The sequence below is a fragment of the Citrobacter sp. wls708 genome (assembly GCF_005281255.1).
Classification (GTDB): domain Bacteria; phylum Pseudomonadota; class Gammaproteobacteria; order Enterobacterales; family Enterobacteriaceae; genus Citrobacter; species Citrobacter werkmanii.
Genome location: NZ_SZXE01000037.1, coordinates 1 through 57211, shown reverse-complemented (window position 1 = coordinate 57211; position 57211 = coordinate 1). Strand labels below are relative to the sequence as shown.

Annotated in this window: 53 protein-coding genes and 6 tRNA genes (1 of these 59 cut by a window edge); 15 read left to right on the top strand and 44 right to left on the bottom strand. The window is 53.3% G+C overall.

Annotation, left to right across the window (positions count from 1 at the left end; translation table 11 throughout):
- Nucleotides 1-761: the 5' portion of a phospholipase A gene (gene pldA / locus FDW97_RS20460; RefSeq protein ID WP_038634493.1), read on the bottom strand. Its footprint begins 109 nt before the window's first position; the window shows 761 of its 870 coding nt (coding positions 1-761); the start codon lies at nt 759-761; its stop codon lies off the left edge, out of view.
- Between the two features lie 165 nt (nt 762-926).
- Between pldA and yigI the strand changes: the two genes are divergently transcribed.
- Together yigI and rarD are read left to right on the top strand one after the other, a co-directional pair.
- Nucleotides 927-1394, top strand: a complete 468-nt coding sequence (gene yigI, locus FDW97_RS20455; RefSeq protein ID WP_003017917.1) for an acyl-CoA thioesterase YigI — start codon at nt 927-929, stop codon at nt 1392-1394.
- 51 nt (nt 1395-1445) lie between these two features.
- The gene (gene rarD, locus FDW97_RS20450; protein ID WP_038634496.1) at nt 1446-2342 is read left to right on the top strand and encodes an EamA family transporter RarD; all 897 of its coding nucleotides are present in this window, start codon (nt 1446-1448) and stop codon (nt 2340-2342) included.
- 69 nt (nt 2343-2411) lie between these two features.
- Here the strand turns inward: rarD and corA are convergent, their stop codons facing one another.
- The 8 genes from corA to FDW97_RS20415 form a co-directional block, all read right to left on the bottom strand.
- Complete coding sequence (corA, locus tag FDW97_RS20445; RefSeq protein WP_038634499.1) at nt 2412-3362, bottom strand: magnesium/cobalt transporter CorA; 951 nt, start codon at nt 3360-3362, stop codon at nt 2412-2414.
- Nucleotides 3363-3516: 154 nt separating this feature from the next.
- Complete coding sequence (ysgD, locus tag FDW97_RS23540; protein ID WP_212723238.1) at nt 3517-3573, bottom strand: YsgD/CorL family protein; 57 nt, start codon at nt 3571-3573, stop codon at nt 3517-3519.
- Between the two features lie 247 nt (nt 3574-3820).
- Nucleotides 3821-5983: a DNA helicase II gene (uvrD, locus tag FDW97_RS20440; RefSeq protein WP_038634502.1), complete on the bottom strand. Its 2163-nt coding sequence runs from the start codon at nt 5981-5983 to the stop codon at nt 3821-3823.
- Between the two features lie 88 nt (nt 5984-6071).
- The gene (yigB, locus tag FDW97_RS20435) at nt 6072-6788 is read right to left on the bottom strand and encodes a 5-amino-6-(5-phospho-D-ribitylamino)uracil phosphatase YigB (RefSeq protein WP_069325085.1); all 717 of its coding nucleotides are present in this window, start codon (nt 6786-6788) and stop codon (nt 6072-6074) included.
- Nucleotides 6788-7690 carry a tyrosine recombinase XerC gene (gene xerC / locus FDW97_RS20430; RefSeq protein WP_085049776.1) on the bottom strand — a complete coding sequence of 301 codons (903 nt, stop codon included), beginning with the start codon at nt 7688-7690 and terminating at the stop codon, nt 6788-6790. Before xerC ends, yigB begins: the two co-directional genes overlap by 1 nt.
- Nucleotides 7687-8394, bottom strand: coding sequence for a DUF484 domain-containing protein (locus FDW97_RS20425; protein WP_085049775.1), 708 nt, complete (start codon nt 8392-8394; stop codon nt 7687-7689). The genes xerC and FDW97_RS20425 overlap by 4 nt, the downstream gene beginning before the upstream one ends.
- The gene (dapF, locus tag FDW97_RS20420; protein ID WP_038634512.1) at nt 8391-9215 is read right to left on the bottom strand and encodes a diaminopimelate epimerase; all 825 of its coding nucleotides are present in this window, start codon (nt 9213-9215) and stop codon (nt 8391-8393) included. The genes FDW97_RS20425 and dapF overlap by 4 nt, the downstream gene beginning before the upstream one ends.
- A 48-nt stretch (nt 9216-9263) precedes the next feature.
- The gene (locus FDW97_RS20415; protein WP_032940199.1) at nt 9264-9467 is read right to left on the bottom strand and encodes a lipoprotein; all 204 of its coding nucleotides are present in this window, start codon (nt 9465-9467) and stop codon (nt 9264-9266) included.
- A gap of 138 nt (nt 9468-9605) precedes the next feature.
- Here FDW97_RS20415 and cyaY point away from each other — a divergent pair, with 138 nt between their 5' ends.
- Entirely contained in the window at nt 9606-9926 is a 321-nt protein-coding gene (gene cyaY, locus FDW97_RS20410) for an iron donor protein CyaY (RefSeq protein WP_038634515.1), read from the top strand.
- A 76-nt stretch (nt 9927-10002) separates the two neighbouring features.
- On the opposite strand, the gene cyaA is transcribed toward cyaY, so the two are convergent.
- Nucleotides 10003-12549, bottom strand: coding sequence for a class I adenylate cyclase (cyaA, locus tag FDW97_RS20405; RefSeq protein WP_038634518.1), 2547 nt, complete (start codon nt 12547-12549; stop codon nt 10003-10005).
- Nucleotides 12550-12943: 394 nt separating this feature from the next.
- Between cyaA and hemC the strand changes: the two genes are divergently transcribed.
- Genes hemC through hemY form a run of 4 tightly spaced genes read left to right on the top strand, consistent with a single transcriptional unit; the run spans nt 12944 to nt 17021 of the window.
- Nucleotides 12944-13885 carry a hydroxymethylbilane synthase gene (gene hemC, locus FDW97_RS20400; protein ID WP_038634520.1) on the top strand — a complete coding sequence of 314 codons (942 nt, stop codon included), beginning with the start codon at nt 12944-12946 and terminating at the stop codon, nt 13883-13885.
- Complete coding sequence (gene hemD, locus FDW97_RS20395; RefSeq protein ID WP_042314019.1) at nt 13882-14622, top strand: uroporphyrinogen-III synthase; 741 nt, start codon at nt 13882-13884, stop codon at nt 14620-14622. Before hemC ends, hemD begins: the two co-directional genes overlap by 4 nt.
- A gap of 21 nt (nt 14623-14643) precedes the next feature.
- Nucleotides 14644-15819, top strand: coding sequence for a uroporphyrinogen-III C-methyltransferase (gene hemX, locus FDW97_RS20390; protein WP_137351551.1), 1176 nt, complete (start codon nt 14644-14646; stop codon nt 15817-15819).
- A gap of 2 nt (nt 15820-15821) precedes the next feature.
- Nucleotides 15822-17021, top strand: a complete 1200-nt coding sequence (gene hemY / locus FDW97_RS20385) for a protoheme IX biogenesis protein HemY (protein WP_038634530.1) — start codon at nt 15822-15824, stop codon at nt 17019-17021.
- Nucleotides 17022-17439: 418 nt separating this feature from the next.
- On the opposite strand, the gene FDW97_RS20380 is transcribed toward hemY, so the two are convergent.
- The 20 genes from FDW97_RS20380 to trxA form a co-directional block, all read right to left on the bottom strand.
- A tRNA-Pro gene (locus FDW97_RS20380) sits at nt 17440-17516 on the bottom strand.
- Nucleotides 17517-17557: 41 nt separating this feature from the next.
- Nucleotides 17558-17643 (bottom strand) — tRNA-Leu (locus tag FDW97_RS20375).
- 20 nt (nt 17644-17663) lie between these two features.
- Nucleotides 17664-17739 (bottom strand) — tRNA-His (locus FDW97_RS20370).
- 56 nt (nt 17740-17795) lie between these two features.
- Nucleotides 17796-17872, bottom strand: a tRNA-Arg gene (locus tag FDW97_RS20365).
- A gap of 102 nt (nt 17873-17974) precedes the next feature.
- Nucleotides 17975-19360: an amino acid permease gene (locus tag FDW97_RS20360; RefSeq protein ID WP_137347640.1), complete on the bottom strand. Its 1386-nt coding sequence runs from the start codon at nt 19358-19360 to the stop codon at nt 17975-17977.
- A 276-nt stretch (nt 19361-19636) separates the two neighbouring features.
- Nucleotides 19637-20377 (bottom strand): lipopolysaccharide N-acetylmannosaminouronosyltransferase, encoded by a 741-nt coding sequence (gene wecG, locus FDW97_RS20355; RefSeq protein WP_069325088.1) that lies wholly within the window; start codon nt 20375-20377, stop codon nt 19637-19639.
- Complete coding sequence (gene wzyE, locus FDW97_RS20350; protein WP_038634539.1) at nt 20377-21732, bottom strand: ECA oligosaccharide polymerase; 1356 nt, start codon at nt 21730-21732, stop codon at nt 20377-20379. The genes wecG and wzyE overlap by 1 nt, the downstream gene beginning before the upstream one ends.
- A complete protein-coding gene (locus tag FDW97_RS20345) occupies nt 21729-22808 on the bottom strand; it encodes a TDP-N-acetylfucosamine:lipid II N-acetylfucosaminyltransferase (RefSeq protein ID WP_137351550.1) in 1080 nt (359 codons plus the stop codon). Before FDW97_RS20345 ends, wzyE begins: the two co-directional genes overlap by 4 nt.
- Nucleotides 22805-24055, bottom strand: a complete 1251-nt coding sequence (gene wzxE, locus FDW97_RS20340) for a lipid III flippase WzxE (RefSeq protein WP_038634544.1) — start codon at nt 24053-24055, stop codon at nt 22805-22807. Before wzxE ends, FDW97_RS20345 begins: the two co-directional genes overlap by 4 nt.
- Nucleotide 24056: 1 nt before the next feature.
- The gene (gene rffA, locus FDW97_RS20335; RefSeq protein WP_069325091.1) at nt 24057-25187 is read right to left on the bottom strand and encodes a dTDP-4-amino-4,6-dideoxygalactose transaminase; all 1131 of its coding nucleotides are present in this window, start codon (nt 25185-25187) and stop codon (nt 24057-24059) included.
- A gap of 4 nt (nt 25188-25191) precedes the next feature.
- On the bottom strand, nt 25192-25869 hold the full coding sequence (rffC, locus tag FDW97_RS20330) for a dTDP-4-amino-4,6-dideoxy-D-galactose acyltransferase (protein WP_038634550.1): 678 nt from the start codon (nt 25867-25869) through the stop codon (nt 25192-25194).
- Nucleotides 25847-26728 (bottom strand): glucose-1-phosphate thymidylyltransferase RfbA, encoded by an 882-nt coding sequence (gene rfbA / locus FDW97_RS20325; protein WP_038634554.1) that lies wholly within the window; start codon nt 26726-26728, stop codon nt 25847-25849. Before rfbA ends, rffC begins: the two co-directional genes overlap by 23 nt.
- Before the next feature lie 33 nt (nt 26729-26761).
- Nucleotides 26762-27829: a dTDP-glucose 4,6-dehydratase gene (rffG, locus tag FDW97_RS20320; protein ID WP_137347642.1), complete on the bottom strand. Its 1068-nt coding sequence runs from the start codon at nt 27827-27829 to the stop codon at nt 26762-26764.
- On the bottom strand, nt 27829-29091 hold the full coding sequence (gene wecC, locus FDW97_RS20315; RefSeq protein ID WP_137351549.1) for a UDP-N-acetyl-D-mannosamine dehydrogenase: 1263 nt from the start codon (nt 29089-29091) through the stop codon (nt 27829-27831). The genes rffG and wecC overlap by 1 nt, the downstream gene beginning before the upstream one ends.
- Nucleotides 29088-30218, bottom strand: coding sequence for a non-hydrolyzing UDP-N-acetylglucosamine 2-epimerase (wecB, locus tag FDW97_RS20310; protein WP_085049769.1), 1131 nt, complete (start codon nt 30216-30218; stop codon nt 29088-29090). Before wecB ends, wecC begins: the two co-directional genes overlap by 4 nt.
- Before the next feature lie 55 nt (nt 30219-30273).
- Nucleotides 30274-31320, bottom strand: coding sequence for an ECA polysaccharide chain length modulation protein (wzzE, locus tag FDW97_RS20305; protein ID WP_085049768.1), 1047 nt, complete (start codon nt 31318-31320; stop codon nt 30274-30276).
- Nucleotides 31321-31332: 12 nt separating this feature from the next.
- Nucleotides 31333-32463 (bottom strand): UDP-N-acetylglucosamine--undecaprenyl-phosphate N-acetylglucosaminephosphotransferase, encoded by a 1131-nt coding sequence (gene wecA, locus FDW97_RS20300; RefSeq protein ID WP_201745949.1) that lies wholly within the window; start codon nt 32461-32463, stop codon nt 31333-31335.
- A gap of 202 nt (nt 32464-32665) precedes the next feature.
- Entirely contained in the window at nt 32666-33925 is a 1260-nt protein-coding gene (gene rho, locus FDW97_RS20295; protein WP_002437993.1) for a transcription termination factor Rho, read from the bottom strand.
- Nucleotides 33926-34003: 78 nt separating this feature from the next.
- Nucleotides 34004-34105: a rho operon leader peptide gene (locus FDW97_RS20290; RefSeq protein ID WP_110496374.1), complete on the bottom strand. Its 102-nt coding sequence runs from the start codon at nt 34103-34105 to the stop codon at nt 34004-34006.
- A gap of 158 nt (nt 34106-34263) precedes the next feature.
- Nucleotides 34264-34593, bottom strand: coding sequence for a thioredoxin TrxA (gene trxA / locus FDW97_RS20285; protein ID WP_001280776.1), 330 nt, complete (start codon nt 34591-34593; stop codon nt 34264-34266).
- A 131-nt stretch (nt 34594-34724) separates the two neighbouring features.
- Here trxA and rhlB point away from each other — a divergent pair, with 131 nt between their 5' ends.
- The gene (gene rhlB / locus FDW97_RS20280) at nt 34725-35993 is read left to right on the top strand and encodes an ATP-dependent RNA helicase RhlB (protein ID WP_003829013.1); all 1269 of its coding nucleotides are present in this window, start codon (nt 34725-34727) and stop codon (nt 35991-35993) included.
- A gap of 136 nt (nt 35994-36129) precedes the next feature.
- Nucleotides 36130-37611 (top strand): guanosine-5'-triphosphate,3'-diphosphate diphosphatase, encoded by a 1482-nt coding sequence (gene gppA, locus FDW97_RS20275; RefSeq protein WP_121529757.1) that lies wholly within the window; start codon nt 36130-36132, stop codon nt 37609-37611.
- Between the two features lie 37 nt (nt 37612-37648).
- Here the strand turns inward: gppA and rep are convergent, their stop codons facing one another.
- The 4 genes from rep to FDW97_RS20255 form a co-directional block, all read right to left on the bottom strand.
- Nucleotides 37649-39673, bottom strand: a complete 2025-nt coding sequence (rep, locus tag FDW97_RS20270; RefSeq protein ID WP_121529756.1) for a DNA helicase Rep — start codon at nt 39671-39673, stop codon at nt 37649-37651.
- Between the two features lie 103 nt (nt 39674-39776).
- On the bottom strand, nt 39777-40505 hold the full coding sequence (gene pnuC, locus FDW97_RS20265) for a nicotinamide riboside transporter PnuC (protein WP_087856747.1): 729 nt from the start codon (nt 40503-40505) through the stop codon (nt 39777-39779).
- Entirely contained in the window at nt 40505-41254 is a 750-nt protein-coding gene (locus tag FDW97_RS20260) for a nucleoside phosphorylase (RefSeq protein WP_161959073.1), read from the bottom strand. The genes pnuC and FDW97_RS20260 overlap by 1 nt, the downstream gene beginning before the upstream one ends.
- A 25-nt stretch (nt 41255-41279) precedes the next feature.
- Nucleotides 41280-41984, bottom strand: a complete 705-nt coding sequence (locus FDW97_RS20255) for a Crp/Fnr family transcriptional regulator (protein WP_085049762.1) — start codon at nt 41982-41984, stop codon at nt 41280-41282.
- A 194-nt stretch (nt 41985-42178) separates the two neighbouring features.
- Here FDW97_RS20255 and ppiC (FDW97_RS20250) point away from each other — a divergent pair, with 194 nt between their 5' ends.
- Together ppiC (FDW97_RS20250) and ppiC (FDW97_RS20245) are read left to right on the top strand one after the other, a co-directional pair.
- A complete protein-coding gene (ppiC, locus tag FDW97_RS20250; protein ID WP_038634595.1) occupies nt 42179-42460 on the top strand; it encodes a peptidylprolyl isomerase PpiC in 282 nt (93 codons plus the stop codon).
- Nucleotides 42461-42509: 49 nt separating this feature from the next.
- Nucleotides 42510-42791: a peptidylprolyl isomerase PpiC gene (gene ppiC, locus FDW97_RS20245; protein ID WP_003017999.1), complete on the top strand. Its 282-nt coding sequence runs from the start codon at nt 42510-42512 to the stop codon at nt 42789-42791.
- A gap of 131 nt (nt 42792-42922) precedes the next feature.
- Here the strand turns inward: ppiC (FDW97_RS20245) and ilvC are convergent, their stop codons facing one another.
- Complete coding sequence (gene ilvC / locus FDW97_RS20240) at nt 42923-44398, bottom strand: ketol-acid reductoisomerase (RefSeq protein WP_069325102.1); 1476 nt, start codon at nt 44396-44398, stop codon at nt 42923-42925.
- Nucleotides 44399-44675: 277 nt separating this feature from the next.
- On the opposite strand from ilvC, the gene ilvY reads away from it, so the two are divergent.
- Both ilvY and fabV read left to right on the top strand, forming a co-directional pair.
- Nucleotides 44676-45578, top strand: coding sequence for an HTH-type transcriptional activator IlvY (gene ilvY / locus FDW97_RS20235; RefSeq protein ID WP_038634600.1), 903 nt, complete (start codon nt 44676-44678; stop codon nt 45576-45578).
- A 175-nt stretch (nt 45579-45753) separates the two neighbouring features.
- Nucleotides 45754-46947 carry an enoyl-ACP reductase FabV gene (gene fabV / locus FDW97_RS20230; RefSeq protein WP_137351548.1) on the top strand — a complete coding sequence of 398 codons (1194 nt, stop codon included), beginning with the start codon at nt 45754-45756 and terminating at the stop codon, nt 46945-46947.
- 62 nt (nt 46948-47009) lie between these two features.
- On the opposite strand, the gene ilvA is transcribed toward fabV, so the two are convergent.
- The 6 genes from ilvA to ilvL all read right to left on the bottom strand — a co-directional run bounded on the left by ilvA (nt 47010) and on the right by ilvL (nt 53644).
- Nucleotides 47010-48554 (bottom strand): threonine ammonia-lyase, biosynthetic, encoded by a 1545-nt coding sequence (gene ilvA, locus FDW97_RS20225; RefSeq protein WP_038642902.1) that lies wholly within the window; start codon nt 48552-48554, stop codon nt 47010-47012.
- Nucleotides 48555-48559: 5 nt separating this feature from the next.
- On the bottom strand, nt 48560-50410 hold the full coding sequence (ilvD, locus tag FDW97_RS20220; protein WP_038634606.1) for a dihydroxy-acid dehydratase: 1851 nt from the start codon (nt 50408-50410) through the stop codon (nt 48560-48562).
- A 142-nt stretch (nt 50411-50552) separates the two neighbouring features.
- Nucleotides 50553-51482, bottom strand: a complete 930-nt coding sequence (locus FDW97_RS20215; RefSeq protein WP_003829030.1) for a branched-chain amino acid transaminase — start codon at nt 51480-51482, stop codon at nt 50553-50555.
- 17 nt (nt 51483-51499) lie between these two features.
- On the bottom strand, nt 51500-51763 hold the full coding sequence (ilvM, locus tag FDW97_RS20210) for an acetolactate synthase 2 small subunit (protein WP_038634609.1): 264 nt from the start codon (nt 51761-51763) through the stop codon (nt 51500-51502).
- The gene (gene ilvG / locus FDW97_RS20205; RefSeq protein WP_137351547.1) at nt 51760-53406 is read right to left on the bottom strand and encodes an acetolactate synthase 2 catalytic subunit; all 1647 of its coding nucleotides are present in this window, start codon (nt 53404-53406) and stop codon (nt 51760-51762) included. Before ilvG ends, ilvM begins: the two co-directional genes overlap by 4 nt.
- Before the next feature lie 139 nt (nt 53407-53545).
- On the bottom strand, nt 53546-53644 hold the full coding sequence (gene ilvL / locus FDW97_RS20200; RefSeq protein ID WP_001311244.1) for an ilv operon leader peptide: 99 nt from the start codon (nt 53642-53644) through the stop codon (nt 53546-53548).
- A gap of 352 nt (nt 53645-53996) precedes the next feature.
- Here ilvL and FDW97_RS20195 point away from each other — a divergent pair, with 352 nt between their 5' ends.
- On the top strand, nt 53997-55517 hold the full coding sequence (locus FDW97_RS20195; protein ID WP_038634615.1) for a YifB family Mg chelatase-like AAA ATPase: 1521 nt from the start codon (nt 53997-53999) through the stop codon (nt 55515-55517).
- 24 nt (nt 55518-55541) lie between these two features.
- Here the strand turns inward: FDW97_RS20195 and maoP are convergent, their stop codons facing one another.
- Nucleotides 55542-55880, bottom strand: coding sequence for a macrodomain Ori organization protein MaoP (gene maoP / locus FDW97_RS20190; protein ID WP_003018025.1), 339 nt, complete (start codon nt 55878-55880; stop codon nt 55542-55544).
- 106 nt (nt 55881-55986) lie between these two features.
- On the opposite strand from maoP, the gene hdfR reads away from it, so the two are divergent.
- Nucleotides 55987-56832, top strand: a complete 846-nt coding sequence (hdfR, locus tag FDW97_RS20185) for an HTH-type transcriptional regulator HdfR (protein ID WP_087856748.1) — start codon at nt 55987-55989, stop codon at nt 56830-56832.
- A gap of 99 nt (nt 56833-56931) precedes the next feature.
- On the opposite strand, the gene FDW97_RS20180 is transcribed toward hdfR, so the two are convergent.
- Nucleotides 56932-57007: transfer RNA gene (locus FDW97_RS20180), tRNA-Trp, on the bottom strand.
- Nucleotides 57008-57059: 52 nt separating this feature from the next.
- Nucleotides 57060-57136: transfer RNA gene (locus FDW97_RS20175), tRNA-Asp, on the bottom strand.
- Between the last annotated feature and the right edge of the window lie 75 nt (nt 57137-57211).

Sequence of the window (57211 nt, the reverse complement as noted above, 5' to 3'; positions counted from 1 at the left end):
TGCTTCGTAATAGGATAGCTTGCCCCTAACTCTGCGCCGCCGTAGCCGGTGTTCCAGTTGTACTGACCTTTCACGCTGATAACGGCGTCGCCCAGGTGATACCCCATTTTCAGCTGATAATAGCCCATGTATTTGGTGATGTCGGGGTTATCATCGGTACTGCCAATGACGTACCACGGCTTTACTTCCACCAGCCAGTTGCCGTTTTCTGCCATCAGGCGGGTATACAGGCGGTTCCAGCTACGTGAAGTGGGGTCGGAGCGCCCGTTGGAATCATGGTTATAACCCATTTCGACATCACGTAGCGTCCACCCGGCAAAGCGATAGTCGGTGGCGAAACCAAGGAACAACTGCGGCTCGTAGTTGGTTTCGCGAAACGGTGAAGATTCTTCACTGTTCGAAAGCTGCCACCAGGATTTCTGCGTATAGGAACCGCCAAGAACCGAGTTCGGACCCAATATTCCTCGCCAAAGGGGAAACGCCAGGCTTAGCTGAAACTTCACCTCATCTTTGCGCGCATTGTCCGACCAGCTATAGCTGCTGATCGCCTCTTTGTTCATGTCGCTGGTATTGGTGTAGATAAGGTAGTTGGTGTCATAAGGGTAAAGCGTGAAAGGGTTGTCATGCTCTTGCAGCATATTAGCGATGATACTGCCCCGAACTGCTGGTGCATCATGAATCTCTTTTACTGTCGCTTCCTGCGCATACGCGGTCAACGGCAGCATGACTGCTGGTAGTAACCATCCCAGAATCGCCCGCATCGGTAATGTTCTCCTGAACCAAAATATTGATGAATTGTATAATTTTCTGACAAGCATTCTACATACTTAGCTCGTTCCTCGTTAGTTATCCCGTCCTAAAGTAGAAAACAACAAATAATAAGCATAATATCAACATTTCATTAACCAATAAGGTATTAAGATCGTATGTCTGCTGTACTGACCGCTGAAGAAGCCCTGAAGTTAGTGGGTGAAATGTTTGTTTATCATATGCCGTTTAACCGTGCGCTGGGGCTGGAACTGGAACGCTATGAAAAAGAATTTGCGCAATTAGCGTTTAATAATCAACCGATGATGGTCGGTAACTGGGCGCAAAGCATTCTGCATGGCGGAGTGATCGCCTCAGCACTCGACGTCGCCGCCGGACTGGTGTGTGTAGGCAGCACGTTGACCCGTCACGAAACGATCAGTGAGGACGAACTGCGTCAGCGCATGTCACGTATGGGCACCATCGATTTACGCGTTGATTACCTGCGCCCGGGGAGAGGGAATCGCTTTACCGCTACCAGCAGCCTGCTGCGGGCGGGTAATAAAGTAGCCGTTGCGCGCGTGGAACTGCATAACGAAGAACAGCTCTATATCGCCAGCGCAACCGCCACTTATATGGTGGGGTAAGCGCTTAAAAAAAGGTAAACTGCTGTTACATTTCTGCAATGAGTTTTCCCAATGGATGCTAAACAAACGCGGCAGGGCGTGTTACTCGCTCTGGCTGCCTATTTTATTTGGGGTATCGCTCCCGCCTACTTCAAGCTGATTTACTATGTCCCGGCGGATGAGATCCTGACGCACCGCGTCATCTGGTCATTTTTCTTTATGGTGGTGCTGATGAGCATCAGCCGCCAGTGGTCGGGTGTTAAAACGCTGCTACAAACGCCAAAGAAGATCTTCCTGCTGGCGCTCTCTGCGGTGCTCATCGGCGGAAACTGGCTGCTGTTCATTTGGGCGGTCAATAATCACCATATGCTGGAAGCCAGTCTCGGCTATTTTATTAACCCGCTAGTGAATATCGTGCTGGGGATGCTTTTCCTCGGCGAGCGCTTTCGTCGCATGCAGTGGTTGGCGGTACTGTTAGCCGCCTGCGGCGTACTGGTACAGCTGTGGACCTTCGGCTCATTGCCGATAATCGCGCTGGGACTGGCGTTCAGCTTTGCTTTTTATGGTCTGGTGCGTAAGAAGATTGCCGTTGAAGCGCAAACCGGCATGTTGATTGAAACCCTGTGGCTCTTACCCGTTGCCGCTATCTACCTGTTTGGCATTGCGGATAGCCCAACCAGCCATATGGGGCAAAACCCGATGTCACTCAATCTGCTACTGATTGCCGCCGGTATCGTGACCACCATTCCGTTGCTGTGCTTTACCGGCGCAGCGACACGTCTGCGTCTTTCCACACTGGGTTTCTTCCAGTATATCGGACCCACGTTGATGTTCCTGCTGGCGATCACCTTTTACGGTGAAGTACCGGGAGCGGATAAAATGGTGACGTTCGCCTTTATCTGGGTGGCGCTGGCGATTTTCGTGATGGATGCGATTTATACGCAACGCAGAACGCGTATGGGGATGTGAAGGCTTTTTGCATGATGGCGCTACGCTTATCAGGCCTACGGGATCTGTAGGCCTGATAAGACACCGCCATTAAAGCCAGTTCTTACGTTTAAAGTACAGATACGGCGCCAGACCTGCGAGCATCATGAAGACAATCGCGCCAGGATAACCGAAGCTCCAGTGCAGTTCCGGCATGAATTCAAAGTTCATGCCGTAGCTGGAAGCCACCAGCGTCGGCGGCAGAAATACCACCGAGACCACCGAGAAGATCTTGATGATGCGGTTCTGCTCAATATTGATAAAGCCCATCGCCGCCTGCATCAGGAAGTTAACCTTCTGGAACAGCGATTCGTTATGCGGCAGCAGAGACTCGATATCGCGCAGGATCTCACGCGCCTGCTCCAGTTGACCACCCGGCAGACGCGCTTTACGCACCAGAAAGTTCAGTGCGCGCTGGGTATCCATCAGACACAGGCGTACCTTCCAGCCGATATCTTCCTGTTCCGCCAGCGTGGAAAGCGCTTCGTCATACTCATCGCCCTGACGCCCTTCCATGATCACACGGCTGAGTTTTTCCAGGTCGCTATAGATGTTTTCAATCTCATCCGCCAACTGTTCAATTTTGGTTTCGAACAGATCGAGTAGCAGCTCGTAGGCGTTACCATCCACCATCGCCTGGTTACGCGCACGCATGCGATACAGACGAAACGCCGGCAGTTCGCGTTCGCGCAGGGTAAACAGGCGGCCTTCGCGAATGGTAAATGCGACGGTTGAGTTACCCGCGTGATCGTCGGCGTCTTCATAGAAGAAGAAGGAGTGAATGTGCAGTCCATCCTCGTCTTCAAAAAAACGTGCGGATGCTTCGATGTCTTCCAGTTCAGGGCGCGTGGCCAGATTCTGGCCCAAGTCCTTTTGCACACGGTTTCGTTCTTCGTCATCCGGCTCGACTAAATCGACCCAAACCGAACTGGCCAGGTGCTCGATCTCGTCTGCCTCAAGGCGAGTTAAACGATTGTTTTCCAGTTGAAATGCGCTCAGCATGACCGGGACTCCCAATGCAAAAAATTATCGGACAGTTCGGAGGGCACACAGAAACAAATTGGGTTTCAGACCATTAAACAGCCTGACTCAGCGCGACGGGAAAAAACAGAAGGTCGCTGACAACCGCGAAGGCTATCAGCAAAAAGGGATAGCCTTAGGAGTTGATCCTGGATGACAGGATAATGAGCCAGTATCTACTGGGTGTGTCCAAGGCGAATGTCCTCTTAGCGTAATCGTGCGCGCATGTTACGCCAGCAAAATTTTGACGTCAACACGCAACGGATGGCGAAAAAGTAATAATTTCCCCTTATACAGAAAGGTTAGCAGAGGGGAATTATTTATCTATGATTTCAGAATATTAACCGGCAGATAGCCGAATGGCGGCTTCGCCTTATCCGGCCTACAAATCAAAATGTTACCCGGTCAGTAGATCTGATAAGCGCAACGACATCAGGCGATCACACCGTTTCCAGTCTGGCGTAAGCCGCCACCAGCCATTTAATGCCCTGCCCCTGGAACGCGACCTGCAAACGACTGTGCTCACCGCTACCTTCGAGGTTGACGATGGTGCCCTCGCCGAACTTCGCGTGGCGTACCCGCTGGCCAAGTTTGTAGCCGGTATCGTTTTCCGCCATTGGCGTGCCCATCCGCTGATGGCTCACCGGACGGCTAACCGTGGCGCGCAGACGCACCTCTTCAACGCACGCTTCCGGCAGTTCGCCGATAAAGCGCGACGGACGATGGTAAACCTCTTTACCGTACAAACGACGCGTTTCGGCGTAGGTGAGCGTCAGTTTCTGCATCGCGCGGGTGACGCCAACATAGGCCAGGCGACGTTCTTCTTCGAGACGGCCGCCTTCATCCAGCGACATCTGGCTCGGGAACATGCCTTCTTCCATACCCACAATAAATACCTGCGGGAACTCCAGCCCTTTCGCCGAGTGCAGGGTCATCAGTTGTACCGCGTCCTGCCAGGTATCCGCTTGCCCTTCGCCTGCTTCCAGCGCGGCGTGGGAGAGGAACGCCTGCAGCGGCATTAAGTCTTCGTCTTCTTCGTTGTAGCTGAACTGGCGCGTTGCCGTCACCAGTTCGTCTAAGTTTTCGATACGCGTCTGACCCTTCTCGCCTTTTTCCTGCTCGTACATCATGCGCAGGCCGGAATCTTTAATCACCCGGTCAGTCTGCACGTGCAGCGGCATATCAGCGGTCTCTTGCGCCAGCGCGTCAATCAGTTCCATAAAGCGCTGTAAGGCGCTGGCGGCGCGACCGGCCAGGGCTTTTTCCTGCAGCAGTTCACGACAGGCCTGCCACAGCGTTAGCTGGCGGTCACGGGAAGTCTGGCGCACGACATCTAAAGTACGATCGCCAATCCCGCGCGTTGGCGTATTCACCACACGCTCAAACGCGGCATCGTCATTGCGGTTAGCGATCAGACGCAGGTAGGAGAGCGCGTCTTTAATTTCCTGACGTTCAAAGAAGCGCATACCGCCATAGATACGATACGGCATGCTGGCCTGTAGTAAGGCTTCTTCCAACACGCGTGACTGGGCGTTGCTACGATACAGAATCGCGCACTGTTCCAGCGCGCCGCCGTTGTCCTGCCAGGTTTTGATGCGATTGACCACGAAGCGCGCTTCATCAAGTTCGTTGAAGGCGCAATACAGTGAGATCGGCTCGCCGTCGACGCCGTCGGTCCACAGTTTTTTACCCAGGCGCCCGTTGTTATTTTCAATCAGGGCGTTAGCTGCGCTAAGAATATTGTTGGTCGAACGGTAGTTCTGCTCCAGACGAATGGTTTCTGCGCCCGGGAAATCATTGAGGAAGCGCTGAATGTTCTCCACCTGCGCGCCGCGCCAGCCGTAGATCGACTGGTCATCATCGCCCACGATCATCACCTTGCCGGTGTCGCCCGCCAGCAGACGGATCCAGGCGTACTGAATGTTGTTGGTATCCTGGAATTCGTCCACCAGGATATTGGTAAAGCGTTCGCGGTAGTGCTGCAGAATGTGCGGCTTGTTGAGCCACAGTTCATGGGCGCGCAGCAGCAGTTCGGCGAAATCCACCAGCCCCGCGCGATCGCAGGCTTCCTGATAAGCCTGATAGACCTTCTGCCAGGTCTGTTCGACCGGGTTGCCGTAGCTTTGCAGATGGTGCGGGCGCAGCCCTTCATCTTTCTGGCTGTTGATAAACCACATTGCCTGACGCGGCGGCCACTGCTTTTCGTCAAGGTTCATCGCTTTGATCAGGCGCTTGAGCAGACGCAGTTGGTCCTCGCTGTCGAGGATCTGGAAATCCTGCGGCAGATTCGCATCCATATGGTGCGCGCGCAACAGACGGTGCGCCAGGCCGTGAAAGGTCCCCACCCACATTCCGCCCTGGCTGGTTCCCATGATCTGACCAATACGGTGGCGCATTTCCGCCGCCGCTTTGTTGGTAAAGGTCACCGCCATAATGGAGTACGGCGAGTTGTTCTCTACCGTCAGTAACCAGGCGATACGGTGCACCAGTACGCGAGTTTTACCACTCCCCGCGCCTGCCAGAACCAGCATGTTGCTGCGTGGCGCGGCCACCGCTTCACGCTGTTTATCATTAAGGCTGTCGAGCAGGTAAGAAACGTCCATTGGCACCGCCGCGTAAAAGTAGGTAAGGCGGAGAAGCGTAGCGCCATCCGCCAAAAAGCTGGGTATATATACAGAGTTCTGCTGGTGATTATATCAGCGAGGTCAGAGATGCCAACTGTGAAATTTCAATATGCGGCAGCAAACGGCTGTCTGCGGTTTGCATCAGGTCGGCATTTTCCGGTTTGATCCAGCAAGCCTGCATACCACAACGAATAGCGCCTGCAACGTCTGTCGTCAGGTCATCACCCACATGCAGAATTTCACCTACCGGCATTTTCAGTTTTTCCGCTGCCAGCGCGTACATGTCGCTGAACGGTTTTGAGCGCCCGTCGGGACCTGCGCGCAGCACAAACTCAAAATAATCACCCAGACCAAACAGTTCCGGCTGCGCGTTACCATTGGTGATCGCCACCAGCGGCCATTTGCGGGCCAGCGCCTTCAGCGTGTCATGCGTCGCCTGCGGAACATCAATGCGGCTACGCCATTTGGCGAAATTCATCATCGCCGCATTCGCCCCCATCAAGGCTTCTGCCGCTGACAGACCAGCCTCAAGCATAGCGCGCTCTACGGCGCGGTGACGCCATTGGGTAACGTCGTGGTAGATTTCCGGCTCGGCGTCACGAACGGCCTGACGTAAGCGCTGCAGGTCGCTATTTTGCAGCGAATTCAACGCCGGATGATAATTCTGTACAAACGCGAGCGCTTCCTGCTCGGTACGTGTGATAACGGGACGGTTATCGTAAAGGGTGTCATCAAGGTCAAAGGTGAGCGCAGAAATACGCCCCAAAGGCCGGTAAAAACGCATTATTTCCCCCGTTTGGCGCGCGGATGCGCCGCATCGTACACTGAAGCCAGGTGTTGAAAATCAAGATGGGTATAGATTTGAGTAGTGGAGAGATTGGCATGACCCAATAACTCCTGCACTCCGCGTAGATCGCCGCTCGACTCCAGCATATGCGTCGCAAAAGAGTGGCGCAATTTGTGGGGATGGACGTGGCTGTTCAGCCCCTGTTTGATACCCCATTCCGCAAAGCGTTTCTGCACGTTACGCGCAGAGATGCGCTTGCCCAGTTTAGACAGGAACAACGCATCGTCATCCCCGCCAAATAAACCGCGCAGATCCAGCCAGTGCTCAATCCACGCCACCGCATTGCGGCCGATCGGCAGACGACGTTCTTTACTGCCCTTGCCCATCACCCACACTTCGCCGGTGTCGAGATCGAGATGTTTAATATCCAGCCCAACCAGTTCAGATAAACGCAGTCCCGCGCCGTACATCACTTCCAGCATCGCCCGGTCGCGCACGGCAAGGGGATCGTTGAGATCGATATCCAGCAGACGATTAACATCATCGACGTCGATATTTTTAGGTAAGTGGCGTGGCGCTTTCGGCGCGGAAACGCTTTTTGCTGGGTTGGCTTTCAGCTCGCCCTGATTAACCAGCCAGTCGAAGAAACTGCGTAATGCGGAGAGACGCAATGCCAGACTCGCCGCTCCCAGCCCTTTACGACGGCTGCGCACAGCAAAGCTGCGTACCATTGCAGCGTCACATTGTTGCCAGCTTTGCAGACCGGTTTCTCCGGCTAACGCGATGATGGCATCAAGCTGACGCTGATAATTGAGTAGCGTGATCGGGCTAAGCTGGCGCTCAACGCCCAGATAGCGCAAAAAGCGCGTCACATCCTGAGAAAGGGGTGAATCGGTCATACGCGTTCAATCCAGCGCTCCAGCAGATCCGGCAACATCAGCGAGATTTCTTGCAGTAATTGTGTACCTTGCCCCTGCTGGTAATGGTTAACGTCACGGCTGCTGAATAGCATCACGCCCAGGGAACCATCTTGCCCCAGCATCGACATCGCCACCGAGCCTATCGCTTTCGCCTCCGGCATCATAACCAGTAATTCCGGACCATTGAGTGGCCCAAGATAGTGCTGCGACTGCCCCAGACGCTGAATACGCAACGGTTCAAAGGCCTGACGGCTTAATGCCAGATGCGTAAATTTGGATGGCGCGCCAAGTCGCCACCGGTCCGGAAACAGACGCACCGTCGCGCCGGCCAGCCCCAGCTCACGCGCCCAGCGATGAAATCGCATCAGCATATCGTCAAGACTGCTGGCCGACACCAGGCGACTTTGCAGATTTAGCAGACGATAGAACAGGCTTTCATTGGCGTTGGCTTGTTCCATCAATAACGCCATGTTCTCTTCAAGCACATTAATATGATTACGTGCCCGCGCCATATGCCATTCAACTAAAGAGATCGTGCCCCGCACAGGGTGTGGGACGCGCATCGCTTCAACTGCCCGGGCATTACGGATAAAAAACTCAGGATTACGTTGCAGGTAATCGACGACCGCCCGATCGTCGAGCTCCATGAGCGTTTCCTGTAGTTCTTCCCCTGGTTGCTTCATAAGTGAATAAATCCGTCGTAGACATGTGCCGCCGGGCCAGTCATATACAGCGGATGACCCGGACCTTTCCAGGCGATATCAAGTCGACCGCCAGGTAACTCCACCCTCACCTCTTCTGCCAGCAGGCCCTGCTGAATACCTACCGCAACAGCGGCGCACGCTCCGCTGCCGCAGGCCTGCGTTTCACCCGCCCCGCGTTCATAGACGCGCAGCCGGATATGCTCGCGCTTTACCACCTGCATAAAGCCGATGTTGGCGCGTTCAGGAAAGCGTTCGTGGCTTTCCAGCACCGGTCCCAGCGTTTCCACCGTGGCCGTATCAACATCATCAACCTGAATCACGCAGTGCGGGTTCCCCATTGAAACCACGCCGCACAATATTGTCTGTTCGGCCGCGCGCATAATATAGGTCTTCTCTGCTTTGTTGGCGCGAAACGGAACCTGCGAAGGTTCAAAGTTGGGTTCCCCCATATTCACCCGCACCAGTTCGTCGTCGGTTACGGTTAACACCATACGACCATTCGCGGTACTGACGCGAATATCACGTTTATTGGTCAGCCCTTTCAGGCGAACAAAGCGAGCAAAACAACGGGCGCCATTGCCACACTGTGACACTTCACTGCCGTCGGCATTAAAAATACGGTAGTGGAAATCCAGCTCCGGATCATACGGAGGTTCAACCACCAGCAACTGATCAAACCCAACGCCGAGATGCCTGTCGGACAGGCGGCGGATCAGCTCTGGTGAGAAAAAGACATTCTGCGTTACCGCGTCGACGACCATAAAATCGTTGCCAAGGCCATGCATTTTAGAGAATTGCATCATTCACTCCGTTCACGCGGGTACAGAAATGTAAATCTATTCCTGCCGTCAGTAATTCACCTGAGAAGGGCCGTCGCTGATCCCACGATCGTTTTTCTCGGGCGTGGTGGATTGCGATTGCGGCTGAACGCTCTTGGTCGGAGGCGGCGCGGTTTTATCTGCTGGCGGGAAATAGAGCGGGCCTTTTAGCCCACAGCCCGTCAGGCTGAACAGAGTTAAAATGACAGCGAGTGGCTTTAACACGTTTTTCATTATGGATTGCCTGTAAAGTTCATGCTTTCTGTTTTCTATCATCGCAGGAGAAGGCGTAAAAGCAAGAGTTAGCCTGTAATCTGCAACGCGTTTTGTTTCAGGTTATACTGCCGTCATCACGAAAAACAGGATAAGAAAATGAACGACAGTGAATTTCATCGCCTTGCCGACACCCTGTGGATGACCATTGAGGAGCGTCTGGATGACTGGGACGGCGACAGCGATATCGATTGTGAGATCAACGGCGGCGTGCTGACCATCAGCTTCGAAAACGGCAGCAAAATCATTATTAACCGTCAGGAGCCGCTGCACCAGGTGTGGCTGGCAACCAAACAAGGCGGCTACCACTTTGACCTGAAAGGCGACGAGTGGATCTGCGACCGTAGCGGCGAAACGTTCTGGGATTTGCTGGAGCAGGCGGCAACGCAGCAGTCGGGTGAAGAGGTGAGCTTCCGTTGATTTTTTGCCGGATACGCTTTGCTTATCCGGCCTACAGTAGGCCCGGTAAGGCGTAGCCGCCACCGGGCGAAAAGCCTCAGGAGAAATACTGCTGCAACATCGGCGTGTCGTTATCCTGATTAGCTGGCGGGACTGGGTTGAGCGGCTGGGTACGGAACGGAATCACCTGCGCACGTCCGTCGGTTTTCACAATCTGATAGAACTGCGGCAGGTTAAAGTTGATGAAGCTGGAGCCGTAGGTAAAGCGATCGTGCGACGATGAATAGAAGCGGCTGACATCACGTACCAGCTCTTCTTTGCTTCCCTCGCAGTGGTGATACACCTCCGCACGGTTACTCTCATCCAGTATATAAATATTAAAGCCCTGCTCATCGCCCGTTTCTTCGAAAAAGAACTGAATGATCCCTTCACTGGCAAAACCGTCCACCACCGACGGGAGTTTCACGTGGTTCGTTTCAACCTGGACGGAAAGGCCGTGCAGTTTGTTGTGTGAAATCGCCCCATAGAATTCGATGGCGTTTTCCAGTTTCTGTACCGATACGTTCAGACGCTCGAAGAACAGTCCCCACGTCTGACCAGACACGCGCAGCGCTTTGAAACGCCCGGTTTCCTGGCGGGTACTGGAAAGGCGCAGCTCGATACACTCAGAAACCAGTTGCTGCACGCGGGTACGGATTAACCCACGCAGATGCTGGCTGTAGCAGAACACTTCGACGCTATCCGGCGGCGCGGCATCCTGGTGCATTTTGCCCAGAATCGTTTTTAACGCTTCAATCATCGCCTGCTCGCCGTTGAAGTGCAGCGTACGTACTTCATTCCACGAGTTGCGGTACAGCAGGTCGACGCTCCCTACCAGGCAATTTTGCTCTTCGCCAAAGCTGAAGACGTCCAGCTTACGGAAATCAAAATGCACCACCTGATTACGGAATGCGGTCGTCGGGTCATATTCAAGGTTAACGATAATCGCCAGATGGCGAATTTCGCACGGGCTGTAGAGCGCTTTCGGCGTTGGTGCCGGCAGGCGCAGCGGGAAGTGGTGCGATACATCGGCGACCATTTCCTGCAGCTTCGGCAAATCGACAATGCCGTTGCCCTTAATAAACAAATGCGTACGCGATGTCAGCAGACCGTTGAACCAGGCCCACGCCACCAGCTTGTTAAGGTAGCGGTTATATTCCAGTGGCTGATGGCTGATGATCGAATCCATATTTGGCGCGCGGTTGTAGAGATACCAACCCGAACGGTTGGCGCGGCCCGGCGGCACATGGATAAAGGTCAGGTTCGGTTCTGAGAGGTCCGGAGATATTTGCGGGTTCACCAGCGTTACCTTACCCGGCAACGCTTCAAACGCGGCATACAGCTTACGGGTCAGCACGCCGATATCCTGCGGACTGGCGCTAACGCTGAGGTTATTGCGCCGCGCAAAGCGGATCAGATTACGATAGCTCTGCATCATCGCATCAAGCAGTTCGTTATGCGCTTCACGTACCTGATCAATCTTCCAGTTAGCGCGGTTATCCAGCATTGTCAGACGGGCTTCGTCCCAGCCCCATTCTTGCACTAACTGACTTAATACTTCACGACGCCAGCCCACGCAGGCGCGCTCGCGGCTCAGTTTCTCACACACTTTTAAGTAGAAACATCGACGCACTAAATCCAGGCGCGTCGGGTCTTCGATCGCCGTGAGATATTCGGTCACACGCTCCAGCATCATGCAGTAGGGATCGAGACCAAAAGAGACGATCTCGCCATCGTGCAGGCGCTGTTTAATGTCTTTCGCCAACAGGCGAGGATTGGGATATTCCCAGGAGTAGGCTTCCAGCAGCAGCGTCTTCAGCACCGCTTTGTACGGGGAATCGATACTTTTGTATAACTGCCAGAGGCTGGCGCCAAAGTACTCTTCGGCGGAGAGCGAACTGAGTCCGCCGAGATCCAGCCATTCGTTTGGCGTTAATACGCCCTGCGCGTAGAGCTTCATGACGTAATCGTCGTAATGCTCTTCTTCGTCGCCCGGCACCATATTCCACAGAATACGTTTGCCCGCGAGGCGCACAGCGGTGCGATAGAATTCATCAAGCAACAGGATATGCTGCGTCGAGCCACAGTCTTCACCACCAAGACTGCCGCTTTCATTGTGACGGAAACGGTTTTCATCAATCAGGAAGAAACTGACTTCCACGCCCAGCGAAGCGGCCCAGCTTTCGAGCAGGCTACATTTACGCTGCAACAGCTGGCGCTCTTCGCTATCCAGCCAGGATTGGTGGCAGACCCAGATATCGAGGTCGGAAGAACAGCTTTGCCCTACCGAAGAGGTGCTGCCCATTGAGTAGACGCCGGTGATCGGCAGTTCGCCCTTGGGAGGTTCCTGCGGTGACATACCGCGGTACAGTTCGAGTTCGTTGAGGTAGTGGCGTTGGGTTTCATCAGGCGTGTAAAAGCATATGCCTTTGGGAACGTTACCATCGAGGTAACCCGGCATCAGAGGGTGGTGGTAGTGCAATAATGTCGGCAGCAGACTGTATACCTGCTGGAAAGCAGGTCCCATGGCAGCAAGCGCGCGATCCACACGCAGTTGATTTATGGCATCCAGTCTCTGTTTCAGAGTCTCAATATAGAGGTACAAGACGTATCGCCTGATGTTGCTATCCGTCATGTTGCCGATTGCTGCGGCGCAAGCGCTCACAATAATCGTCATCAATTCGGATAAACCGTATGTCAAAAATAACCGTTACCTGTTTTTCGCCCGTATTTTTTTGTGCGGTACAGCCGAAAAAATGGTCTAAAACGTGATCAATTTAACACCTTGCTCATTGACCGTAAAGAAAGATGCGCTACATACAAGTGTAGCACCGTTCGTTACGTGTAAATTCCTTCATACGGTCGGAAGGTTTCTCGTCATTATTCACTGCCACTGATGATGCAGCAGCTTTTCCTCTCACTTACGTTTGAGCGTAACGCTGACATCCCTTTGATAAGGATGTTAGGATGGTCAATGATTGATAATGACGGTAACAAGCATGTTAGACAATGTTTTGAGAATTGCCACACGCCAAAGCCCCCTTGCGCTCTGGCAGGCACATTATGTCAAAGACGCCTTAATGGCAAATCACCCCGGTCTGATCGTGGAACTGGTTCCTATGGTAACCCGTGGCGATGTGATCCTTGATACCCCGCTGGCAAAGGTCGGAGGGAAAGGGTTGTTTGTTAAAGAGCTGGAAGTCGCGCTGCTGGAAAAACGCGCCGATATTGCCGTGCATTCCATGAAGGATGTGCCGGTTGAATTCCCTGACGGTCTTGGACTGGTCACCATTTGCGAGCGAGAGGATCCGCGTGATGCTTTCGTCTCAAATAAGTACAACACGTTGGATGACCTTCCCGCAGGTAGTATTGTCGGGACATCCAGTTTGCGTCGCCAGTGCCAGTTGGCAAAGCGTCGCCCGGATCTCGTCATCCGTTCGCTGCGCGGCAACGTCGGTACGCGTCTCGGCAAATTGGATAACGGCGATTATGACGCCATTATTCTGGCGGTCGCTGGGTTAAAACGTTTAGGGCTTGAGTCGCGAGTCCGTACCGCACTGCCGCCGGAAGTCTCCCTGCCCGCAGTCGGGCAAGGCGCCGTCGGCATAGAGTGCCGACTGGACGATATGCGTACTCAGGCGTTGTTAGCGCCGCTCAACCACGAAGAGACCGCGCTACGCGTAACAGCCGAACGCGCCATGAACACTCGCCTCGAAGGGGGATGTCAGGTGCCTATCGGCAGTTATGCCGAACTCATCAACGGTGAGATTTGGCTACGCGCGCTGGTCGGCGCGCCTGACGGATCGCAGATGGTATGCGGGGAACGTCGCGGCGCCGCGCAGGATGCTGAACAGATGGGCATCTCTCTGGCAGAAGAGCTCCTGGAGAATGGTGCGCGCGCCATTCTGGCTGAAGTTTATAACGGAGAAGCACCCGCATGAGTATTCTGGTCACCCGCCCGTCTCCCGCAGGGGAAGAGTTAGTGAGCCGTCTGCGCACACTGGGGCAGGTGGCCTGGAGTTTTCCGCTCATCGAGTTTTCCCCGGGTCGGGAACTGGCAACACTCGCCTCCCGACTGTCGGCGCTGACGGATAACGATCTGGTTTTTGCCCTCTCGCAGCACGCTGTCACCTTTGCCGATGCCGAACTTCAGCAACAAGGGAAAAGCTGGCCTTCCCTTCCGCATTATTTTGCCATTGGTCGTACAACGGCGCTGGCGCTGCATACTGTTAGCGGCTGCAATATTCACTATCCTCTGGATCGGGAAATCAGCGAAGTCTTGCTACAATTACCTGAATTACAAAATATTGCGGGAAAACGCGCGCTTATTTTACGCGGTAACGGCGGTCGGGAACTGATAGGTGAAACCCTGACGGCGCGCGGAGCCGATGTTGATTTTTGTGAATGTTATCAACGCAGTGCAAAAAATTACGATGGTGCGGAAGAAGCAATGCGCTGGCAATCTCGCGGCGTGACCACGGTGGTGGTCACCAGCGGTGAGATGTTACAACAGCTCTGGTCGCTCATTCCGCAGTGGTATCGTGAGCACTGGTTACTACGCTGTCGGCTGCTGGTCGTCAGTGAGCGTCTGGCGCACCTCGCCCGGGAACTGGGCTGGCAAGATATTAAGGTCGCTGATAACGCCGACAACGATGCGCTACTACGCGCATTACAATAACTCTCATAATGGGATGCCATAATGACGGAACAAGAAAAATCCTCCGCCGTGGTTGAAGAGACCAGGGAGGCCGTGGAAACCACAGCACAGCCAGTCAATACTGAAAAAAAGGGTAACAACAGCACGGCGCTGATTCTGAGCGCGGTGGCGATTGCTATTGCGCTGGCAGCAGGTGTGGGTCTGTATGGCTGGGGGAAACAGCAGGCAACAACGCAGACGGCAACCAGCGATGCGCTGGCGAACCAGCTGACGGCGCTGCAAAAAGCGCAAGAAAGCCAAAAAGCTGAGCTGGAAGGCATCATTAAACAGCAGGCAACGCAGCTTGATGAAGCCACTCGCCAGCAAGCCGCGCTGGTCAAACAGCTTGATGAAGTACAGCAAAAGGTCGCCACTATCTCCGGCAGCGATGCTGGGACATGGCTGCTGGCGCAGGCTGATTTTCTGGTAAAACTGGCTGGTCGTAAATTATGGAGCGATCAGGACGTTACCACCGCCGCGGCGCTGCTGAAAAGCGCCGACGCCAGTCTGGCGGATATGAACGACCCGAGCTTAATTGCCGCCCGTCGCGCGATTACTGACGACATCGCGAGCCTCTCCGCGGTAACTCAGGTCGACTATGACGGCATTATCCTGAAAGTGAATCAGCTCTCTAACCAGATTGATAACCTGCGTCTGGCCGACAACGACACCGACGATTCACCGATGGACTCCGACAGCAGCGAGCTGTCCAGCTCAATTAGTGAATGGCGCGTCAACCTGCAAAAAAGCTGGCAGAATTTTATGGACAGCTTTATCACTGTTCGCCGTCGAGATGAAACCGCCGTCCCGCTGCTGGCGCCGAACCAGGACGTTTACTTACGTGAGAACATTCGTTCTCGCCTGTTAGTAGCCGCCCAGGCCGTACCGCGTCATCAGGAAGAGACATACCGCCAGGCGCTGGAAAATGTCTCTACCTGGGTACGCGCCTACTACGACACCGACGATGCAACCACCAAAGCTTTCCTGGAAGAGGTAGACCAGCTGAGCCAACAAAGCATCAGTATGGATGTGCCAGAAACACTGCAGAGCCAGGCTATTCTCGACAAATTTATGCAGACCCGCGTGCGTAATTTACTGGCGCAGCCTGTCACAGCGCCGGTTGCCGCCGCTCCTGCTCCTTCGGCAGACACCCCGGCAACCGCGCCGCAAGGAGAATAATGATGCTAAAAGTATTATTACTCTTTGTACTGTTGATTGCCGGGATCGTCGTTGGTCCAATGATTGCCGGTCATCAGGGCTACGTGCTGATCCAAACCGATAATTACAACATTGAAACCAGCGTGACGGGCCTGGTGATCATCCTGATCGTCGCGATGGTCGTCCTGTTTGCGATTGAATGGCTGCTGCGCCGAATTTTCCGCACCGGCGCGCATACCCGCGGATGGTTTGTCGGCCGTAAACGTCGCCGCGCCCGCAAGCAGACTGAACAAGCGCTGCTCAAACTGGCGGAAGGCGATTATCAGCAGGTTGAAAAGCTGATGTCGAAAAACGCCGATCATGCTGAACAACCGGTAGTGAATTACCTGCTGGCGGCAGAAGCGGCCCAGCAACGTGGCGATGAAGCGCGCGCGAATCAACACCTTGAGCGTGCAGCTGAACTGGCCGGGAATGATACGATCCCGGTAGAAATCGCTCGCGTTCGTCTGCAACTGGCGCGTAATGAAAATCACGCCGCGCGCCACAGCGTAGATAAGCTGCTGGAGGTGACGCCGCGTCATCCGGAAGTGCTGCGTCTGGCTGAGCAAGCCTACATTCGCACCGGCGCATGGAGTTCGTTACTGGATATCATTCCATCTATGGCTAAAGCGCATGTGGGTGATGAAGAGCACCGCGCAATGCTGGAACAACAGGCATGGGTGGGTCTGATGGATCAGGTTCGCGCCGATCAGGGCAGTGAGGGGCTACGTACGTGGTGGAAAAACCAGAACCGTAAAACCCGTCATCAGGTTGCCCTGCAGGTCGCGATGGCTGAACATCTGATTGAGTGCGACGATCACGATACGGCGCAGCAGGTCATCATTGACGGTCTGAAACGTCAGTATGACGACCGTCTGGTGCTGCCGATCCCGCGCCTGAAAACCAACAACCCGGAACAGATAGAAAAAGTGCTTCGCCAGCAGATTAAGGCCGTTGGCGATCGCCCGTTGCTGTGGAGCACGCTGGGGCAATCGTTAATGAAGCATGGTGAATGGCAGGAAGCCACGCTCGCCTTCCGTGCTGCGCTCAAACAGCGCCCGGACGCCTACGACTACGCCTGGCTTGCTGACGCGCTGGACAGACTGCATCAGCCGGAAGAAGCCGCCACCATGCGCCGTGATGGCCTGATGTTGACGCTGCAGAACAACAATCCCCCGCAGTAATTCCCTCTTGCCCGGTGGCGCTTCGCTTACCGGGCCTACCGTCTACACAAAATCATTCAAGATGCATAAAAAAACGCCCGCTCGGTAAGGAGCAGGCGTTAAACAGGTCTGTATGACAACATAATGGGTGCTTCACTCAACGTTATGTCCATGGTGTTTGATGAGGCATGAGCGACATCTGTCTGTGGACGATAAGCACCGTAAACGGCTCTGCATCATTCCTGAGTTTATGAGGCCTGATGGCGAACATAAGAGATGGAATGAGCATCTACCCGTATATTATTGCACAACGCATGCCACGATTGCACTGCAAAAACTATGGATTCGAACTTTTTAAGACATCAGGTAATTCGCGGGAATAAAGGCTGAGGAGGGAAAATCAGAAAACAAAAAACCCCGCCGAAGCGGGGTTCAAAATTGGTCGGCGAGAGAGGATTCGAACCTCCGACCCACTGGTCCCAAACCAGTTGCGCTACCAAGCTGCGCTACTCGCCGTTTTACTGCTTTTTGAATTTTTAGTTCAATTCTTTAAGTCGTGGTGCGAGGGGGGGGACTCGAACCCCCACATCCTAAGGACACTAACACCTGAAGCTAGCGCGTCTACCAATTCCGCCACCTTCGCATTTCACAACTTTAAATTAATGGGGTGGCTAATGGGATTCGAACCCACGACAACTGGAATCACAATCCAGGGCTCTACCAACTGAGCTATAGCCACCACTGCAAATCTTTTACGCGGTATTAAAACCACCGCAGCTCCGGCACCTAACTAAATGGTGCGCCCGACAGGATTCGAACCTGAGACCTCTGCCTCCGGAGGGCAGCGCTCTATCCAGCTGAGCTACGGGCGCTTAGCGCCGTTGCGGGGCTGGATATTACGGAGGTCTCGGTCTTCTGTCTAGTGCTTTTTTAAAATAAATTATCGTTTGGTCATGGTTTGTGCGTTTTGTCGCTTATTCCCGCAATTTATGGGCTGTGCCATGACGATTCAGACCAAAAACCTTATAAATGAGCGTCACAGCCAGTAAGAAGATAATCCCAACAAACAGCGACATTCGGGTATCTTCATTAAAGTACATACCGATTAATACGCAAACCAGGAACGCCATCGTCAAATAATTCGCCCACGGGAACAGAATCGAGCGGAAAGGATGACTGGCGATCGCCGCTTTATGCGCCTGACGGAAACGCAGCTGGCTTATCAGGATCACAAACCACGGCACCATCCCCGGCAACACACTGGCACTATAGACATAAACGAACACCCGTTGCGGATTGGGAATGATGTAGTTCAGGCACGAACCAATCAGCAGGATCGCGATAGAAATCGCTACACCGGCAACCGGCACGCCATGGCGAGAGACTTTTCCAACAGCGGCTGGTAGCTGGCGATTCTTTGCCAGCGCGTAGAGCATACGCCCGCAGCTGTACATGCCGCTGTTACAGCCAGACAGTGCCGCCGTCAGGACCACAAAGTTAATAATCCCTGCCGCGGCGGTAATACCAATCTTGGCAAAGGTGAGAACAAACGGGCTGCCGTTGCTGCCGATCTCGTTCCACGGGAAAATAGTGACGATAACAAAGATCGCGCCGACGTAGAAAATCAGGATACGCCACAGCACCTTCCCCACCGCGCTACGCAGCGTGACCTGGGGGTTCTTCGCCTCACCCGCAGTAATGCCGATCAGCTCTACGCCCTGGTAGGAAGCCACGACAATACACAATGCCGTCAGAAAACCCTTCCAGCCGCCGGCAAAGAAGCCGCCGTGGTCGGTCAGGTTGCCAAAGCCAATCGCCTGACCGCCATTGCCAAAGCCGAAGAAAATGACCCCTAACCCAATAACGATCATCACAATGATGGTGGTCACTTTGATCATGGCAAACCAGAATTCAATTTCACCATACAGGCGAACCGCGGCGAGGTTTGCCAGCGCAACCAGCCCGACAGCAATCAGGGCAGGTATCCATTGCGCCATTTCCGGGAACCAGAACTGTACGTACACCCCGATGGCGGTAATCTCTGATATCCCTACCGCCATCCACATAAACCAGTATGACCAGGCGGTGAGATAGCCAAAGAAGGGGCTCATGTAACGGTGCGCGTAAACCGCGAATGAACCGGCAACCGGCTCGAGGAATAACATCTCCCCCATGGAACGCATAATGAAAAAGACGAACAGCCCCGCGACGATATACGCCAGCAGTACCGAAGGCCCCGCCCATTTCAGGGTACTGGCGGCGCCCATAAACAGTCCGACGCCAATAGTGCCTCCAAGGGCAATTAATTCGATGTGACGAGCCTCCAGCCCACGCTGTAGCTCAGGTTTGTTCTCGGCCATAAATCCTCTTGATGTGTTTGCATGCTGTCCGGTATTACCGGTTCTCGTTATGGGTACATCTTGTTATTCCATAACAGGCCATACGGCACCGACCGCTTAACGGTTGGCGCCAAAAACACCACGGCACTGTAATGATTGTTGCGAATGGTTTCCTAAAATCGCTTAAATGGCAATTAAAGCATTCAAAAAATGAATAGATTGTGCGAGAAAGCAGCGATTATGTTGTGAATAAGTAGCGTGATTAGCAGATCACGCTACTTATCAGAGGAGAGAGCATCAGAGGTTGCCGGTATAGTGCCAGCGGAGATAGCGCAACAAACGAAGTTGACGGGTGATACGGCTCGGCTGTGACAGTAAGCGATACAGCCACTCCAGCCCCAGATTTTGCCAGAGTTTAGGCGCACGCTTAACGTGACCGGTAAAGACGTCGTAGGTCCCCCCTACCCCCATATACAGCGCTTCAGGGTGGATCTTCCGGCAATCACGCATAAAAATTTCTTGTTTCGGCGATCCCATCGCTACCGTCACAATTTGCGCACCGCTGGCGTGGATACGTTCAAACAATGCCTGACGCTGCTCCGGCGTAAAATAACCGTCCTGGCTACCCACAATGTTCACATGCCACTGCGCACGCAATTTGGCTTCGGTTTGCGCCAGAACCTCAGGCTTGCCGCCAATCAGGAAAACCGGCGTTCCCTCCTGCCCGGCTCTCGCCATTAGCGCTTCCCAGAGATCGGCCCCCGCTACGCGTGAAATCTGAGCCTGCGGGAATTTTTTACGCACCGAACGCACCACGCTAATACCATCCGCATATTTGAACTCAGCGGCGTTAATCAGATCCCGCACTTCAGGGTTATCTTCTGCCGTCAGCATTTTCTCGGCATTGATAGCCACCAGCGTCCCAGGCCTGAGGCGTCCTTCGGCAAACAGGTAATTTAGCGCGTGTTGCATATCGCGCCAGCCAATCAGTTGTAGTCCGCGCAGCGAATAGAGTGGCGCAGTTGTGTTATCCGTCATTACGATCCTTCAATCTGTGTCCGGGGCAGCGATTTAATTCGTTTATGGATAAGTCCCGCGCTATCGAATAGCCAGAACAGCAGTTTTGCCACCAGCAGACAAACGCCAAAAATCACGAGGAAAAAGACCACTCGCGAGACAAACGAATCCAGTCCTTCACGTGCCAAAACGATCATATTGAAAATGGCGCCAAAACAGAAACTGTGCAAAATGGCCGCCTTGTAGCGATTGGTTTCGCGGTTACCTAATTCATATAGCCAGTCGAACCATTTAATGATTAACCCGACGACAATCGCGCCTAACGGTATAAACAGCGCCCCGCCCATCACCACCAGCGAACCAATTAACGTGGGTGAAATCGCCAGCCCCGAGTGGTTGTTCAACACTTCCCAGGTAAAGTAGTTCGCGGAGTTGAGAACGATACTCGGCCGCCCGGGCCACAGCCAGGTGGGGATAAAGACGTAGAAATCACGGACGATCGGCGCCAGCCCCTGGAACTCAATATTGTGGTAGTTCTGCAGCAACAGCGCCAGGTTTTCCCACGGCGAGAAAGTATCACGCGTCAGGTACAGGAACGTATAGAACGCCTCGTCACCGCTCACGTTCATCCCGTAGCGTTTCAGCGCCAGCCAGAACATACCGACGATGCCCAACACGCCTGCTGCGGCCAGCATCCACAGCGAAATCCAACCGCGAATAATGCCGATAAACAGGAAGATGGCAAACGCGATAATAATATTGGCGCGCGTTCCGCCGACAATCATATAGGTCAACAAGCCAAACGCGACGGTGCTTACCAGGAAGAACAGCCACGCTTTGCTGTCCTGACGCAGAAAGTAGACCACCAGCATCGCCGGAATGAAGAAGTAGAAGAAGCGCTTTAACGCCACGCCAGAGACTTCACTGGAAAAAATCTGGCTGTAGGATTGCAGTCTGAACAGCAGGAACCCATTGTGCATAAAGAAGACGCCCACGCTCACCAACGCAATCGCCATCAGAATAACCCAGGTTAAATGGGCTTCAACGCGATTGATGGTAAATAGCGGCCTGCGCGGCTTATCCTCTACGCGCTTACGTAAACGCGTTTTATACGTCACGTAGTAAACGGCATAGAAGCAAGCGGCTGACAGCAAAGCCTGCAGCAGGATCTCCGGGGGCGCTACCGCCACATCAAAACGAAACACCAGGATGCTGGTCAGCGGGAATCCGAAGAAGAACGTTAGCAAAAACAGCAACGAGAAAAAGACGTTGAAGTTAAAACGCACGCGGCGGAATTCAAACCAGGTCAGCGTGGCGATAAACAAAGTGGAGAGCAGCCAGACCACCAGCAGCCCGCTGAATTGCATCAGGCTCATTTAGTTTCTCCTGAAGCAATGCGCAGCGCGTTATGCCACGGCTGCAGATAATTCGGACTAAAGAAGGTGATCGTATTTTTATCTACCAACGCCAGTTGCCGCTGCGCTTCGCGTACGAGACCTTCATTGAGTTGATCTGTCGTAAACAGAACCGGGATATTTTGCTCTGCCATATCCTGCCAGAAAGGATTTTCACGGTTGAGCACGCATGGGATACCGGCCTGGATCAACAAACATAAGGTGCCGATCCCTTGCTGACGAGCAAAAATAAAGTAGCCCAGATCGCACTGACGCAATAGTGCCAGATAGGCATCAAACTCCAGTTTTTCACTCAATATTTGCAAATTATCCGCGCTAAATAATGCCAGACCCGCCTGACGAACCTCGTCGATATAGGCCGTATTATTGGCCGGATACCCCATTGGCACGATCACATTCACCGTGTCACCAAACTGCTGGTGAACAGCACGTAGCGCGGCAATATGCTCATTGCTGCGATCGCCAGAGTTGCCAACCAACACCGTCATCTTACCGCTGCGCTGGCTTTCACTGCTCATATTATTGAGCGAGGGATCCATCCGCGTTGGGAAATAGAGCAGTTCGCCGCGAACGTGCGGATGCTGCCCGGCGAAATAACGTAAATCGCCTCGCGTAGCAAACACGCAGCCCACGCGATTCTGCGCCATGCGACGAATCGGGTAAAACAGGCGGAATTTCAGCCCACTGGAAACTTCATATAAATCCGCGCCCCAGATGTGCCAGTAAAACTGCTCCGGTTTAATTCCCCCACTCAGCAGTGCCAGCCACAGGCTGGTGTTGAACTGACCATGAAAGAAGAAGCGCTGTTGGCGATCCGCTTTCGCCTTCGCAATAACCGCCTGGGCCAGCGCCTTTTTTCCGTCGTAGAAACTCAGCGATAACGCCGGGCAGCTCTCACTGAACCCAGCATCCTGGCCTGCAACCATAAACGTGCACGCGTGCTCGCTCGTCGCAGCCAGCGAATCGTTAAAAAACCGCAGCACGGTGTGGTTATGGTGAGGGATATCCGATCCCAGAACGTGAATCAGTACAGTCATGCCCGCCTACGCCAGAGTAAAAACACGCCACAACAAAGAGAAAAATAGACGATGTATGTTGCCATATACGCCTGCGCTGCGCCCAGAGCACCATGTGCCGGGATCAGCCAGTGGGCAAACGCCGTCAATAACATGAACTGGCTAATTTCAGCCAAAATATAAAACCGCAGCGACGCTTTCGCGATCACCAGATACCCAAAAACGTAGGCGCCAACTTTCAGTACATCGCCGACCAGTTGCCAGGCAAACAGGTCGCGCATGGCGGTAAATTTTGCGGAAAAGAGCAGCCAGATCGCAAAATCACGCAATAGCCAAACCGTAAAGCTCGCGGCGGCAACCGCCGGCAGCACGAACTTCAGCGACTTAATGACCTCGCGGGTAATGTCATGCTTTTCTGTCAGCCGCGACAACGTCGGCAGCAAGTAAACACTGAATGAGGCGGTAATAAATTGCAGATACGCATCGGAGATACTGCTGACCCCCTGCCAGATCCCCACATCATCCCAGCTGTACTGTGCCGCCAGCAGGTTTCGCATCATCACGTATGCCACAGGCAGCGTTACAGAGGTAATCAGCGCCATCAGCGTAAACTTGCTTAACTGACCTGCCAGACCATTGTCCCACGAGGGTTTCAGGTAATGCAGCGGAATAGTTCCACGCTTAAGCAGCATAATAATGGCAGGGATAACGACCAGCGCAGGCACCAGGGCCAGACCCAGCAAGGCGCCTTCATAGCCCCCCAGGCGATAGCAGCCATAGTAAGCCACTACGCCAACCAGGCTACCCACAATCAGCGACAGCGCGTTGCCTGCCGCATCGCGGAAGCCTTTCATTAGCGCCAGTAGCAGGTTCGCCCAGGCGATACCCATCTGCACCAGCGCAACCAGTCGAACCAGCCCCTGATAATGCGTATGGCCAAACAACCCCTGACTGATCGGCGCGGCCGCCAGCAGAAAAACCGCCGCCATCAGCGTAGAGAATCCCAGCACCATTGCGGAAGATGTACCGACCACCTTACGGAGCCGGGCCGGATCGTCATGGTGCTGCGCAACGTATTTCGTGACGCCGTTGAAAATGCCAGCTCCCGCCAACACGCCCAGCACGGTGACCATTTGGCGAAAATTACCCGCCTGACCCACACCTGCCGGGCCAAAGGAGACGGCCAATAGTTTCACCACCAGCAAACCCGCCCCAATTTTTACCAGCGTACTGGCCGCCGTCCATAAGGACGCTTTAGCAAGCGACATATCAGGAGAAGTAATTGAGTAAGGTCGAAATTACCGTTCGCTGGTTAACCGGTGACAGGTTATAGAACAGCGGTAAACGCAGCAGACGCTCGCTCTCTTTGGTGGTGTAACGATCAACACCGGCAAACTCGCCAAATTTATCGCCAGCCGGGCAATCATGCAGCGGGATATAGTGGAACACCGCCATAATTTCGGCTTCTTTGAGGAAATTAATCAACGCGGTGCGATCGTCGATATCGCGCAGCTTGATATAAAACATATGGGCATTCTGCACGCAGTTTTCCGGGACAGCAGGCAGCTCAATACGTCCGGCACGCGCCAGCGGTTCGAGGGCATCATAGTAATTCTGCCACAGCGCCAGACGCTGCTGGTTAATACGGTCGGCCGCTTCCAGTTGCGCCCACAAATAGGCAGCCTGCAGATCGGACATCAGATAGCTGGAGCCGATATCGCGCCAGGTATACTTATCTACCTGGCCACGGAAAAACTGGCTACGGTTCGTTCCTTTTTCACGAATAATCTCGGCACGTTCGACTAATTTTTTATCATTAATCAACGTCGCGCCGCCTTCACCGCCTGCAGTGTAGTTTTTGGTTTCATGGAAGCTAAAGCAGCCGATGTGACCAATTGTCCCCAGCGCCCGGCCTTTGTAGGTCGACATCACGCCCTGAGCCGCATCTTCGACCACATACAGGTTATGTTTGCTGGCCAGCGCCATAATGGTATCCATTTCGCAGGCCACGCCCGCGTAATGTACCGGCACAATAGCGCGGGTTTTGTCGGTGATCGCCGCTTCAATCAGCGTTTCGTCAATGTTCATGGTATCCGGACGGATATCAACAAAGACGATTTTCGCCCCGCGTAAAACGAATGCGTTAGCCGTGGAGACAAATGTGTAGCTCGGCATGATGATTTCATCGCCGGGCTGAATGTCCAACAGCAATGCCGCCATCTCAAGCGATGCGGTACAAGATGGCGTCAACAGAACTTTCTCGCTGCCAAAATGCTGCTCCAGCCACTGCTGACAGCGACGGGTAAAGCCGCCGTCGCCACACAGTTTGCCGCTGTTCATCGCAGACTGCATGTAATCGAGTTCAGTTCCCACCACCGGCGGTGCATTAAATGGAATCATCGTGTCACCTGTATAACCAATACGCGGTGCTTTCCACATTCGCACCACTGTGTATGTAACGTTTAAGCGCGGCGGTGTTACCCATTTGGGTTGCCACGCGCAATATTGTTTTACCGCGGGCCTGCGCCCAGCAAAGCGCAGCCAGCATTAGTTCTTCACCCGCGCCACGCCCAGCCAGTAGGCCTATTCGCGCCTCGGTCGCATTCAGTTCGCGCAGCGAGACATAACCACGAATTTCACCTGTCGGCGTGCGTAAAACGAGGCATTGATGATCGAACGTCCCCAGCACCGCATTTTCAATCCACTGCGCATAAAAACGCGAACTGGCATCTGCGGCATACCACGGGGCGCGAAAACGGCTTTGCGCGAATGCCTGTTCTGCCAGGCAGCGTAATGCCGGGATATCCGTAGTTTGCGCGATCTGCGCGTCAGAGTTGCCGCTGGCACACGTCACTGGCAGTACAAAATCCACTTCGCCTTCGACCAGTGAGAAACCCAACCGCTGCAAGGCATCCAATTCATGGGTATTTGCGGCAGCAATTTTTGCCTGTACCCGCGACCAGGGACGTAACGCATCCACCGTCAGAACCGGCGCGTGTTGGTCAAAACGTATAATGGCACTATTCACGCCAAAAAACGTATTTTCCCAGCTAAGCGGCTCAATACTGGCGCGGACGAGCACGGAGCAGCTCCAGCAAATATTGGCCATAGCCCGTTTTAGCCAGCGAGCTGGCGGCACGTTTCACGCCTTCATCATCCAGCCAACCGTTACGCCAGGCGATCTCTTCCAGACAGGCTATTTTAAAACCCTGACGTTTTTCTACCGTCTGCACAAAAGTACTCGCTTCGATCAGACTGTCATGCGTACCGGTATCCAGCCAGGCAAAGCCACGTCCAAGCAATTCCACCGTCAGATGCCCATCATCAAGATACATCTGGTTGATCGACGTAATCTCCAGTTCTCCACGCTCAGAAGGTTTCACGCGTTTTGCGTATTCCACCACTTTACTGTCATAGAAATAGAGCCCTGTTACCGCCCAGTTAGATTTCGGTGCTTTCGGCTTCTCTTCCAGAGAGATAGCGCGAAAATTGTCGTCAAACTCCACAACACCAAAACGTTCAGGATCCATGACCTGGTAACCAAACACCGTCGCACCTTCTGTGCGGGCGGCTACATGACGTAGTTTTGGACTGAAGCCCTGACCAAAGAAGATATTATCCCCTAATACCAGACATGACGGTTCACCGTTAAGGAACGTTTCACCAATGATAAATGCCTGCGCTAATCCATCCGGGCTGGGTTGCTCGGCATAGTGCAATTCAATGCCGAACTCAGAGCCATCGCCTAACAAACGCTGGAAATAACCTTTATCTTCCGGCGTGGTAATAATCAGAATTTCGCGAATCCCCGCCAGCATTAGCACTGATAGCGGGTAGTAAATCATCGGCTTATCGTAAATAGGCAATAGCTGCTTCGATACGCCACGCGTAATGGGATACAGGCGAGTACCTGAACCGCCCGCCAGAATGATACCTTTCATGCGTTGTCTCCTCCGGGAGCCAAAACCAGGCTGTTAGCCCTTCAGACCTAAACGTTCACCCTGATAGCTGCCATCCTGCACGGGTTTCCACCATGCCTGATTATCCAGATACCACTGCACGGTTTTGCGCATTCCGCTTTCAAACGTTTCCTGCGGTATCCAGCCTAATTCACGCGCAATTTTCGACGCGTCAATGGCATACCGCACATCATGACCCGGGCGATCGTCAACAAAAGTGATCAAGTCTCGGTACTGTGCAATGCCTTGTGGTTTTTGCGGCGCCAGCTCTTCCAACAGGCTGCAAACCGTTTCGACAACATCCAGGTTTTTACGCTCATTGTGACCACCAATATTATAGGTTTCCCCAATCGCGCCCGTTGTCGCCACGCAATAGAGCGCCCTGGCATGATCTTCTACATACAACCAGTCGCGGATCTGTTGCCCATTGCCGTATACCGGCAGCGGTTTCCCAGCCAATGCGTTGAGGATCATCAGCGGGATGAGTTTTTCCGGGAAATGGTAGGGGCCATAGTTGTTAGAGCAGTTGGTAATGAGCGTTGGCAGGCCATAGGTTCGCAACCACGCGCGTACCAGATGATCGCTGCTGGCTTTCGACGCGGAATAAGGGCTACTCGGCGCATAAGGCGTGCTTTCAGTAAAGAAATCATCTGTCGAATGGAGATCGCCATACACCTCATCAGTTGAGATATGGTGGAAGCGAAACGCCGATTTTTTCTCGCTGGCCAATGCACTCCAGTAAGCGCGTGCCGCTTCCAACAGCGTGTAGGTGCCCACAATGTTGGTTTCGATAAAAGCAGCCGGACCATCAATGGAGCGATCGACATGGCTTTCTGCCGCCAGATGCATCACGCAGTCTGGCTGGTAGTGTTGAAACACCTTGTCGAGCGATGCCCGATCGCAGATATCCACTTTCTCAAAGGCAAAACGGTCATTCTGTGCAACCGGCGTCAGCGACATCAGGTTTCCGGCATAGGTCAGCTTATCGACCACAACCACCGCATCCTGGGTCTCTTGAATAATATGGCGTACAACCGCCGAGCCGATAAACCCCGCGCCACCGGTAACCAGAATTCGTTTCATTAGCGCCAGACCCCTTTGGTATCAACGATGTACTGCTGAAGAACCGCATCGCCTTTAATGGCTTTAAATTCATTATGGTCGACCAGCATGACCAGCACATCGGCGCTTGCCAGCGCATCGTCCAATGTCGCCAGTTGGCAAATGCCGTCCAGTTTTTTCGGCAGTTGATGGATATTCGGTTCCACCACCAGCATTTCACCTTTGTGCCAATGCGCGATACTCTGCGCAATTCCCATCGCCGGGCTTTCACGTAAATCATCAATATTCGGTTTAAAAGCCAAACCAAAGCAGGCGATTTTCACTTCACTGGCCCGTTTGTTGGTATCTGCCAGACAGTCGGCCACAGCGGCTTTTACCCGCTCGACGACCCAATGAGGCTTACCATCATTAACTTCGCGTGCGGTACGGATCAGTTTCGCCTGCTGCGGGTTCTGCGCCACGATAAACCACGGATCGACCGCGATACAGTGTCCACCAACGCCAGGTCCTGGTTGCAGAATATTGACTCGCGGATGACGGTTTGCCAGGCGAATCAGTTCCCAGACGTTAATCCCCTGATCGGCGCAAATTAGCGATAATTCATTCGCAAAGGCGATATTAACGTCGCGGAAGCTATTCTCAGTCAGCTTGCACATTTCCGCGGTGCGGGCGTTGGTCACGACACATTCACCCTCAAGGAAGATGTTATACAGCTCACTGGCGCGCGCGGAACAGACGGAGGTCATCCCGCCGATCACGCGGTCGTTTTTAATCAGTTCGACCATGACCTGGCCTGGCAGCACGCGCTCCGGACAATACGCAATATTCACATCGGCCTGTTCACCGACCTGCTGTGGGAAAGTCAGATCAGGCCGCATTTCTGCAAGCCATGCAGCCATCTGTTCAGTTGCCCCGACCGGTGACGTCGATTCAAGTATCACCAACGCGCCTTTTTTCAGCACTGGCGCAAGAGACTTCGCCGCAGCTTCAACGTAGACCATATCGGGTTCATGCTCTCCCTTGAACGGGGTAGGCACAGCAATCAGATACGCATCAGCGTCTACGGGAGTGGTGGTTGCACGAAGAAATCCGTTTTCGACCGCCGTTTTCACCACAGCGGCCAGATCGGGCTCAACGATGTGAATTTCGCCGCGATTAATGGTATCCACTGCATGTTGATTTACATCTACGCCAATTACATGTTTTTGACGGGAAGCAAAGGCAGCCGCCGTTGGCAGTCCGATATAACCCAGCCCAATGACAGAAATGGTCGTAAAACTCATAGCGATACCCGATTATTTTTTAACGCGTGTAAAATGCGGCCACACGCCAGCCCGTCACCATATGGGTTATGGGCACGGCTCATGGTCTGATATTCATTGTCGTCATGCAGCAAACGCGTGACTTCTTCTACAATACGCTGTGGGTCAGTCCCCACCAGGCGTACAGTGCCTGCGGTAATAGCTTCAGGCCGTTCCGTTGTTTCACGCATCACCAGCACCGGTTTCCCCAGGGATGGGGCTTCTTCCTGAATCCCGCCGGAATCGGTCAGGATCAGCCAGGCGTGATTCATCAGCCAGACAAACGGCATGTAGTCCTGCGGTTCAATCAGAATCACGTTTTCAACGTGCCCCAGGATGCGGTTGACCGGCTCGCTGACGTTAGGATTCAGGTGTACCGGATAGACAATCTGCACATTCTGATTAGCCGCAGCAATTTCCGCCAGCGCGTGGCAAATGTTTTCAAAGCCGCGACCGAAGCTTTCCCGACGATGACCGGTCACCAGGATCATCTTTTTATTAGCGTCGAGGAAAGGGTAATGTTCGGCCAGTTCAGCCCGCAATGCATCACTCGCCAGTACGCGGTCGCGTACCCAGATCAACGCATCAATAACCGTATTGCCCGTGACGAAAATACGATTATCAGGAATAGCTTCCCGTAACAAATTCTGCCGCGAGTTTTCTGTCGGCGCAAAATGATACATAGCCAGACGCCCGGTAAGCGTACGGTTCGCCTCTTCCGGCCAGGGAGAGTAAAGATCGCCAGTACGTAAACCCGCCTCTACATGCCCCACCGGGATGCGCTGATAGAACGCAGCCAAACTGGTAGCAATAGTGGTCGTGGTATCACCGTGCACCAGCACCACATCAGGTTTGAAATCAGCCAGAATTGGCTTTAACCCTTCAAGGATTCGGCAGGTAATTTCTGTTAGCCCCTGACCTGGCTGCATAATATTGAGATCGTAGTCAGGTACTATGGAAAAGAGGTTCAACACCTGATCGAGCATCTCCCGATGCTGCGCTGTGACGCAAACTTTTGCCTCAAAATCAGGATCTTTTGCCAACGCATGAACCAGAGGTGCCATTTTTATAGCCTCCGGTCGCGTGCCAAATACAGTCAGTACTTTCACATCGATTCTCTTCGGATTGGCAGTGAGGGCCCAGCCCCTCACTGCAACGGTATTGCTAAATCGCGCGGCGACGGGTTAACGCGACGCCAGCACCAATCAGAGCCCCAACAATGCCCCACATAATCATCAGGAAGGCACGGCGAGGGCTGTCACGTTTTACGGGCTCTTCCGGCGTACGCAGATAACGATAGGTCTGAAAACGCGGATCCAGAGTTGGCCCAACGTTCAGTGTGTTCAGCATGGCTCGGTTTTGGAAGTAGTCCAGATCGAAGTCCGGACCAACAGACTGCAAGTTTTCAAGTCGCGCCTGCAGCATAGGACGTCCAAGTAAGAACAGTTCAGAATCCGGCAACTCATCAGCAGGAACATCAGTGGAGGTACGCGAAATGTTATGCTGTTCGGCAATTTTGAGTGCCTGCTCAATGTTGTGAACACGGCGGGAGAATAGTGATTTCGCCACTTCTTCCTGGCGTTTAACCTGCGCCTTCATCTGCACAGTGCGTGCAGCCCAGGCCCCTTTTAACTCTTCGTTCAGATGATGCGCCGCGCGCTGACTGGCAAAGGCGACGTACTGACGCAGTAGATTGTTGGCATCAGGAGCCGTCTCCGCAATCAGCTTCACACTGTCATTGGTATTACGTAACGCATCGCCAGGCATAAACTGGATGTTACCAATCAGTTCATCCAGCATCGCCGCATCGGCTTTACTGTTACCCACCATACGCTGCTTATAGTAATCAGTCTGCTGCCAGAATTCACGACGCGTATCCCAGGAGGCGAGCTGCATGATGAATTCTTTATAGGCTTCGTCCATTACCGACGGCTGGTCCGCAGATGCGAGGCTGGCCTTAATATCCAGGTTACGCAAAAACTGCTGTTGAGAGTAGTAACCGCCCAACATATTAACCGTTGGCTTGTCTGAAATCGCCGTAGCACTCCACTCCTGACGTGCAAAAAATGTATAGGCGAGAGCGACTATCGCAAAGGCAAGCGCGATACCAATAATCCACACTTTCCCTGCCCATAAGGCACGAAACAACCCACGGATATCCAGTTCATTTTCTGCGCTCACGGCGTGTTCCCCCGGTAATGGTTGTGTCATCGCATCCTCAATTCACTTGGTTAAGTTTGGTTTGCCTTCGCGGTGCCTTCGCAGCCTGCGCTTAACACGCTTAATAAATCTCGCCACCTTCCATGCCCGCTTAATACAGTAACCGTAAAGACCGAATGCCAGTAAAAAGAGCACCAACATGGCCCATTCAGGGACTAAACGAAAATATTCAGCCAGTACGCCGATAGAGGCCAGAATCGCTGCAGCCAGCGTGATCAGAACAAATGCCTGTCGGGAAGTAAACCCTGCGCGCATCACTAAATGATGAATATGCTGGCGATCTGCAGAGAAAGGACTCATGCCTTTACGTAAACGACGATACATAATCGCCACCATATCCATTAACGGAATGGCGATAATCCACAGTGCAGTGACCGGGCTAATAGGGTGTGTTGCACCTTGTGTGGTCTCCAGCAGGATCCAAATGACTGTAAAGCCAATCAGCGTACTCCCCGCATCGCCCATAAAGACTTTATAGCGGCGTCCAAGAATGCCCAGATTCAGCATGATGTAAGGCAGGATGGCGGCAATCATGGCAAAACACCAGATAGCCAGGCTTGTCTGACCATCGAACCACAGGATAAACCCCATCGCGGCGAATGAGACGCTGGATAGCCCGCCTAACAAGCCATCAATGCCATCAACCATATTAAAGGCGTTAATCGCCGCCCAGACGGCAAAAAGGGTGAGAAAATAACCAAAGGGACCCAACAACAACTCCCACGGGCCAAAAATATACCCCAGGCTACTTAGGTAAAGCTCACCTTTTACCATCATCACAATAGCAATCGCCGCCTGAACGACTGCCCGAATTTTTACGCTGATATCAAAACGATCGTCAAGCGCGCCAACAAACACCAGCACACTTGCACAAAAGAGGTATAACGAGGCATGGGGAATGTAATAATCCGAAAGACCAAACATAAAATTGATCCCTGCAAACACAGAAATCCCGCCCACTAAAGGAATAATCCCTTGGTGACGTTTGCGGAAGTTTGGCTTATCCACTAAACCTATTTTTATGGCTACTTTTCGCGCCAAAAAAATAAAAATGGTTGTGAATAAAAAAATACTAACTAGCTCAGAGAAAGCAGCGAGTAGATTCACAGTGTATGTGTTCTCAGCATATATCATTTCCTTAAAGTATAATGCGTTAAGACGCCCCCTTGAAGAGAGCAGCTAAAACATTACACTTCCTACCTCTTGTAGGTCATGCCGCACATTGTGACAATCCATGACGCCGATAATATTGACAATTTTATCTGACCAAACATTAGGATGAATCGTAAAAGCAAAACGCCACGTAAAAACGTGGCGTTTTCAGATGATGCCAGAATCAGGAACGCTTCATCATATCGAAGAAGTCGTCGTTGGTCTTGGTCATCGCCAGCTTATTAATGAGGAATTCCATCGCGTCGATTTCACCCATCGGATGGATGATTTTGCGCAGGATCCACATTTTCTGCAGCTCTTCCTGGGTGGTGAGCAGCTCTTCTTTACGGGTACCGGAACGGTTGTAGTCGATAGCCGGGAAGACGCGTTTTTCAGCAATCTTACGAGAGAGGTGCAGTTCCATGTTGCCGGTACCTTTAAACTCTTCGTAGATAACTTCATCCATTTTAGAGCCGGTATCGATCAGCGCAGTCGCGATGATGGTCAGGCTGCCGCCTTCTTCCACGTTACGCGCAGCACCGAAGAAACGTTTCGGACGGTGCAGGGCGTTAGCGTCTACACCACCAGTCAGAACTTTACCGGAAGCCGGAACTACGGTGTTATAAGCACGCGCCAGACGGGTGATGGAGTCAAGCAGAATGATAACGTCTTTCTTGTGTTCAACCAGACGCTTCGCCTTCTCGATGACCATTTCCGCAACCTGAACGTGACGGGAGGCGGGTTCGTCAAAAGTAGACGCAACAACTTCACCTTTCACCAGACGCTGCATCTCGGTTACTTCTTCCGGACGTTCGTCAATCAGCAGCACCATCAGCACACAGTCTGGATGATTGTAAGCAATGCTCTGCGCGATGTTCTGCAGCAGCATGGTTTTACCCGCTTTCGGCGGAGCAACGATCAGACCGCGCTGACCACGACCGATCGGCGATGCCAGATCCAGTACGCGCGCCGTTAAGTCTTCAGTAGAACCATTACCACGTTCCATACGCAGACGAGAGTTTGCGTGCAGCGGGGTTAAGTTCTCAAAGAGGATTTTGTTACGGGCGTTTTCTGGTTTGTCGTAGTTAACTTCGTTAACTTTCAACAGCGCAAAGTAGCGTTCACCTTCTTTCGGCGGGCGAATCTTACCAGAAATGGTATCACCAGTGCGGAGGTTGAAACGGCGGATTTGGCTGGGAGAAACGTAGATGTCATCAGGACCGGCGAGGTAGGAGCTGTCTGCAGAGCGGAGGAAACCAAATCCGTCCTGCAATATCTCCAGCACACCGTCACCAAAGATATCCTCGCCACTCTTTGCGTGCTGCTTCAGGATGGCAAAAATAATGTCCTGCTTGCGCATACGAGCCAGGTTTTCAAGGCCCATATTTTCGCCGAGAGTGATCAGCTCAGAAACCGGCGTATTCTTTAATTCGGTAAGATTCATAATGGTGTGAGTTCTTAAACTTGGGGTAAATCTCGAACTTAATGTTGTGAATGGTATGGCAGGGTCATCCATGCCTGTTTACGGCCATCGACTCATGTCTGTTCGCTGTCTGGTCACAGGAAAGTACGCAGAACTGAAACGACAAGACGGATTGAGTGATAAGGCCCTGAATCTGTCCACTTCTCGCGCGAGAAACTACGGGAAGTATGGGATATAACCAGATTCAAACTTAATAAGGTATGTTTAATACGAAGTCAACACTAACTTAGCACGACTCAAGTCGGGCGTCCAGTCATCCGAATCAATTCGAAGTATGGTCGCCCGATCATGAGACTTCCTTACGCCAAATTCGCGTCGAGGAATTCTTTCAACTGACCTTTGGACAGTGCGCCGACTTTAGTCGCCGCTACTTCGCCGTTTTTAAACAACAGCAGGGTCGGGATACCACGAATACCATACTTCGGCGCGGTGCCTGGGTTTTGGTCAATGTTCAGTTTAGCAACCGTCAGTTTGCCCTGATATTCGTCAGCGATTTCATCCAGAATCGGAGCGATCATTTTGCACGGACCGCACCACTCTGCCCAGAAATCAACAAGGATCGCTCCGTCCGCTTTGAGTACATCCGTGTCAAAACTGTCGTCAGTCAGGTGAATAATTTTATCGCTCATATATAACTCCACAGGAATAAGCCTGGCGTGTTGGTGTAGGCTGTTGGTGTAGCATTAACCAACTAAAGGTTGACTTTATTTCACCGGATACGCTTTCGTAAAGCAATAGTAAGCTGATATTCTACCACACTATGAGCAAAACACATTTAACAGAACAGAAGTTTTCCGACTTCGCCCTGCACCCAAAGGTGATAGAAGCCCTTGAAAATAAAGGGTTTCATAACTGCACGCCCATTCAGGCCCTCGCGCTGCCGCTAACGCTGGCAGGTCGTGATGTTGCAGGGCAGGCGCAAACCGGTACCGGAAAAACGATGGCGTTCCTGACGTCAACGTTTCATTATCTTCTCTCTCATCCCGCGATTGCCGATCGCAAGGTGAACCAACCGCGTGCGTTAATTATGGCGCCAACGCGTGAGTTAGCCGTGCAAATCCACGCTGATGCCGAGCCGCTGGCACAAACCACCGGTCTGAAATTAGGCCTGGCTTATGGCGGCGACGGTTACGACAAACAGCTGAAAGTGCTGGAAAGCGGCGTCGATATTCTTATCGGCACCACCGGTCGTCTCATTGACTATGCAAAGCAGAACCACATTAACCTGGGCGCGATTCAGGTCGTGGTGCTGGATGAAGCCGATCGTATGTACGATCTGGGCTTTATTAAAGATATCCGTTGGCTGTTCCGTCGTATGCCGCCAACCACCCAACGTCTGAACATGCTGTTTTCTGCAACCCTCTCTTATCGCGTCCGCGAACTGGCGTTCGAACAAATGAATAACGCTGAGTATGTGGAAGTCGAACCAGAGCAGAAGACAGGTCACCGCATTAAAGAAGAACTCTTCTATCCTTCCAACGAAGAAAAAATGCGTTTATTGCAAACGCTGATTGAAGAAGAGTGGCCAGATCGCGCCATCGTCTTTGCTAACACCAAGCATCGTTGTGAAGATATCTGGGGCAGCCTCGCTGCGGATGGTCATCGCGTCGGCCTGTTGACCGGTGACGTGGCGCAGAAAAAACGCCTGCGTATCCTGGATGAGTTCACCCGTGGCGATCTCGACATTCTCGTTGCGACTGACGTGGCCGCGCGTGGCCTGCATATCCCAGCCGTAACGCACGTCTTTAACTATGACCTGCCGGATGACTGTGAAGATTACGTTCACCGTATCGGTCGTACGGGTCGTGCTGGCGCAAGCGGTCACTCTATCAGCCTGGCCTGCGAAGAATACGCGCTGAATTTACCTGCAATCGAGACCTATATCGGCCACTCGATTCCGGTCAGCAAGTACAACCCGGATGCGCTAATGACCGATCTGCCGAAGCCGCTGCGCCTGACGCGCCCGCGCACAGGTAATGGCCCACGTCGTACCGGTGGCGCTCCGCGTAATCGTCGTCGTTCAGGTTAAGAAAAGTTATGCCATACACAAAATCATTCAGCCTTTATCAAGGCGGCAAGAAAACGAATCCCGATGACCTTACTAAAGTAAGTGATTCGGGTGAGAGAACGCAGCCAACACAGATACAGGTTGAAGGATGAAGTGTATGAACTCTACCTCGTTGTATGCGGCAATCGATCTCGGCTCCAATAGTTTTCATATGCTGGTCGTACGCGAGGTGGCGGGAAGCATCCAGACGCTCACGCGTATTAAACGCAAAGTGCGTCTGGCCGCTGGACTCAATAGCGACTACGTTCTCTCCGCAGAGGCGATGGAGCGCGGTTGGCAATGTTTGCGCCTGTTTGCTGAACGCCTGCAGGATATACCTCAACCGCAAATCCGCGTGGTCGCCACGGCAACATTACGCATCGCTGTAAATGCCGATGAGTTTATCGCTAAAGCGCAAGATATCCTCGGCTGTCCTGTCCAGGTCATTAGCGGCGAAGAAGAAGCACGACTGATTTATCAGGGTGTAGCCCACACTACCGGCGGGGCCGATCAGCGTCTGGTCGTTGATATTGGCGGCGCCAGCACTGAACTGGTTACCGGCTCCGGCGCACAAACGACGTCCTTGTTTAGCCTGTCAATGGGCTGCGTCACCTGGCTCGAACGGTATTTTACCGATCGTAATCTGGCGCAGGAAAACTTCGACCAGGCCGAGCAGGCTGCGCGCGAAGTGCTGCGTCCGGTCGCTGACAAACTGCGTTTTCATGGCTGGAAAGTCTGCGTTGGTGCTTCTGGTACCGTCCAGGCGTTGCAGGAAATCATGATGGCGCAAGGCATGGATGAGCGTATCACGCTGGCGAAACTTCAGCAGCTAAAGCAGCGAGCCATTCATTGTGGCCGTCTGGAAGAGCTGGAAATTGAAGGCTTAACGCTGGAACGTGCGCTGGTTTTCCCCAGCGGGCTGGCGATCCTGATTGCCATTTTCACCGAACTGAATATTCAGTGCATGACCCTTGCTGGCGGCGCATTACGCGAAGGGCTGGTCTATGGCATGCTACATCTGGCGGTGGATCAGGATATTCGCAGCCGCACGTTACGTAATATTCAGCGTCGATTCATGGTCGATACAGAGCAAGCGCATCGCGTTGCCATGTTAGCAACGAAATTCCTCGATCAAGTCGAAAATAAGTGGCATCTGGAAGCAATTAGCCGCGAACTGCTGATTAGCGCCTGCCAGCTGCATGAAATTGGGTTGAGCGTTGATTTTAAACAGGCACCACAGCATGCGGCTTATCTGGTGCGCAATCTCGATCTTCCAGGTTTTACGCCGGCGCAGAAAAAACTGTTAGCCACGTTGTTACTTAACCAGACCAATCCGGTCGATCTCTCTTCGCTCCATCAGCAAAACGCCGTGCCACCGCGCATCGCGGAGCACCTTTGCCGTTTGCTGCGTCTGGCGATTATTTTCGCCAGCCGTCGCCGCGATGATTTGGTGCCGGAAATTCAGCTTAATGCAAGAGATGAGCACTTGACGGTCATACTGCCTGAAGGCTGGCTGGAACATCACCCGCTAGGTAAAGAGCTCATCGATCAGGAAAGCGAGTGGCAAAGCTATGTCCACTGGCCGCTGGAAGTACGTTAATCGTTGATTTGCCGGAAGGCGCTTGCGCTTATCCGGCCTACGGCTTCGCTTTCGCCTTTGCCATCATCGCCCGAATATTGGCAATACTGGCCTGCCCTTTTTGCATCCGTTCCTCAGCGCTTACCACTTTACGCTCCTGTTCCCAGATAACGTCATCCTGTGGCAGTTCTAACAGGAAACGGCTCGGTTCCGGGCGTACCAGCTCACCGTACTGACGGCGTTCTTTACACAGGGTAAAGATGAGCTCTTTCTGCGCGCGAGTAATCCCTACGTAAGCCAGACGACGCTCTTCATCGATATTGTCTTCATCAATGCTGCTCTGGTGCGGCAAAAATCCTTCCTCCATTCCCACCATAAACACGTACGGGAACTCCAGCCCTTTCGAAGCATGCAGCGTCATCAACTGCACCTGATCCAGTTCTTCTTCGCTCTCTCCGCGCTCCATCATGTCACGCAGGGTAAAACGAGTAACCACCTGGGTCAGGGTCATTGGCTCTTCCAGCTCGCTGCCTTCCAGCATCTCTGTCATCCAGCTAAACAGCGTGTTGACGTTCTTCATGCGCATTTCTGCCGCTTTCGGACTCGGCGAGGTTTCATACAGCCAGGACTCGTAATCAATGCCGTGGATAAGATCGCGCACGGCCGCAACGGGCTCACGCTCTGCCAGGCGCTGAATTTCACCCAACCAGTGCGTAAAACGGGTCAGTGAATCATATCCGCGTCCGGTCAGCGTCGAGCTCAGGCCCATGTCAAAACTGGCGGTAAACAGGCTTTTATTACGCGTCATCGCCCATTCACCCAATTTCTGCAGCGTCGCCGGGCCAATCTCGCGCTTCGGCGTATTAACGATGCGCAGGAACGCGCTGTCGTCATCCGGGTTGCTGAGTACGCGTAGATAGGCCAGCAAGTCTTTAATCTCCGGACGAGAGAAGAACGAGGTACCGCCGGAAATTTTGTACGGGATGCGGTTCTGCATCAGGAATTTTTCAAACACCCGCGACTGATGGTTGCCGCGATACAGAATCGCATAGTCCTTATACTGCGTCTTATTGACGAAGTGATGGGCAATCAGTTCACCGGTGACGCGCTCCGCTTCATGCTCTTCGTTATTGGCGCTCAATACCTTAAGCTCCGCACCATAGCCCAGTTCAGAAAAGAGTCGCTTTTCAAACACATGCGGGTTATTGGCGATGAGAATATTCGCCGCCTTGAGAATGCGCCCGGAGGAGCGGTAGTTTTGCTCCAGTTTAACCACCTGCAAGTCCGGGAAGTCTTTGCTCAGCAGCACCAGGTTCTGCGGACGCGCGCCGCGCCAGGAGTAGATCGACTGATCGTCATCGCCCACGACGGTGAAGCGTGCCCGTTTCCCCACCAGCAACTTCACCAGCTCGTACTGACTGGTGTTGGTGTCCTGATATTCATCCACCAGCAGATAGCGGATTTTATTCTGCCAGCGCTCGCGCACTTCTTCATTGCGCTGAAGCAGCAGCGTCGGGAGCAGGATCAGATCGTCAAAATCGAGAACGTTACACGCCTTCATATGGGCGTCATACAAACCGTAGCAGTGGGCAAAAATACGATCGCGTTCGCCCTTCGCGCTGGCCGCCGCCTGCGCCGGGGTCATCAGATCGTTTTTCCAGTTGGAGATCGTCGAGATCAGCTGTTGGAGAATAAGCTTATCGTCTTCAATTAGCCCTTCGGTCAGTTCCTTAAGCAGGGCCACCTGGTCGGTATCGTCAAACAGCGAGAAGTTCGACTTCATCCCCAGCGCCGCATATTCGCGCTTAATGACATCCAGTCCCAGTGTGTGGAAAGTGGAGATCATCAACCCACGTGCTTCTTTACGCCCCAGCGTTTGCGCCACGCGCTCTTTCATCTCGCGCGCAGCCTTATTGGTAAAGGTTACGGCCGCAATATGTCGTGCCTGGTAGCCACACTCACGAATCAGATGCGCGATTTTATTGGTGATAACACGCGTCTTACCGGAACCAGCTCCCGCCAGCACCAGGCAAGGTCCGGTGACGAATTCGACGGCTTGTTGTTGTCCGGGGTTCAAACGCATAGAGGATTGCTCAATCTGTAAACACGGGGAGGTGGATTGTAGCAGAAAGAGGGGGAGAAAGAGTAACTGGCTACCTCTGCGGGTAGCCAGAAAATCGGGTCAATCAGGAAACCGTCGCGGCAAGCGGTGTATAGCCATTTCGCTGCGCACTTTTGATCCAGCCGTACGCTCCCATGACAGCAATCGCAGTCAGGATGACATACTCAAGCGACATGGCGTAAACGCCCTGCACCGCGTATATAACCACGCTAATAACATCGATAAGTACCCATAGCAGCCAGTTTTCAACATATTTACGCGTCATCAGTACCATGGCCGCAATCGACAATACCAGCATGGTGGAATCCCAGAACGGGAAGGCATCGGGCTGGAGGTCAGGCATAGCGACCTGCATACCAAATGTTTGCAGCAGGGCAATCATGATGCGGGTGAGCGCCGAAAACACCGGGTCGATAAACAGCGTCATCAGAACTATCGCCACCGCGCATACGCCGCCCAGTACCAGGGTTTGCTGGCGGGAAAGCCAACGTACTTTGAGCGCAGCTTCCTGCGCCTCGTTTTGCCGGCTCCACGCATACCAGCCGTAAATGTTAGCGGCGAAGAAAAACACCTGCAGCAGCAGGCTGGCATAGAGCTGAATCTGGAAGAAAATTGCGGCAAACAGTGTGACGTTAATCAAGCCAAACAGGTAATTGATGATTTTTTCCCGGCTGGCACACCAGATACATAACAGACCAAATACGGTACCAATGGCTTCAATCCACGATAGCGCATACCCGCCTTCGCCGAGAGGAATGTTGACCATCACATTGTTAATGCTAAAAAAGTCCATCACTGACCTCCTGACTGGCTGACGGAATAAATGGCGCGGAGCGCCAGGGCAATTTGCCGTTCTTCACCCTGCTGGCACAACGCGTCCTGTTGGACATAATCATTGATGCTGCTATCCAGACAACCGTTGTGGGCAACCACCACGTTGAGTAATGACGCCGTACGTAACCCTCGCAGCGCGCCGATAGTCATCAGAGCGGCGCTCTCCATATCCGCGCCCAGAACGCCGAGCGCCGACCACTGCGCATCCAGTTCTGCTTCCCGATCGGTATAAAAACTGTCGTGGCTACGCACCAGGCCGCACACGGCGGGGATATTCATCTGGCGAGCCTGCGCCATCAGTTCCCAGGTTAACTGCGGGTCGGCGCAGGCCGGATAGCCTGCTGGCGCATAGGTACGGCTGGTCCCGTCATCCGTTACTGCGGCATGGGCGATAATCACGTCACCGAGCGCAAGATTATCCTGCAACGCCCCACAGCTACCGATACGAATCAGGGTTGTTAGGCCGATCTGGCGCAGTTCTTCAATGGCAATCGCCGTAGACGGCCCGCCGATCCCGGTAGAGAGCACCAAAATCTCGACGCCCTGATACCAACCTCGCGCGGCGCGAAACTCCCGGTTTTGACCAAGCAGTTCTGGGTTATCAAGAAAATTGACGATGCGGTCCACCCGCAACGGATCGCCCGGCAGCAGCGCATAGCGTGCGCCGGTCATCTCCTTGCTTAACTGGATATGGGGTTGCAGCGACATTCTCGCGCCTCCTTCACTCTTGCGGTTATCCGATATCAGCCTCCTGCTTTAACTTTTCAGGGACTAACAACACAATGCTTTCACCATCGGTATCAATAATCTGTAACGCTTTCAGATCATGTAAAATACGATTAATACTACGGGTCGTCGCCGCCAGCTCCTCGCTGAGGTTTAGCTTATCCAGCAAGATTGCGTTGGTGCCATCTTGTTGATAACGCAGCCATAACGCCTGACATACTCGCTGATGCAGCGAGTAAAGATTGTCGCTGCTGGCCTTTTTTGACAGCTGATAATATTGCTGACTAAAGAAGCGCAGCATCCGCTGGTTAAAATGGTTATCTAAGGCCAGCCAGCGGCAAAAATATTCCTGCGACAAACTCAGGAGCTGCACATGCCCTACCGCCACCACCGAACAGATGTAATGACGTGACTCAAAGATCTCGAGCTCACCCAGCATGTCGCCTTTCCGGTAGCGGGCCTGACGATAACGACGTCCATCTTCAGCCTCATAGAACACATCCACTTCGCCAGCAATAATCAGCGAAAAGCGCTGACATATTTCCCCCTGCCGGCAAATAAAGTCTCCACGCGGGATCTCTTCAAAGCGCCATTGCTGCATGATTTCCAGAGGGCAATATTTCAGTAATTCATAAAGCTGTGGATCGCGAACAATATCACTAAGCCCGGAAAGCCAGCCGACTGAAAATTCAGGTTTTTTCATTGTATCCATGTTATCTCGCTCCACAGCGGTAGGGACAGGACGGCTGTCCGTGACAAGAAGGAACAGGACAGATAAAAATGTCGCTCATCTCTCGCTTCCATACATCAGGCGAGACATCTGTCCCGTGATGGCGAAGAGTATATGTTCACGGCGAAGGCGGATGATAAAGTAACGAGATATCTTTGAGACATGAGAACAAAATAATGGCTAAGAGCGCGGCAGCCCTGCACATCCTGGTAAAAGAAGAAAAACTTGCTCTGGAAATCCTGAGCAAGCTGGATCGCGGTATTAGCTTCGATCACCTGGCAAAACGCTACTCTCGCTGCCCATCCGGGCGCAACGGCGGCGATTTGGGTGAGTTCAAACAGGGGATGATGGTCGGGCCATTTGATGCCGCCGTGTTTAGCTGCCCACTGCTTAAACCTTACGGGCCGGTCAAAACCAAATTCGGCTATCACATCATCAAGGTGCTGTATCGCCGATAAGCCATGCTAAAATCGCCAGCCTTATATATTCCCTTTTGAAGGCACGATCATGGCAAAAACAGCAGCAGCAGTGCATATCCTTGTAAAAGAAGAGAAACTGGCACTGGATCTTCTGGAGCAGATTAAAAACGGCGCCGACTTCGGCAAACTGGCGAAGAAGCATTCCATCTGCCCATCGGGCAAACGCGGCGGCGATTTAGGTGAATTCCGTCAGGGCCAGATGGTGCCGGCGTTCGACAAAGTGGTCTTCTCCTGCCCGGTGCTGGAGCCAACCGGCCCGCTGCACACCCAGTTCGGTTACCACATCATTAAAGTGCTGTACCGCAACTAATAAAAAGCCCGGTGTTTAAACACCGGGCTTTTTTATCGGATGGCGATACGCTTATCCAGCCTACATAATGGTCACTTTATTGTAGGCCGGATAAGGCGTTCACGCCGCCATCCGGCGATTCCAGAAGCCTCTTATCCAGCTACTGCAATGCGCTTCATATCAGTCATGTAGCCACGCAGTTTCTGGCCTACTTTCTCGATAGCATGACCGCGAATTGCGTCGTTCACGTCGCGCAGCTGCGCGTTGTCTACCGCGCCTTCGGCAATCGCTTTGCCCAGATCGCCAGTCTGCAGCGTGGTCATGAACTCTTTCAGCAGCGGTACGCAAGCGTAAGAGAACAGGTAGTTACCGTATTCTGCGGTATCGGAGATAACGACGTTCATTTCATACAGGCGCTTACGGGCGATGGTGTTGGCAATCAGCGGCAGTTCGTGCAGTGATTCGTAGTAAGCAGATTCTTCGATGATGCCGGAATCGACCATGGTTTCGAACGCCAGCTCAACGCCCGCTTTCACCATCGCAATCATCAGCACGCCTTTATCGAAGTACTCCTGCTCGCCGATTTTACCTTCATACTGCGGCGCGGTTTCGAACGCGGTTTTGCCGGTCTCTTCACGCCAGGTCAGCAGTTTCTTATCGTCGTTGGCCCAGTCAGCCATCATGCCGGAAGAGAATTCGCCGGAGATGATGTCGTCCATGTGTTTCTGAAACAGCGGCGCCATGATCTCTTTCAGCTGTTCAGACAGCGCGTAAGCACGCAGTTTCGCCGGGTTAGACAGACGGTCCATCATCAGGGTGATACCACCCTGCTTCAGCGCTTCGGTGATGGTTTCCCAGCCGAACTGAATCAGTTTTTCGGCGTAAGCCGGGTCGGTGCCTTCTGCCACCAGCTTGTCGAAGCACAGCAGAGAACCGGCCTGCAGCATGCCGCACAGGATGGTCTGCTCGCCCATCAGGTCAGATTTCACTTCCGCCACGAAGGAAGATTCCAGTACGCCCGCACGGTGACCGCCGGTGGCCGCAGCCCAGGCTTTAGCAATCGCCATACCTTCGCCTTTCGGATCGTTTTCCGGGTGAACGGCGATCAGCGTCGGAACACCGAAACCACGTTTGTACTCTTCGCGCACTTCGGTACCCGGACACTTCGGCGCCACCATCACTACGGTGATGTCTTTACGGATCTGCTCGCCCACTTCGACGATGTTGAAGCCGTGAGAGTAGCCCAGCGCCGCGCCGTCTTTCATCAGCGGCTGTACGGAACGCACCACGTCAGAGTGCTGTTTGTCCGGCGTCAGGTTAACCACCAGGTCAGCCTGCGGGATCAGCTCTTCATAAGTACCCACTTTAAAACCGTTTTCGGTCGCTTTACGCCAGGAAGCACGCTTCTCAGCAATGGCTTCTTTACGCAGGGCATAAGAAATATCCAGACCGGAGTCACGCATGTTCAGGCCCTGGTTGAGACCCTGAGCGCCACAGCCGACGATGACCACTTTTTTACCCTGAAGGTAGCTCGCGCCGTCGGCGAATTCGTCGCGGCCCATAAAGCGGCATTTACCCAGCTGCGCCAGCTGCTGGCGCAGATTCAGTGTATTAAAGTAGTTAGCCATGATGGTGTACTCCGTGATGTTGTGTGTCGTTACTCTATGGATTTCGAGTTGTAGGAAGGCGGCAAGGCAGCGAATCCCCAGGAGCTTACTCAAGTAAGTGACTGGGGTGAGCTGACGCAGCCAACGCATCTGCAACTTGAAAGACGACGAGTATATTGTTCGGGTCGCGTTTCAGCGAGAATGTACCCACATTACAACAGGAAATTTATTGCGGAAATTGATATATTCACAACGTCATGTTGCAATTTCTGCAATGTAAAGCCGTGAGGTGAAATCGGTGGATTTACGCGATCTGAAAACCTTCCTGCATCTGGCGGAAAGCCGCCACTTTGGCCGCAGCGCGCGGGCGATGCACGTCAGCCCCTCCACGCTCTCCCGGCAAATTCAGCGGCTGGAAGAGGACCTCGGTCAGGCGCTGTTTGTGCGTGATAACCGCACGGTCACGCTGACCGAAGCAGGGGAAGAACTGCGGGTATTTGCCCAGCAAACGTTGTTGCAGTATCAGCAACTGCGCCACACCCTCGATCAGCAGGGGCCATCACTTTCTGGTGAACTGCACATTTTCTGTTCGGTGACGGCGGCTTATAGCCATCTGCCGCCGATTCTCGATCGTTTTCGCGCCGAGCATCCCTCCGTCGAAATTAAGCTCACCACCGGCGACGCCGCCGACGCCATGGACAAAGTGGTCACCGGCGAGGCCGATCTGGCGATTGCCGGTAAGCCGGAAACGCTGCCCGGCGCGGTGGCGTTTTCCATGCTGGAGAATCTGGCGGTGGTGCTGATCGCCCCGGCGCTGCCCTGCCCGGTGCGCAATCAGGTTTCCGTCGATAAGCCCGACTGGTCAACCGTGCCGTTTATCATGGCCGACCAGGGGCCGGTGCGCCGTCGCATTGAGCTGTGGTTCCGTCGCCACAAAATCAGTAACCCGCAGATTTACGCCACCGTCGGCGGCCATGAGGCGATGGTCTCGATGGTAGCGCTAGGCTGCGGCGTGGCGCTGCTGCCGGAAGTTGTACTGGAAAACAGCCCGGAACCGGTGCGCAATCGCGTGATGATTTTAGAGCGCAGCGACGAAAAAACGCCGTTTGAACTGGGCGTCTGCGCGCCGAAAAAGCGGCTGCATGAGCCGCTGATCGATGCCTTCTGGAAGATTGTGCTGGAGCGTAAAATCGCCGAGTAGCGCCAGCGTCTGGCCTAAAATCAGTGGTAGATTCAGTATTGGCACTCCTTTTCTGTATAATGTCCCGTGCCATAATAGATGTGGGGGGCTTGTTAACCATGTCGTTAAGCAAGCCAGAACAGACGGTGTCATTGCGCACTTGACAGCGAAAATACAAACTTAATTAGCCATCATTATGATAATCAAACCAAAAATTCGTGGATTCATCTGTACAACGACCCATCCGACTGGCTGCAAAGTCAATGTGGAAAAACAGATCGAGTACGTTAAGCAAAACGGGAAAATTGAGAACGGTCCTTCCCGCGTGCTGGTGATCGGTGCTTCCACCGGTTACGGCCTGGCATCCAGAATTTCCGCCGCCTTTGGCAGCGGTGCCGCCACTATCGGCGTATTTTTTGAAAAACCGGGCACGGAAACCAAACCAGGTTCCGCGGGCTGGTATAACTCTGCCGCCTTCGATGAAGCCGCTAAGCGTGAAGGTCTGTATTCCAAAAGCATCAACGGCGACGCGTTCTCTGACGAGTGCCGCGATGAAGTTATCAAACTGATCAAAGAAGATCTGGGCCAGATCGACCTGGTGGTTTACTCACTGGCGTCCCCGGTGCGTAAAATGCCGAAAACAGGCGAAATCGTTCGTTCTGCGCTGAAGCCGATCGGCGAGGTTTACACCTCTAAAGCGATTGATACCAACAAAGATCAGATCATCACCGCCAGCATTGAGCCGGCAACCGAAGAAGAAGTTCAGAACACCGTTACCGTCATGGGCGGCGAAGACTGGGAACTGTGGATGGGTGCGCTGAGCGAAGCAGGCGTGCTGGCTGACGGCGTGAAAACCGTGGCTTATTCCTACATCGGTACCGACCTGACCTGGCCAATCTACTGGCACGGCGCGCTGGGCAAAGCGAAAGAAGACCTCGACCGCGCGGCGGGTGAACTGCGTAAGCAGCTGGCACCGCTCAACGGTTCCGCTAACGTTGCCGTCCTGAAATCGGTTATCACGCAGGCATCTTCTGCTATTCCGGTGATGCCGCTGTACATCTCCATGGTCTTCAAGCTGATGAAAGAGCAAGGCATTCACGAAGGTTGCATCGAGCAGATCAACCGTCTGATGACCACCAGCCTGTACGGCGATAAAGTGGCGCTGGATGACAACCAACGCATCCGTATGGATGACTGGGAACTGCGTGACGATATTCAGCAAGCCTGCCGCGACCTGTGGCCGCTGATCACCACCGAAAACCTGACGCAGGAAACTGACTATGCAGGTTACAAGCAGGAATTCCTGAACCTGTTCGGTTTTGCCCTCGACGGTGTGGATTACGATACGGACGTGAACACCGAAGTCGAATTCGAAGTGATCACGCTGTAATTCTCTGATTCAGATGTAAAAAAGGGTTCATGTCTCCATGAACCCTTTTTTTATGGCCGCCGTTAGCCCGCCAGGAAGAAGCGGAACGCCGGGTTATTCGTCTCGTCGTGGCACTCATAGCCCAGTTCATTGAGCCGGGTTTCAAAGTCCGGTTCATTCTCGCCCAGTTCAAACGCCGCCAGTACACGGCCATAGTCGGTACCGTGGCTACGGTAGTGGAATAGCGAGATATTCCAGTGCGTTCCCAGGGTGTAGAGGAACTTCAGCAGCGCGCCCGGCGATTCCGGGAACTCAAAGCTATAAAGGCGCTCTTGCAACGGCTTAGAAGGACGGCCGCCGACCATATAGCGCACATGCAACTTGGCCATTTCATCGTCTGACAGATCCACCACGCTGTAACCGCCGTCTTTGAGTAGGCTAAGGATTTCCTTGCGCTCCTCAACGCCACGGCTCAGCCGCACGCCCACGAAGATGCAGGCATCTTTGGCGTCAGCAAAGCGATAGTTGAACTCGGTCACCGAACGCCCGCCCAGCAGTTGGCAGAACTTCAGGAAGCTGCCCTTCTCTTCCGGAATCGTCACCGCCAGCAGCGCCTCGCGCTGTTCGCCCAGCTCGCAGCGTTCGGAAACGTAGCGCAGACCATGGAAGTTCACGTTAGCGCCGGACAGCACATGCGCCAGACGTTCGCCGCGAATATTGTGCTGGGCGATGTATTTCTTCATACCCGCCAGCGCCAGCGCCCCGGAAGGTTCCGCCACCGCGCGTACATCTTCAAACAGGTCTTTCATCGCCGCGCAGATAGCGTCGCTATCGACTGTGATAATGTCGTCGAGATACTCCTGGCACAGACGGAAGGTTTCATCGCCGATGCGTTTGACCGCCACACCTTCAGCAAAGAGACCGACGCGTGGCAGATCCACCGGATGACCGGCATCCAGCGCCGCTTTCAGGCAGGCTGAATCTTCGGCTTCGACGGCGATCACTTTGATCTGCGGCATCAGCTGTTTAATCAGCACCGCCACGCCCGCCGCCAGACCACCGCCGCCAACTGGCACAAAGACGCGGTCAAGGTGAGCATCCTGCTGAAGTAACTCCAGCGCCAGCGTGCCCTGCCCGGCAATCACCATCGGGTGATCAAACGGCGGCACCCAGGTAAAGCCCTGCTGCCGGGAAAGCTCAATCGCTTTGGCTTTGGCTTCATCAAAATTCGCGCCGTGCAGCAGAACTTCACCGCCGAAGCCGCGAACGGCGTCGACTTTGATATCCGCGGTCGCCACCGGCATCACAATCAGCGCCTTCACGCCTAATCGCGCAGAGGAGAAAGCCACACCCTGGGCGTGATTACCTGCCGATGCGGTAATGACGCCATGCGCTTTTTGCTCTTCAGTCAGGCCTGCCATCATCGCGTAGGCCCCGCGCAGCTTGAAGCTGTGCACCGGCTGTCTGTCTTCGCGCTTGACCAGAATCACGTTATCGAGGCGCGAAGAGAGCTTTTCCATTTTTTGTAGCGGCGTTACCTGCGCCGCTTCGTATACCGGCGCACGCAGCACCGCTCTGAGATACTCGGCGCCCTCAGGGGCACCGGACAAGGGTTGTGAATCCGCCATGGTCATTAACCCCCCAGCTTCGATTTATCGCGCACCGCGCCTTTATCGGCACTGGTGGCCAGGCTGGCATAGGCGCGAAGGGCAAAGGAGACCTGACGCTCACGATTCTTCGGCGTCCACGCCTGATCGCCGCGGGCTTCCTGCGCTTCACGACGGGCGGCGATTTCCGCATCGCTCAGTTGCAGTTGAATACCGCGATTCGGGATATCGATAGCAATCATATCGCCGTCTTCGATGATCGCGATGTTGCCGCCGCTGGCCGCTTCCGGGGAAACGTGGCCGATAGACAGGCCGGAGGTGCCGCCGGAGAAGCGGCCATCGGTGATCAGCGCACAGGCTTTGCCGAGACCCATTGATTTCAGGAACGTGGTTGGGTAGAGCATTTCCTGCATGCCCGGCCCGCCTTTCGGCCCTTCGTAGCGAATCACCACCACGTCGCCTTCGACCACTTTACCGCCGAGGATAGCCTCAACCGCCTCGTCCTGACTTTCGTAGACTTTCGCCGGGCCGGTAAATTTGAGAATACTGTCGTCAACACCTGCGGTTTTTACGATACAGCCATTTTCCGCGAAGTTGCCGTACAGCACCGCCAGACCGCCATCCTTGCTGTAAGCGTGCTCCAGCGAGCGGATACAGCCTTCGGCGCGATCGTCATCCAGCGTATCCCAACGGCAATCCTGCGAGAACGCCTGGGTGGTGCGGATGCCCGCCGGACCAGCGCGGAACATTTTTTTGACCGCCTCATCCTGGGTCACGGCGATGTCGTACTGCTCCAGCGTCTGCGGCAGAGAGAGACCAAGGACGTTTTTCACGTTGCGGTTCAGCAGCCCAGCACGATCCAGCTCACCTAAAATGCCCAAGACGCCGCCGGCACGGTGAACGTCTTCCATATGGTATTTTTGCGTGCTTGGCGCCACTTTACACAGTTGCGGCACTTTACGAGACAGCTTGTCGATATCACTCATGGTGAAGTCAATTTCCGCTTCCTGTGCTGCCGCCAGCAGATGCAGAACGGTGTTAGTGGAACCACCCATGGCGATATCCAGCGTCATGGCATTCTCAAACGCTGCTTTGCTGGCAATGTTGCGCGGCAACGCCGATGCATCATCCTGCTCGTAATAACGTTTGGTCAGCTCAACGATGCGTTGACCTGCGGTGAGGAACAGCTCTTTACGGTCGGCGTGAGTGGCCAATAGCGAGCCGTTGCCCGGTTGTGACAGGCCCAGCGCTTCGGTCAGACAGTTCATCGAGTTGGCGGTGAACATCCCGGAGCAGGAGCCGCAGGTCGGACAGGCGGAACGTTCAACCTGCTCGCTCTGCGAGTCGGAGACTTTCGGGTCTGCGCCCTGAATCATCGCGTCAACCAGGTCGAGCTTGATGATTTTGTCGGAAAGCTTGGTTTTCCCGGCTTCCATCGGACCGCCAGAGACGAAGATCACTGGAATATTAAGACGCAGCGAGGCCATTAACATACCGGGGGTGATTTTGTCGCAGTTGGAGATGCAGACCATCGCGTCGGCACAGTGGGCGTTAACCATGTACTCAACGGAGTCGGCGATCAGCTCGCGGGACGGCAGTGAATAAAGCATGCCCCCGTGGCCCATAGCGATACCGTCATCCACCGCGATGGTGTTGAACTCTTTCGCCACACCGCCTGAGGCTTCGATTTGTTCGGCAACCAGCTTACCGAGATCGCGCAGGTGTACGTGACCCGGCACGAACTGGGTAAAGGAGTTCACCACAGCGATAATCGGCTTGCCGAAGTCGGCGTCGGTCATCCCGGTGGCGCGCCACAGTGCGCGGGCACCCGCCATATTGCGGCCGTGGGTGGTGGTGGCAGAACGATACTTAGGCATGCTTGATTAACTCCCGTCTGTCTTTCCCCTGCATACTTCACGCCGCAGGTGCGTTGGCTGCCTCGCTCACCCCAGTCACTTACTACAATAAGCTCCTGGGACTTCCTGCAACGTGAATTATTTTGGGGAAATATTAATATTGTTATTGGTTTACTGAATCCAACCAGCCGTATTTGTCTTCCGTTTCACCGGTGAAGAGGCCAAAGAAGGCCTGCTGGATGCGTTTGGTGACCGGGCCGCAGCGGCCTTCGCCTACCTGAATACCATCTACGCTGCGTACTGGCGTGATTTCCGCCGCGGTACCGGACATAAACACTTCGTCGGCCAGGTACAGCGATTCACGGGACAGCACCTGCTCACGCACTTCGATATCAAGATCTTTCGCCAGTTTAATGATGGCATCACGGGTGATACCCGGCAGCGCGGAAGAGGTAAATGGCGGGGTAAACAGAATGCCGTCTTTAACTTCAAACAGGTTCTCGCCCGCGCCTTCGGAAATGTAGCCATTCACGTCCAGCGCAATACCTTCCTGATAACCATGACGACGCGCTTCGCTACCCACCAGCAGCGAAGACAGATAGTTACCGCCCGCTTTAGCAGCGGTAGGGATGGTGTTCGGCGCAACGCGGTTCCAGGAAGAAACCATCGCATCGATCCCCTGTTCCAGCGCTTCTGCGCCGAGGTATGCCCCCCACGGGAACGCGGCGATGATCACATCAGTGGTGTAACCCGCTGGCGGGTTAACGCCCATCCCGACATCGCCAACAAATACCAGCGGACGAATATAGGCGCTGGTCAGGTTGTTTTTGCGGATCACTTCGCGGCAGGCTTCCATCAGTTCATCAACGCTCTGAGAGACCGGAAAACGGTAGATCTTGGCTGAATCACGCAGACGCTGCATATGTTCACGATGACGGAACACCACCGGCCCTTTGTGAGAATCGTAGCAACGGATGCCTTCAAATACAGAAGTACCGTAGTGCAGAGCGTGGGACATCACGTGAACCTTCGCGTCTTCCCAACGAATCATCTCGCCATTAGACCAAATGTAATCAGCTTTTTTCGTCGTCATTTTTCTTCCTTTTGCGCTCAGGCGCGGATTTGTTGTGATGTGGTTGTGCTCTGGCAGATAGCAACATGTGCAACGTCTACCAGCTTACTTAACTGACTAAACAGTAAGTCGACCGACCGGGGGCTGGCAACGGTCAATTCGATATTTATATTCTGCGCATCGCTGGCGGCTGCCATATTCATGGAGCACACCTGAAAACCACGATGGCGTACCACGCGTAAAACACGTTCTAACGTTTCCGGGTTGAAACGAGCCTCAACGGCGACCTGATGTTGCATCATGATAATTTCTCCAGCATTTCTGAGTTACTGGCGCCAGGCGGCACCAGAGGCCAGACATTCTCAAGTTCGTCGATTGAGACATGAAGCAGGTATGGCCCCTCGCTGTTCAGCATGGTGTCGAGTGCCGCTTCAACCTGGTCTTTACGGGTGATGTGCTGACCAGGTATGCCGAAGGCGCTGGCCAATATGAGGAAATCGGGGTTATCGGTAAGGGTGGTTTCGCTATAACGTTCCTGGAAAAACAGCTGCTGCCATTGTCGCACCATGCCCAAGCGCTGGTTGTCGAGTAAGACTATCTTCAGCGGCAACTGCCTGCGTTTTACGGTGCCCAGTTCTTGTACATTCATCATGAAAGAACCGTCACCGGAGATACAGATTACCGTATCGTTCGGACGAGCCACCTGCGCGCCAACAGCAGCTGGCAGGCCAAAGCCCATCGTACCCAAACCGCTGGAGGTGATGAAATTTTCCGGGCGGGTGTAGGTCATATGCTGCGCGGACCACATTTGATGCTGACCAACATCCGTCGTCACCACGCTATCTGCTGGTTTGCGTTCAGACAGCTGTTTTAACAACAGCGGCGCGTAGATAGCGTCACCCGGATGATCATAGCGCCAGGCATGTTCTGCGCGCAGCTCTGCACAGGACTGACGCCATGCGTCGATCTTCAGCGGTTGTTGTAATGCTGGCAACAGCGAATTTAAATCGCCCTGCAACGCGACGTGTGCCTGACGCAGCTTATTCATTTCTGCCGGGTCGATATCCATATGGATGACGCTGGCGTTAGGCGCGAAAGTATTCAGCTTACCGGTTACCCGGTCATCAAAACGTGCGCCCACTGCGATCAGTAAATCACTCTCTTGCACCGCGAAATTCGCCGCCTTAGTACCGTGCATTCCCAGCATGCCCAAATAGTACGGGTAGTCCGCGTTTACTGCGCCCAGGCCTTTCAGCGTGCAAGCGACCGGTATTTGGGTAAGCGCGATAAACTCACGCAGGGCAGAGACCGCCTGCGCCATACCCACGCCACCACCTACGTACAGGATGGGTTTTTGCGCCTGAGCCAGCATTTTACGCGCCTGCTCAACGTCAGCATGCGGGAAAGTCTCTACGTTTCCGACGGTCGTGAAATACGGTTCCAGCGTACCGCTGGCTAACTGGATATCTTTTGGGATATCGACCAGAACGGGGCCCGGACGACCAGAGTTCGCCACGTCGAAAGCTTCTGCCATGATGCGCGGCAGTTCCTCCAGTGACTGCACCAGGAAACTGTGCTTGGTGCAAGACAGAGACATACCGAGAACGTCCACTTCCTGGAACGCATCCGTTCCGATGAAAGGTGATGCAACCTGGCCGGTGATCGCCACAACGGGGACAGAATCTAACAGCGCATCGGCAAGACCGGTGATCAGGTTGGTCGCGCCTGGGCCGGACGTAGCGATACAAACACCGGTTTTACCCGTAGCACGAGCATAACCAATCGCCGCCATCGCCGCGCCCTGCTCATGTCGACACAACAGGTGTTCTACGCCGCCGTCATATAACGCATCATAAACCGGCATAATTGCGCCACCGGGATAACCAAAGACGGTTTGAACCCCTTGTGCACGCAACGCATGTACCACCCACTGTGCCCCATTCATAGTTACATCCCCGCCGTAAATCTTGAGAAACAGAATTTTATGCTACCGTTCACTTTCTGCTCCTCATGTATGTTTTTAAGGTCAAAAAAAACCCCCGGACCTTTCGGTGCGGGGGTCTTAGTTCGTTAAGGCTTGTTTTCTAAGCCTTTCCTCGTCCAAGTGCAGCCCCGCACGGTGGGATAATAATCACCACCACGCTAATCACGACCAGGCTAATCACTCGTAGAAGGGCTGTCATTTTTATATTTTCTTGCATCTTGTTCGAAGGAATACCTAAAGAGTTACCATAGAATTTGCAAATAACACAAGAATTTTTTTTATTCGTTTTTCTGAGCCCGGTAACGGTTTTGATAAATCGCCTTGTTTTTTATATAAAAAATTAAAAAATGAAAATATTTCACGTTTCAGGTCATGCTTGAGCACACACTCCCCCGCGACAACACCTCATAAATACGTTTGCGAGCGTTATCCCTGGTTTCATGCAAAAGATTTAATTTGCAGAAAAATACGTGAATCAGCACCTAAAATCCGCGATAAAGTTAAATTTTGCTGTGATGCATTACCGCATAATGCCTTCATCAGGAGGGGTTATGTCACTATCGATTGTTCATACACGCGCCGCGCTTGGCGTGAATGCGCCAGCCATTACCATTGAGGTACATATCAGCAATGGTCTACCTGGTTTAACCATGGTGGGATTGCCAGAAACAACGGTGAAAGAGGCCCGCGATCGGGTTCGCAGTGCGATTATTAATAGTGGGTATGAATTCCCGGCGAAGAAGATAACCATTAACCTCGCTCCTGCCGATCTTCCCAAAGAAGGAGGGCGATATGATTTACCTATCGCAGTTGCGCTTCTGGCCGCTTCTGAGCAGCTTACAGCCCATAATCTCGATACCTACGAGCTGGTAGGCGAATTAGCGCTTACAGGCACGCTACGCGGCGTTCCAGGAGCGATTTCAAGCGCAACCGAAGCAATACGCGCAGGCAGGAGAATTATTGTCGCAAAAGAGAATGCCGCTGAAGTTGGACTGATACATGGTGAAGGGTGTCTGATTGCCGATCACCTACAGTCCGTATGCGCATTTCTCGAAGGGAAGCATGATTTAGACAGACCGTTATCTGCAGACTTCACGCCAGAGCCATTAGCCGATGATCTGAGCGATGTCATCGGTCAGGAACAAGGTAAACGCGGGTTGGAGCTCACTGCGGCTGGCGGTCACAACCTGCTGCTTATCGGCCCTCCGGGGACGGGAAAGACCATGCTGGCCAGTCGCCTCAGAGGACTACTCCCGCCGCTTAGCAACGATGAGGCACTAGAAAGTGCTGCGATACTCAGCCTGGTCAATTCCACTACGATACAAAAACAGTGGAAGCAGCGCCCCTTTCGCTCACCGCATCACAGTGCTTCATTAACCGCCATGGTAGGTGGCGGGTCTATTCCTGCGCCGGGAGAGATCTCTCTGGCGCATAACGGCATACTATTTCTGGATGAATTACCTGAGTTTGAGCGACGCACGTTGGATGCCCTGCGTGAACCTATCGAGTCCGGGCAGATCCATTTATCCCGCACTCGGGCTAAAATAACCTACCCTGCACGCTTTCAACTCATTGCTGCAATGAATCCAAGCCCAACGGGTCATTATCAGGGGAACCATAACCGCTGCACTCCAGAGCAGACGCTGCGTTACCTCAATCGATTATCAGGACCGTTTCTTGACCGTTTCGATCTCTCCCTCGAAATCCCTTTGCCTCCGCCCGGCATACTCAGCCAGAGTGCGATGAAAGGGGAAGATAGCGCAACGGTGAAGCAACGCGTTATCGCCGCACAAGAGCGTCAGTATCGGCGGCAAAATAAGTTAAACGCGCATCTGGACAGTCAGGATATACATGAATATTGCCGACTTCGCAGTGATGATGCGCAGTGGCTTGAAGAGACATTAGCGCATCTCGGATTGTCTATCCGCGCCTGGCTGCGATTGATAAAGGTCGCCCGAACCATCGCGGATCTCGAGCAATGTGATCATATTACCCGTCAGCACTTGCAGGAGGCCGTTGGGTATAGGGCGATAGACAGGTTACTCATTCATTTGCAGAAACTACTGACATAAAAAAAGGGCTTTCGCCCTTTTTTATTAATCATCAGATTCGGTGTAGTCTTCTGCACCTTCCACCTGAGGTTTCCCACCAGACAACGTATGGAAACGTTTTGGACGCTTAATACGCGTCATATACTTAGACCATACGCGTTCGGCTTCGGTAACCGGTTCACGTTCACCACGGCATACCGCAACAAACAGTTTTTCTTCTTCCGTTACCGGCTCACGTTTGCCCAGATCCAGCTCGTTGAAAGCATAACCGTGACGCTCAAGCAGTTGTGCTTCTTTAATGGTGAAATCACCATGACGGGAGAATCCGCGGGGATAATATTTATTGTCGAAATATCGATTAGTCGTCGTAAAGCTTTCCGCCATCCTGCACGCTCCTAATTCTTTGGCCGAGCTATTTATGGCGCGGAGTATTAGTTACGCTTGACAGAGCGTCAAACAAAAGATTTAAATCATCACGACAAATAATTTTATGGAGCGAGTTGTGGATACGGAATTGTTAAAAACTTTCCTGGAGGTTAGCCGGACACGCCACTTTGGCAGGGCTGCTGAAGCGCTCTATTTGACCCAATCGGCGGTTAGTTTTCGGATCAGACAACTGGAAAATCAATTGGGTGTAAATCTGTTCACCCGACACAGAAACAATATCCGTTTAACCGCGGCGGGTGAGAAATTATTGCCTTACGCTGAAACGCTGATGAATACATGGCAAGCAGCGCGCAAGGAGGTCGCGAATACCTCGCGGCATAACGAGTTTTCAATTGGTGCCAGCGCATCCCTTTGGGAATGTATGCTTAATGACTGGTTAAGGCGTTTGTATCAGTCACAGGAACCACAAACCAGCCTGCAGTTTGAAGCGAGAATCGCTCAACGGCAGTCGTTAGTAAAGCAGCTACATGAACGACAGCTTGATCTGCTGATCACCACCGAAACGCCCAAAATGGACGAATTTAGCAGCCAACTGTTGGGATATTTCACGCTGGCGCTCTATTGCAGTTCACCTTCACAAACCAAAGATGAACTGAATTACCTACGCCTGGAATGGGGACCCGATTTTCAACAACACGAAGCAGGACTGATCGCGGGGGATGAAGTGCCGGTACTTACCACCAGTTCGGCAGAACTGGCCAGGCAGCAACTTTCTGTCCTTAAGGGCTTTAGTTGGTTGCCCGTTAACTGGGCTAAAGCCAAAAGCGATCTACACACGGTTACCGACAGCACAACGCTGTCACGTCCTTTATATGCAGTCTGGCTGCAAAACAGCGACAAACATGCCCTTATTTGCGATCTGCTAAGAACAAGTATTCTGGAAGATTAAAGAAAGCACTGGCAAGGATGCCGGAAGTAATACAGCAGAAAGGCACAGCTCAAATTGCAGATAAAAAAAATCCTTAGCAAGGATGCTAAGGATTGTTTCTGGCAGGGGCGGAGAGACTCGAACTCGCGACACCCGGTTTTGGAGACCGGTGCTCTACCAACTGAGCTACGCCCCTAAATTTTTTTATCATTAAGCCTGCTTAGTAGCAGGCTTAATTTTCTAATAAGTGGCGGAACGGACGGGACTCGAACCCGCGACCCCCTGCGTGACAGGCAGGTATTCTAACCAACTGAACTACCGCTCCACCGAATTTCTTTGTCACCACCCGGATTTTCATCCCGGTTTACTGCAATTTGATGCCTGGCAGTTCCCTACTCTC

What these genes read in the sequence shown, in the direction of transcription:
- yigI (WP_003017917.1), top strand. Translation starts at nt 927, where the DNA reads ATGTCTGCTGTACTGACCGCTGAAGAAGCCCTGAAGTTAGTGGGTGAA.
- rarD (WP_038634496.1), top strand. Translation starts at nt 1,446, where the DNA reads ATGGATGCTAAACAAACGCGGCAGGGCGTGTTACTCGCTCTGGCTGCC.
- corA (WP_038634499.1), bottom strand. Translation starts at nt 3,362, where the DNA reads ATGCTGAGCGCATTTCAACTGGAAAACAATCGTTTAACTCGCCTTGAG.
- uvrD (WP_038634502.1), bottom strand. Translation starts at nt 5,983, where the DNA reads ATGGACGTTTCTTACCTGCTCGACAGCCTTAATGATAAACAGCGTGAA.
- yigB (WP_069325085.1), bottom strand. Translation starts at nt 6,788, where the DNA reads ATGCGTTTTTACCGGCCTTTGGGGCGTATTTCTGCGCTCACCTTTGAC.
- xerC (WP_085049776.1), bottom strand. Translation starts at nt 7,690, where the DNA reads ATGACCGATTCACCCCTTTCTCAGGATGTGACGCGCTTTTTGCGCTAT.
- FDW97_RS20425 (WP_085049775.1), bottom strand. Translation starts at nt 8,394, where the DNA reads ATGAAGCAACCAGGGGAAGAACTACAGGAAACGCTCATGGAGCTCGAC.
- dapF (WP_038634512.1), bottom strand. Translation starts at nt 9,215, where the DNA reads ATGCAATTCTCTAAAATGCATGGCCTTGGCAACGATTTTATGGTCGTC.
- FDW97_RS20415 (WP_032940199.1), bottom strand. Translation starts at nt 9,467, where the DNA reads ATGAAAAACGTGTTAAAGCCACTCGCTGTCATTTTAACTCTGTTCAGC.
- cyaY (WP_038634515.1), top strand. Translation starts at nt 9,606, where the DNA reads ATGAACGACAGTGAATTTCATCGCCTTGCCGACACCCTGTGGATGACC.
- hemC (WP_038634520.1), top strand. Translation starts at nt 12,944, where the DNA reads ATGTTAGACAATGTTTTGAGAATTGCCACACGCCAAAGCCCCCTTGCG.
- hemD (WP_042314019.1), top strand. Translation starts at nt 13,882, where the DNA reads ATGAGTATTCTGGTCACCCGCCCGTCTCCCGCAGGGGAAGAGTTAGTG.
- hemX (WP_137351551.1), top strand. Translation starts at nt 14,644, where the DNA reads ATGACGGAACAAGAAAAATCCTCCGCCGTGGTTGAAGAGACCAGGGAG.
- hemY (WP_038634530.1), top strand. Translation starts at nt 15,822, where the DNA reads ATGCTAAAAGTATTATTACTCTTTGTACTGTTGATTGCCGGGATCGTC.
- FDW97_RS20360 (WP_137347640.1), bottom strand. Translation starts at nt 19,360, where the DNA reads ATGGCCGAGAACAAACCTGAGCTACAGCGTGGGCTGGAGGCTCGTCAC.
- wecG (WP_069325088.1), bottom strand. Translation starts at nt 20,377, where the DNA reads ATGACGGATAACACAACTGCGCCACTCTATTCGCTGCGCGGACTACAA.
- wzyE (WP_038634539.1), bottom strand. Translation starts at nt 21,732, where the DNA reads ATGAGCCTGATGCAATTCAGCGGGCTGCTGGTGGTCTGGCTGCTCTCC.
- FDW97_RS20345 (WP_137351550.1), bottom strand. Translation starts at nt 22,808, where the DNA reads ATGACTGTACTGATTCACGTTCTGGGATCGGATATCCCTCACCATAAC.
- wzxE (WP_038634544.1), bottom strand. Translation starts at nt 24,055, where the DNA reads ATGTCGCTTGCTAAAGCGTCCTTATGGACGGCGGCCAGTACGCTGGTA.
- rffA (WP_069325091.1), bottom strand. Translation starts at nt 25,187, where the DNA reads ATGATTCCATTTAATGCACCGCCGGTGGTGGGAACTGAACTCGATTAC.
- rfbA (WP_038634554.1), bottom strand. Translation starts at nt 26,728, where the DNA reads ATGAAAGGTATCATTCTGGCGGGCGGTTCAGGTACTCGCCTGTATCCC.
- rffG (WP_137347642.1), bottom strand. Translation starts at nt 27,829, where the DNA reads ATGAAACGAATTCTGGTTACCGGTGGCGCGGGGTTTATCGGCTCGGCG.
- wecC (WP_137351549.1), bottom strand. Translation starts at nt 29,091, where the DNA reads ATGAGTTTTACGACCATTTCTGTCATTGGGCTGGGTTATATCGGACTG.
- wzzE (WP_085049768.1), bottom strand. Translation starts at nt 31,320, where the DNA reads ATGACACAACCATTACCGGGGGAACACGCCGTGAGCGCAGAAAATGAA.
- wecA (WP_201745949.1), bottom strand. Translation starts at nt 32,463, where the DNA reads ATGATATATGCTGAGAACACATACACTGTGAATCTACTCGCTGCTTTC.
- rho (WP_002437993.1), bottom strand. Translation starts at nt 33,925, where the DNA reads ATGAATCTTACCGAATTAAAGAATACGCCGGTTTCTGAGCTGATCACT.
- trxA (WP_001280776.1), bottom strand. Translation starts at nt 34,593, where the DNA reads ATGAGCGATAAAATTATTCACCTGACTGACGACAGTTTTGACACGGAT.
- rhlB (WP_003829013.1), top strand. Translation starts at nt 34,725, where the DNA reads ATGAGCAAAACACATTTAACAGAACAGAAGTTTTCCGACTTCGCCCTG.
- gppA (WP_121529757.1), top strand. Translation starts at nt 36,130, where the DNA reads ATGAACTCTACCTCGTTGTATGCGGCAATCGATCTCGGCTCCAATAGT.
- rep (WP_121529756.1), bottom strand. Translation starts at nt 39,673, where the DNA reads ATGCGTTTGAACCCCGGACAACAACAAGCCGTCGAATTCGTCACCGGA.
- pnuC (WP_087856747.1), bottom strand. Translation starts at nt 40,505, where the DNA reads ATGGACTTTTTTAGCATTAACAATGTGATGGTCAACATTCCTCTCGGC.
- FDW97_RS20260 (WP_161959073.1), bottom strand. Translation starts at nt 41,254, where the DNA reads ATGTCGCTGCAACCCCATATCCAGTTAAGCAAGGAGATGACCGGCGCA.
- FDW97_RS20255 (WP_085049762.1), bottom strand. Translation starts at nt 41,984, where the DNA reads ATGGATACAATGAAAAAACCTGAATTTTCAGTCGGCTGGCTTTCCGGG.
- ppiC (WP_038634595.1), top strand. Translation starts at nt 42,179, where the DNA reads ATGGCTAAGAGCGCGGCAGCCCTGCACATCCTGGTAAAAGAAGAAAAA.
- ppiC (WP_003017999.1), top strand. Translation starts at nt 42,510, where the DNA reads ATGGCAAAAACAGCAGCAGCAGTGCATATCCTTGTAAAAGAAGAGAAA.
- ilvC (WP_069325102.1), bottom strand. Translation starts at nt 44,398, where the DNA reads ATGGCTAACTACTTTAATACACTGAATCTGCGCCAGCAGCTGGCGCAG.
- fabV (WP_137351548.1), top strand. Translation starts at nt 45,754, where the DNA reads ATGATAATCAAACCAAAAATTCGTGGATTCATCTGTACAACGACCCAT.
- ilvA (WP_038642902.1), bottom strand. Translation starts at nt 48,554, where the DNA reads ATGGCGGATTCACAACCCTTGTCCGGTGCCCCTGAGGGCGCCGAGTAT.
- ilvD (WP_038634606.1), bottom strand. Translation starts at nt 50,410, where the DNA reads ATGCCTAAGTATCGTTCTGCCACCACCACCCACGGCCGCAATATGGCG.
- FDW97_RS20215 (WP_003829030.1), bottom strand. Translation starts at nt 51,482, where the DNA reads ATGACGACGAAAAAAGCTGATTACATTTGGTCTAATGGCGAGATGATT.
- ilvM (WP_038634609.1), bottom strand. Translation starts at nt 51,763, where the DNA reads ATGATGCAACATCAGGTCGCCGTTGAGGCTCGTTTCAACCCGGAAACG.
- ilvG (WP_137351547.1), bottom strand. Translation starts at nt 53,406, where the DNA reads ATGAATGGGGCACAGTGGGTGGTACATGCGTTGCGTGCACAAGGGGTT.
- ilvL (WP_001311244.1), bottom strand. Translation starts at nt 53,644, where the DNA reads ATGACAGCCCTTCTACGAGTGATTAGCCTGGTCGTGATTAGCGTGGTG.
- FDW97_RS20195 (WP_038634615.1), top strand. Translation starts at nt 53,997, where the DNA reads ATGTCACTATCGATTGTTCATACACGCGCCGCGCTTGGCGTGAATGCG.
- maoP (WP_003018025.1), bottom strand. Translation starts at nt 55,880, where the DNA reads ATGGCGGAAAGCTTTACGACGACTAATCGATATTTCGACAATAAATAT.
- hdfR (WP_087856748.1), top strand. Translation starts at nt 55,987, where the DNA reads ATGGAGCGAGTTGTGGATACGGAATTGTTAAAAACTTTCCTGGAGGTT.